At 40.9% G+C, this 44,551-nt stretch carries 39 protein-coding genes and 1 pseudogene (1 of these 40 only partly in view); 13 read left to right on the top strand and 27 right to left on the bottom strand.

What is annotated here, in order from left to right:
* Positions 1–36 precede the first annotated feature (36 nt).
* Complete coding sequence (locus R2S10_RS23185) at positions 37–972, bottom strand: SPFH domain-containing protein (RefSeq protein WP_316842801.1); 936 nt, start codon at positions 970–972, stop codon at positions 37–39.
* Between the two features lie 148 nt (positions 973–1,120).
* Here R2S10_RS23185 and R2S10_RS23180 point away from each other — a divergent pair, with 148 nt between their 5' ends.
* Positions 1,121–1,306, top strand: a complete 186-nt coding sequence (locus R2S10_RS23180) for a hypothetical protein (protein WP_316842800.1) — start codon at positions 1,121–1,123, stop codon at positions 1,304–1,306.
* Here R2S10_RS23180 and R2S10_RS23175 read toward each other — a convergent pair whose 3' ends face one another.
* Both R2S10_RS23175 and R2S10_RS23170 read right to left on the bottom strand, forming a co-directional pair.
* Entirely contained in the window at positions 1,307–2,413 is a 1,107-nt protein-coding gene (locus R2S10_RS23175; RefSeq protein ID WP_316842799.1) for a CapA family protein, read from the bottom strand. It lies immediately after the preceding gene.
* A 79-nt stretch (positions 2,414–2,492) separates the two neighbouring features.
* The gene (locus tag R2S10_RS23170; RefSeq protein ID WP_316842798.1) at positions 2,493–3,047 is read right to left on the bottom strand and encodes a C40 family peptidase; all 555 of its coding nucleotides are present in this window, start codon (positions 3,045–3,047) and stop codon (positions 2,493–2,495) included.
* A 227-nt stretch (positions 3,048–3,274) separates the two neighbouring features.
* Between R2S10_RS23170 and pdhA the strand changes: the two genes are divergently transcribed.
* The 3 genes from pdhA to hisS all read left to right on the top strand — a co-directional run bounded on the left by pdhA (position 3,275) and on the right by hisS (position 7,400).
* A complete protein-coding gene (gene pdhA / locus R2S10_RS23165) occupies positions 3,275–4,270 on the top strand; it encodes a pyruvate dehydrogenase (acetyl-transferring) E1 component subunit alpha (protein WP_316842797.1) in 996 nt (331 codons plus the stop codon).
* A gap of 30 nt (positions 4,271–4,300) precedes the next feature.
* Complete coding sequence (locus R2S10_RS23160; RefSeq protein ID WP_316842796.1) at positions 4,301–5,941, top strand: 2-oxo acid dehydrogenase subunit E2; 1,641 nt, start codon at positions 4,301–4,303, stop codon at positions 5,939–5,941.
* 73 nt (positions 5,942–6,014) lie between these two features.
* Positions 6,015–7,400: a histidine--tRNA ligase gene (hisS, locus tag R2S10_RS23155; RefSeq protein ID WP_316842795.1), complete on the top strand. Its 1,386-nt coding sequence runs from the start codon at positions 6,015–6,017 to the stop codon at positions 7,398–7,400.
* Positions 7,401–7,408: 8 nt separating this feature from the next.
* On the opposite strand, the gene R2S10_RS23150 is transcribed toward hisS, so the two are convergent.
* From R2S10_RS23150 to hutU, 6 genes are all read right to left on the bottom strand, one after another.
* Positions 7,409–7,876, bottom strand: a complete 468-nt coding sequence (locus R2S10_RS23150; RefSeq protein WP_316842794.1) for a nuclear transport factor 2 family protein — start codon at positions 7,874–7,876, stop codon at positions 7,409–7,411.
* 12 nt (positions 7,877–7,888) lie between these two features.
* The gene (locus R2S10_RS23145; RefSeq protein WP_316842793.1) at positions 7,889–8,281 is read right to left on the bottom strand and encodes a response regulator transcription factor; all 393 of its coding nucleotides are present in this window, start codon (positions 8,279–8,281) and stop codon (positions 7,889–7,891) included.
* Between the two features lie 267 nt (positions 8,282–8,548).
* A complete protein-coding gene (locus R2S10_RS23140) occupies positions 8,549–9,067 on the bottom strand; it encodes a DUF2867 domain-containing protein (protein WP_316842792.1) in 519 nt (172 codons plus the stop codon).
* Positions 9,064–10,425: an AarF/ABC1/UbiB kinase family protein gene (locus R2S10_RS23135; protein WP_316842791.1), complete on the bottom strand. Its 1,362-nt coding sequence runs from the start codon at positions 10,423–10,425 to the stop codon at positions 9,064–9,066. The genes R2S10_RS23140 and R2S10_RS23135 overlap by 4 nt, the downstream gene beginning before the upstream one ends.
* A complete protein-coding gene (locus R2S10_RS23130) occupies positions 10,373–11,026 on the bottom strand; it encodes a TetR family transcriptional regulator C-terminal domain-containing protein (protein ID WP_316842790.1) in 654 nt (217 codons plus the stop codon). Before R2S10_RS23130 ends, R2S10_RS23135 begins: the two co-directional genes overlap by 53 nt.
* Positions 11,027–11,221: 195 nt before the next feature.
* Positions 11,222–12,874 carry a urocanate hydratase gene (gene hutU, locus R2S10_RS23125; protein WP_316842789.1) on the bottom strand — a complete coding sequence of 551 codons (1,653 nt, stop codon included), beginning with the start codon at positions 12,872–12,874 and terminating at the stop codon, positions 11,222–11,224.
* An 853-nt stretch (positions 12,875–13,727) separates the two neighbouring features.
* Between hutU and R2S10_RS23120 the strand changes: the two genes are divergently transcribed.
* Positions 13,728–16,028: a TonB-dependent receptor gene (locus R2S10_RS23120; protein WP_316842788.1), complete on the top strand. Its 2,301-nt coding sequence runs from the start codon at positions 13,728–13,730 to the stop codon at positions 16,026–16,028.
* Positions 16,029–16,128: 100 nt separating this feature from the next.
* On the opposite strand, the gene hutH is transcribed toward R2S10_RS23120, so the two are convergent.
* Entirely contained in the window at positions 16,129–17,616 is a 1,488-nt protein-coding gene (gene hutH / locus R2S10_RS23115; RefSeq protein WP_316842787.1) for a histidine ammonia-lyase, read from the bottom strand.
* Between the two features lie 85 nt (positions 17,617–17,701).
* Here hutH and R2S10_RS23110 point away from each other — a divergent pair, with 85 nt between their 5' ends.
* Positions 17,702–18,691, top strand: a complete 990-nt coding sequence (locus R2S10_RS23110) for an alpha/beta hydrolase (protein ID WP_316842786.1) — start codon at positions 17,702–17,704, stop codon at positions 18,689–18,691.
* Positions 18,692–18,705: 14 nt separating this feature from the next.
* On the opposite strand, the gene R2S10_RS23105 is transcribed toward R2S10_RS23110, so the two are convergent.
* A complete protein-coding gene (locus R2S10_RS23105) occupies positions 18,706–19,485 on the bottom strand; it encodes a zinc-dependent peptidase (RefSeq protein WP_316842785.1) in 780 nt (259 codons plus the stop codon).
* A 3-nt stretch (positions 19,486–19,488) separates the two neighbouring features.
* Complete coding sequence (locus tag R2S10_RS23100) at positions 19,489–20,502, bottom strand: Gfo/Idh/MocA family oxidoreductase (protein ID WP_316842784.1); 1,014 nt, start codon at positions 20,500–20,502, stop codon at positions 19,489–19,491.
* Between the two features lie 117 nt (positions 20,503–20,619).
* On the opposite strand from R2S10_RS23100, the gene R2S10_RS23095 reads away from it, so the two are divergent.
* Positions 20,620–20,988, top strand: a complete 369-nt coding sequence (locus R2S10_RS23095) for a hypothetical protein (RefSeq protein WP_316842783.1) — start codon at positions 20,620–20,622, stop codon at positions 20,986–20,988.
* A gap of 85 nt (positions 20,989–21,073) precedes the next feature.
* Here the strand turns inward: R2S10_RS23095 and R2S10_RS23090 are convergent, their stop codons facing one another.
* From R2S10_RS23090 to R2S10_RS23060, 7 genes and pseudogenes are all read right to left on the bottom strand, one after another.
* On the bottom strand, positions 21,074–21,754 hold the full coding sequence (locus tag R2S10_RS23090) for an OmpA family protein (RefSeq protein ID WP_316842782.1): 681 nt from the start codon (positions 21,752–21,754) through the stop codon (positions 21,074–21,076).
* Positions 21,755–21,925: 171 nt separating this feature from the next.
* On the bottom strand, positions 21,926–22,624 hold the full coding sequence (locus tag R2S10_RS23085) for an ABC transporter ATP-binding protein (protein ID WP_316842781.1): 699 nt from the start codon (positions 22,622–22,624) through the stop codon (positions 21,926–21,928).
* On the bottom strand, positions 22,621–24,099 hold the full coding sequence (locus R2S10_RS23080; protein WP_316842780.1) for a DUF5687 family protein: 1,479 nt from the start codon (positions 24,097–24,099) through the stop codon (positions 22,621–22,623). The genes R2S10_RS23085 and R2S10_RS23080 overlap by 4 nt, the downstream gene beginning before the upstream one ends.
* 1 nt (position 24,100) lies before the next feature.
* Positions 24,101–25,381 carry a replication-associated recombination protein A gene (locus R2S10_RS23075; RefSeq protein WP_316842779.1) on the bottom strand — a complete coding sequence of 427 codons (1,281 nt, stop codon included), beginning with the start codon at positions 25,379–25,381 and terminating at the stop codon, positions 24,101–24,103.
* Between the two features lie 240 nt (positions 25,382–25,621).
* A pseudogene (locus R2S10_RS23070) lies at positions 25,622–26,839 on the bottom strand (DEAD/DEAH box helicase); the annotation flags it as partial.
* Between the two features lie 122 nt (positions 26,840–26,961).
* Positions 26,962–27,744 carry a DUF4197 domain-containing protein gene (locus R2S10_RS23065; RefSeq protein WP_316842777.1) on the bottom strand — a complete coding sequence of 261 codons (783 nt, stop codon included), beginning with the start codon at positions 27,742–27,744 and terminating at the stop codon, positions 26,962–26,964.
* Positions 27,731–29,704 carry a YfbK domain-containing protein gene (locus R2S10_RS23060; protein WP_316842776.1) on the bottom strand — a complete coding sequence of 658 codons (1,974 nt, stop codon included), beginning with the start codon at positions 29,702–29,704 and terminating at the stop codon, positions 27,731–27,733. Before R2S10_RS23060 ends, R2S10_RS23065 begins: the two co-directional genes overlap by 14 nt.
* Before the next feature lie 99 nt (positions 29,705–29,803).
* On the opposite strand from R2S10_RS23060, the gene R2S10_RS23055 reads away from it, so the two are divergent.
* Together R2S10_RS23055 and R2S10_RS23050 are read left to right on the top strand one after the other, a co-directional pair.
* Positions 29,804–30,382, top strand: a complete 579-nt coding sequence (locus R2S10_RS23055) for a sigma-70 family RNA polymerase sigma factor (protein ID WP_316842804.1) — start codon at positions 29,804–29,806, stop codon at positions 30,380–30,382.
* Positions 30,372–31,628: a carboxypeptidase regulatory-like domain-containing protein gene (locus R2S10_RS23050; RefSeq protein ID WP_316842775.1), complete on the top strand. Its 1,257-nt coding sequence runs from the start codon at positions 30,372–30,374 to the stop codon at positions 31,626–31,628. The genes R2S10_RS23055 and R2S10_RS23050 overlap by 11 nt, the downstream gene beginning before the upstream one ends.
* Before the next feature lie 89 nt (positions 31,629–31,717).
* Here R2S10_RS23050 and R2S10_RS23045 read toward each other — a convergent pair whose 3' ends face one another.
* The 6 genes from R2S10_RS23045 to R2S10_RS23020 all read right to left on the bottom strand — a co-directional run bounded on the left by R2S10_RS23045 (position 31,718) and on the right by R2S10_RS23020 (position 36,838).
* Positions 31,718–32,728 (bottom strand): inorganic phosphate transporter, encoded by a 1,011-nt coding sequence (locus R2S10_RS23045; protein WP_316842774.1) that lies wholly within the window; start codon positions 32,726–32,728, stop codon positions 31,718–31,720.
* Between the two features lie 12 nt (positions 32,729–32,740).
* Positions 32,741–33,382, bottom strand: coding sequence for a DUF47 domain-containing protein (locus R2S10_RS23040; RefSeq protein WP_316822125.1), 642 nt, complete (start codon positions 33,380–33,382; stop codon positions 32,741–32,743).
* A 146-nt stretch (positions 33,383–33,528) separates the two neighbouring features.
* Positions 33,529–34,554, bottom strand: coding sequence for a sensor histidine kinase (locus R2S10_RS23035; protein WP_316842773.1), 1,026 nt, complete (start codon positions 34,552–34,554; stop codon positions 33,529–33,531).
* 34 nt (positions 34,555–34,588) lie between these two features.
* Complete coding sequence (locus tag R2S10_RS23030; protein ID WP_316842772.1) at positions 34,589–35,236, bottom strand: HD domain-containing protein; 648 nt, start codon at positions 35,234–35,236, stop codon at positions 34,589–34,591.
* A 60-nt stretch (positions 35,237–35,296) separates the two neighbouring features.
* Positions 35,297–35,557, bottom strand: coding sequence for a helix-turn-helix transcriptional regulator (locus R2S10_RS23025; RefSeq protein ID WP_316842771.1), 261 nt, complete (start codon positions 35,555–35,557; stop codon positions 35,297–35,299).
* 96 nt (positions 35,558–35,653) lie between these two features.
* Positions 35,654–36,838: a class I SAM-dependent RNA methyltransferase gene (locus tag R2S10_RS23020; RefSeq protein WP_316842770.1), complete on the bottom strand. Its 1,185-nt coding sequence runs from the start codon at positions 36,836–36,838 to the stop codon at positions 35,654–35,656.
* Between the two features lie 72 nt (positions 36,839–36,910).
* On the opposite strand from R2S10_RS23020, the gene R2S10_RS23015 reads away from it, so the two are divergent.
* From R2S10_RS23015 to R2S10_RS23005, 3 genes are all read left to right on the top strand, one after another.
* The gene (locus R2S10_RS23015) at positions 36,911–37,276 is read left to right on the top strand and encodes a DUF3127 domain-containing protein (protein WP_062550689.1); all 366 of its coding nucleotides are present in this window, start codon (positions 36,911–36,913) and stop codon (positions 37,274–37,276) included.
* Positions 37,277–37,775: 499 nt separating this feature from the next.
* The gene (locus tag R2S10_RS23010; protein ID WP_316842769.1) at positions 37,776–39,614 is read left to right on the top strand and encodes a HAMP domain-containing sensor histidine kinase; all 1,839 of its coding nucleotides are present in this window, start codon (positions 37,776–37,778) and stop codon (positions 39,612–39,614) included.
* Positions 39,614–40,309: a response regulator transcription factor gene (locus R2S10_RS23005; RefSeq protein WP_316842768.1), complete on the top strand. Its 696-nt coding sequence runs from the start codon at positions 39,614–39,616 to the stop codon at positions 40,307–40,309. Before R2S10_RS23010 ends, R2S10_RS23005 begins: the two co-directional genes overlap by 1 nt.
* Here the strand turns inward: R2S10_RS23005 and R2S10_RS23000 are convergent.
* Together R2S10_RS23000 and R2S10_RS22995 are read right to left on the bottom strand one after the other, a co-directional pair.
* Positions 40,306–41,079, bottom strand: a complete 774-nt coding sequence (locus R2S10_RS23000) for a GLPGLI family protein (RefSeq protein WP_316842767.1) — start codon at positions 41,077–41,079, stop codon at positions 40,306–40,308. The genes R2S10_RS23005 and R2S10_RS23000 overlap by 4 nt on opposite strands.
* A 24-nt stretch (positions 41,080–41,103) precedes the next feature.
* A complete protein-coding gene (locus R2S10_RS22995; RefSeq protein ID WP_316842766.1) occupies positions 41,104–43,911 on the bottom strand; it encodes a TonB-dependent receptor in 2,808 nt (935 codons plus the stop codon).
* A gap of 207 nt (positions 43,912–44,118) precedes the next feature.
* Between R2S10_RS22995 and R2S10_RS22990 the strand changes: the two genes are divergently transcribed.
* Positions 44,119–44,551 carry the 5' end (the start) of an arylsulfatase gene (locus tag R2S10_RS22990; protein ID WP_316842765.1) on the top strand. Its footprint extends 1,091 nt past the window's final position, so the window shows 433 of its 1,524 coding nt (coding positions 1–433); its start codon is at positions 44,119–44,121; its stop codon lies off the right edge, out of view.

The following is a 44,551-nucleotide window of genomic DNA, read 5'->3' as shown; positions in this document are numbered from 1 at the left end:
TATGGAATCCCCTTTTTTTATATAGGTGCATTGAGATTATCCCTGTTTGTCATCTCTGTTTTTCTGGATTTGCATGGCCATCATTTCTTTCATGGTTTTATTCATGCCTTCTGTTGAGCCATCCAGGAAGACTACATTTCCTTCACTGTTCTCCGCAAAATGTTTGATGGATTCTGTCCACATGGTAAACAAGATTACGGAAATGTCAAGATTAGCTTCTTCCATTTCTTGGGCTGCTTTGGTCATCCCATGTGCTACTTCTGCACGGAATAAAGCGATTCCTTGTCCTCGCAGTTGAGCGGCTTCTCTTTCTGCCGCTGCGGCAATCTTGATTGCATTACCATCCGCTTCGGCGCCTTTGGTTTTGGTGATCAATAAGGCCTGACCTTCATTTTCTGCAGCTGCTTTTAAGTTATTTGAAGCTACAACTCTACTCATTGAACGCATAATTTCCTCATCGAAAGTAATGTCATTCAATTGAAGATCTTGTAAGTGATAACCCCAGCTTTCCAATACCTGATCAATTTGATGTTTTACATGGTCTACAATCTCATTACGCTGTGCTAAAACATTAGCCTGTCGTTGTGTAGCAACATAAGCCCTAATGGAGCCCTCAATGGTTCTGATCAGCGCTTGCATGAGGTTGGTGGCATCCACAAACTTAAAGGCTACATTCTTAATGGTTTCTTCGTCGTGGTTAAGGACAGAATAGAGTAGCATAGCCTTGAAATATACATTTGCCTGATCTTGTGTCACCGCCTGAAAAGAAAGCTCTACAGACCGATTCTGAATCGAAATTCTAGAATGGATGTTTTCAAATAACGGGATCTTTAAACTTAAACCCGGTCTTAACAATCGTCTGTATTTCCCAAAAATCGTAACGACAGCAATGGTTCCTTGTTTTACAGTTACGAAGGAACTCATCAAAATAACTAGTGCTATAAACACTATAACGTAAAAGGTATAATTCATAATGAAGCGTTTTTGGTTAATATATTGGTTTCAAGATACGAAGAATTCTTCTTTCCATATGATGTGGACTCAATTCTAGCGGTGGTATGCATATGAAAAAGAGTTGAGGCATAGATTTTGCCCTGTTCTTGTAAATTATATGAACCTTATGAATGTAAAACGCACTTTCGGAACAATATTAACTATTCTGGGTATTGTAGGGCTTATTTATGCCGGATATGGCTTTGTGAAACAAAGTATGCAAAGTAGAGAGTTGATCGTAGCTGGAGTTATTGGCTTGCTCTTCTTTGTATCCGGCATTGGGTTAGTGAAAAATACTAAAGACGAAGCTTAGCTATTTTTTTCGTCCAATTTTGCCGTTTTCGGAGAAATCCAACTGGTGACCCGGAAAATCAACTTCGGTAAGGAACTTTATTTTTTTAAATGCAGCATCCTGATCATCTAATCTTAGACGGTTAACCTTGTCTTGTTTTATGGATATTACCTCTGCAGATATAAAGTCTCCACTGCTGTTTAGCTTGATTTGTAGCAGTGGAGCTATGCCATTGGGGCCCTTCAGACTGAACATCCCATACGTACAAAAATTGCCGAGGCTATAGGCGATAAATTTGTTTTTATAAAGCTCTACCGCTCTGGTTACATGTGGGCCATGGCCCAATACAATATCTGCACCTGCATCAATTACACCATGGGCAAACTGATACACATTGCCGCGGTTTTCAGCATAAAATATTTCATTGGTCTTAGGGACATGTTCAAACTTTGCGCCTTCGGCACCACCGTGAAAAGAAACAATGACCACGTCTGACTGTTCCTTCAAGCGTGCTACCAATTCTTTTGCGGCACGTAGGTTATTGATAGAAACGGTGTTTTCATTAGGTGCGAAGGCACAGATCGCATATTTTATACTGTCTATTTCAAAAATCTTGAAAGGATGTGATTGTAAGCCGGCATAATTAATTTGTAAAGAATCCAGAATTTCCACGGTACGTTTCCTTCCTTTACTGCCAAAATCACCTACATGGTTGTTGGCGATGCTCAGCACATTAAAGCCGGCCTCTTTAATAATTCCTGCATAGCGCTCCGGCATTCTGAACGCAAAACAGCTATTGCCCATCGTATCTTTGCATTTGGTAGATTTTCCATTGTTCAGAAAACAACCTTCCAGGTTTCCAAAAATAACATCCCCCTTTAGATAGGGAGCTACTTCTTCAAAACTTTTTACCGCATCATCTGTAGGAAGATTTGCTTTAGTAGGATAGGCAGAGCCCAGCATAATATCGCCTACAGCAGTAATGGTAATCGTATCTTTTTTGATTTTATTGGGAATGGTATCTGTTTGAGCCAATGGAGAATTTGGTACACTCGCCCGATTTCCCTGACAGCTAAACAGCAGTAAAGCGGATAAAAACAGTAAAGCGAGCGTATTTAGTAATTTCATGGGTAAGCGCTTATTTTTGTCATAAAAAAAGTCCTCCCAGTAAAATAGGAGGACTCAATATCTTTTGGTTTGTGAAGGACTATTCCTCCATCAGGTCATTTTTTACCGGGTCCAGAATTCTGCCACCCTTGTAAAAATACCTTGAATAATAAGGTTCGTTTAAATTGCTGATTACCACCCCACGACTGGAAGAAGCATGAGCAAAGCGGTTATCGCCAAGATAAATACCGATATGTGTAATGCTGCGGCTTTTGATCTTGAAGAATACCAAATCTCCTTCTTTTAGTTCGTCTTTTGGCAATGGGTCTACCATGCTAAAGATGTCACGAGAATTGCGGAGTATAGTAGTGTTGAAAACTTTATCGTAAATCGCTTTTGTAAAAGCAGAACAATCAATCCCTCTTTTGGTATTTCCACCGAATCGGTAAGGAGTACCTATCCATTCGTAAATGAATTTGTAAAGTTTGATGTTAGAAGTTGCATCTACTGCAACGCCCATTACCTGAGAAAAATATTGGGAAGCTAAATTATCAGGATCTTCTAATTTATTGGTTTCTTTTGATTTTGTCTGTGCTTGAACGGCTGAGAGGCTGCACACGACAATTAGGGTAGAAAACAAAAATTTTTTTATCATACTCTTAAGTTTGGGTAATAGACACTTACACTTAAACGTACACCACTGAGGCTTATTGTCCGGTGCCAAAACTATGTATTTTACAAATGTTATCCAAATGTAAATGGTTTAAATGTAAAAGTTATCCACATTCTGTGTAACCTTAGTGTTCATTTTACAGGTATTTCTTCTATATGTTGCAATAAAAAAGTAGATTTGCTCTTGTAAATAAAAACCAATACCCAAAAATGAGTGCAGTAGAAATTAATAAAGATACCTATCTGAAGTGGTTTGAGTCGATGTTGCTGATGCGCAAGTTCGAAGAAAAAACAGGTCAACTATACGGACAACAAAAAATCCGTGGTTTTTGTCATCTATACATTGGTCAGGAAGCTGTCGTAGCGGGTGCTATTTCAGCATTAAGACCAGAAGATTCTATGATCACCGCATACCGCGATCACGCACACGCTCTTGCAAAAGGGGTAAGTGCAAACAGCATTATGGCTGAGATGTACGGTAAAGCAACAGGATGTTCAAAAGGTAAAGGTGGTTCTATGCACATGTTTAGCAAGGAGCATAACTTTTACGGTGGACACGGTATCGTTGGTGGGCAGATCCCATTGGGAGCAGGTATCGCTTTTGCTGAAAAATATAAAGGCACAAAAAATGTAAACGTTTGTTACATGGGTGATGGAGCAGTTCGTCAGGGCGCTTTAAATGAAGCCTTCAACATGGCGATGCTGTGGAAATTGCCAGTGATCTTTGTTTGTGAGAATAATGGTTATGCAATGGGTACTTCTGTAGAACGTACTACAAACATGACTGATATATATAAAATAGGTTTAGGTTTTGATATGCCATGTGCGCCTGTTGACGGGATGGATCCTGTAGCAGTTCACACAGCAATGGATGAAGCGGCTCAACGTGCCAGAAATGGTGACGGACCAACCTTCCTTGAAATCAGGACTTATCGCTACCGTGGTCATTCTATGTCTGACCCTGCTAAATATCGTTCTAAAGACGAATTGGAATCTTACAAAACTAAAGACCCAATTGAGCAGGTAAGAGAAACCATTCTTAACGAAAAGTATGCTGATCAAGCATGGATCGAAGAGATCGAAGCAAAAGTGAAACAAATCGTTGATGATGCTGTTAAATTTGCGGAAGAGTCTCCATGGCCGGATGCATCAGAATTATATACTGATGTATACGTACAACAAGATTATCCATACGTAAAAGATTAATTTAGAACGTATTTCATTTAATATTATAGAATGGCTGAAGTAGTTAAAATGCCCAAAATGAGCGATACCATGACCGAAGGTGTGATGGCTAAGTGGCATAAAAAAGTTGGCGATAAAGTTAAAAGTGGCGATGTAATGGCCGAAGTGGAAACCGATAAGGCAACCATGGATCTTGAATCTTATTGGGATGGTACTGTTTTATACATTGGTGTAGAAGAAGGTCAATCTGTTCCTGTAGATGCAGTTATCGCTGTAATTGGTAAAGAAGGAGAGGATTATAAAGCGGCATTAGCAGCAGAAGAAGGTGCTGCGGCTCCTAAAGCTGGAGCGGCGCCTGCTGAATCAGCAGCTCCGGTTGAAGATAAAAAAGAAGCAACTGCTGGTATTACTGATGCAGATCTTGAAAAGATCGGTGTAACAGTAATCAGAATGCCTTTGCTAAGTGATACTATGACTGAAGGCGTAATTGCTGAATGGCATAAAAAAGTTGGTGATAAGGTGAAGAATGATGATATCCTTGCTGATGTAGAAACCGATAAGGCAACTATGGAAGTAATGGGTTATGCAGATGGAACCTTATTACATATTGGTGTGGAAAAAGGTGCTGCCGCGAAAGTGAACGGTATTATGGCAATTGTTGGTCCAGAAGGCACTGACATTAGCGAATTCCTTAAACAAGGTGATGCGCCTGCAAAACCTGTAGCTGATAAAAAAGCTGATGCCCCGGTAGCAGAAACTACAGTAACGGAAACTGAAGCAGCTTCTGCGGAAGGATCTGATCGCGTAAAAGCATCTCCTCTAGCAAAAAGAATAGCGAAAGACAAAGGTATTGACCTTGCTAAAGTTGCAGGTAGTGCTGATGGCGGACGTATTATTAAAAAAGACATCGAGAACTTTAAACCTGCGGTAGCAGCAGCCCCTCAGGCAGCAGCAACTACAGCTCCAGCTGAGAAATCAGCTTCGGTAAGTATTCCTCAGTTTATTGGTGTAGAGAAATATACAGAGAAACCAGTTACACAAATGCGTAAGGTAATCGCTAAGCGTTTATCCGAAAGCCTGTTTACTGCACCTCATTTCTACTTAACGATGTCAATTGATATGGATGGTGCAATTGCTGCACGTACCAAAATCAATGAATATGCTCCGGTAAAAATCTCTTTCAATGATATGGTGTTAAAAGCGACTGCGATTGCTTTGAAACAACACCCTAATGTGAACTCTTCTTGGTTGGGCGATAAAATTCGTTACAATGAGCATGTAAACATTGGTGTGGCTGTAGCTGTAGAAGATGGTTTATTAGTTCCTGTAGTTCGTTTTGCTGATGGTAAATCATTGTCGCATATCTCTGCGGAAGTGAAAGACTTCGCACAACGTGCTAAAGCTAAAAAATTACAACCATCGGATTGGGAAGGTTCTACCTTCACCATTTCTAACTTAGGAATGTTTGGAATAGATGAATTCACGGCCATCATTAACCCACCTGACGCATGTATTCTTGCGATCGGCGGAATCTCTCAGGTTCCTGTGGTTAAGAACGGTGCTGTTGTTCCAGGGAATGTAATGAAAGTTACTTTAAGTTGTGATCACCGCGTAGTGGATGGTGCAACTGGATCTGCTTTCTTACAGACGCTAAAAGCATTGTTAGAAGAACCAGTAAGACTATTGGTTTAATTAATATAAAATAATCTAAAAAGCTGCTTCGGCAGCTTTTTTTATGCCTGTTACTTTTTGTACTTTTGTCGTTATGTCGAATATTAAACCTTCTCTAGTTAAAGGAACCCGTGATTTTTCACCCCAGGAAATGATCAAACGCAATCATATTTTTGATACTATAAAGACAGTATTTAAAAAGTATGGATATTCCGAAATACAAACCCCAACGATGGAAAACCTGAGTACTTTGACAGGTAAATATGGAGATGAGGGAGATAAACTGATCTTTAAGATCTTAAATAGTGGTGACTTCCTTTCTAAAGCAAAACCAGAACTATTGGCTACAGCCAACTCAAATGCCCTAACTTCTTCGATTTCTGAAAAAGCATTGAGGTATGATTTGACTGTTCCTTTTGCGCGATATGTAGTGATGCATCAGAATGATATTTCTCTGCCGTTTAAGCGCTTTCAGATCCAACCGGTGTGGAGAGCTGACCGACCGCAAAAAGGTCGCTACAGAGAGTTCTATCAGTGTGATGTGGACGTGGTAGGTTCGGATAGCTTATTGAACGAAGCTGAATTTGTGTTGATCTATCAGGAAGCCTTGAGTAATCTGGGACTTAAAGACTTCACGATTAAATTAAATAACCGTAAAATCCTTTCTGGGATTGCAGAAATTATAGGTAAACCGGAGTTGATCATCGACATGACGGTCGCGATTGATAAACTGGATAAAATCGGTTTGGATGGTGTAAGTAAGGAACTGTTGGAACGTGGATTTACAGAAGGAGATCTGGAAAAATTGAAGCCGGTAATTTCACTAAAAGGCAACAATGAAGAGAAGCTGGAAAGTTTACGTACAGTATTGGCAGATTCTCCAACGGGAATGAATGGGATTGCAGAGATAGAAACGGTATTCAAATACTTAAATGGTCTATTGCAAACTACGCCAGAACTTCGTCCGGATCTGGAACTGGACATTACCCTGGCGCGTGGTTTAAACTACTATACGGGCTGTATCTTTGAGGTGAAAACCAACGAAGCTGCAATGGGAAGTATTGGTGGTGGTGGTCGTTATGATGACCTAACGGGTATGTTCGGCTTAAAAAATTTAACAGGTGTTGGGATTTCTTTTGGTGCAGATCGTATTTACGATGTGTTATTGGAACTGAATCTTTTCCCTGAATCAGTTGCTGCGGGAACGAAAGTTCTGATCAGCAATTTTGATGAGGCTGCAGAATTATATGCACTTCCTATCGTACAGCAATTGAGAAATGCGAATATCGCCGCTGAACTTTATCCCACTGCTGCAAAGCTGAAAAAGCAAATGAGTTATGCGGATGACAAAAATATCCCTTATGTGATTCTGATCGGTAGCGATGAGTTAGAAAGCGGTCTTTTAACATTAAAAGACATGAATAGTGGCGTGCAGGAGAAATTAGCCCTGAACGATATCATTGAAAAAATTAAAGGTTAATTTTCGGATTAGTTTTTTGCCATATAAGCGGCCAGTTTAGTGCTGGCCTGCTTTCTTACCTTCTTTCTAAGAAAAGAAGTCCAGCCCAATAACATTCCAGCAAGTCCTAGTGATTGCTTTGACCATTTATAGAAGTTGAAATGGTCCTGGTGTTGAATGATTTTTCCATTTTCTATGATGAACTTCGCATCAATCTGATTCCATACTTTTCTTCCTGTTGCTGAAAAGGTATAGTGTGCATCCCAATGTGCTGTGCCACCATTTTCTGTTCCTTTTACGGCGCTAAATTCTATCTGCATATCTTTCCCGCTTTTAATGAGCATTGCCCACATTGCGCGTAACTCATGAGCATTCAGATTAGGAAAGGCTGGGTCACTGAAAGTCGCCCGATCACTGTAACATTCCTGCATTCCGGTGATGTCCTTATTTTTAAAGGCCGTATAGAATTTAGTAATCAGTTCCTGGTTGACGTTCATATGTAGCGGGTTTTAGTAAACTTTTCCTGCAAGTATTCCCTCGATTCTATCGAGTAGATCATCAATGTCAAATGGTTTAGCCAAAAACCCGTTTGGTTTAAAAGCCCCGTGCTGGATATTAGCTTCGGTATACCTGGCAGAGATCATTAATACGGGAATCTCAGCAGTATTAACATCAGATCTGAGCTGCGTTAACAATTCCCTGCCATCTCCGTCTGGTAACATGATGTCCATAATGACAAGATCTGGTTTAGATTGCTCAATGTGTGTCATCATATCTATGCTTTTGTTCAAGCCCGTTACTTTATACGCTTCGCTTTGTAAGATCAGCGTGATGACATCAAGTATGGCGTGATTGTCCTCAACGACGAGTATGTTTTTGTAAATTTTAGAGCCTTTTGCCAAAATCGAGGGGGTTGGATGTAATACAAATATATTTAACAGGATTGATTTGTTTACACAATTCTCAGTTTTTATCAACAGATTCTAGTAAAAAACTTTTCGACGGGCAATAGGCTTCAACAGGAGGTATTGTCTGGATAAATAATGGTACTAATTAGAGATTGGAAGAAAAAAAAACATTCTTCAATGAAACCTTTTGTGGTTTAGTGTGTCTTATTGTTAAGTTTTAGGTTTATAAGGAAAGGTGCAATTGTGGCGATTGTGCCTTTTTTATTGTGTCTTAAATTGAGTGATTTGTCTGGCCATACCATTGAAAAGGAAAATATGGAAAAGAAACATAGCATACCAATAAATTCGTCCCCATAAACCTGAAGGTTTGAAGGTCGCAATTTGAGAAAGAAAGTGCTTTCCATGGAATTCAATGATCTTAAATTCTAGCCAGGCTTCTCCGGGAACTTTCATTTCTGCAAATAATAACAGCCGCTTATTTTGCTGATCAGCGAGTAAAACTCTCCAGAAATCCAGAGTGTCGCCAGCTTTGAGGGGGGTATTACTCGTTCTTCCCCTGCGTTTTCCTACACCACCGAAAAGCTCATCGATATAACCCCTTAAATCCCATAACCAGTTGGCATAATACCAACCTCTCTTTCCACCAATACTCAATATGTTCTCAAATACTTCTTGTGGATTTCTCTCAAATGGCATTTTGACCTTGTATTCCAGGATTTCTCGTTGTGGGACTTTTATCGGATCTATCAGATTTTTTTTGACGATTAGCCGGTTTTTCATTTTTGCGTATGGGGTTGAAAAGTATCCGTTCGGACTACTGATTTTAGTTCCTGCAGGATGGTATATAAGCCAAAATTGGTACGGTTCACATAAATAAAGTGTTTCACACCTCTCGCTTGTTTAAATTCAGGCATAGTGGCTACTTTTTCCGCATATTTATACAACTGTTCAAAGAATTCCGGTTTACTGAAGTCAAATGTTTTGCTGGTGTAAGGCCTGGCAAACAACTCAATCATTTCGCGGTAAGCTTTATAGTAAAACTCGATTTGGGTTGGCGTATCCTCTGGATGTATCATTTCCAGCTGTCGAAATGCGGCAATCGTTTTCGCTTTGTCTTTGATCACATCTGTGGAGATCAAAGAGAAAAAAGGATAGTAAAAATCATCTGGCATTTCCTTGATACAACCGAAATCTATGACCCCTAGTTTCTCATCGGGCGTAATCATGAAATTACCAGGGTGCGGATCAGCATGCACGGCTCTTAGTTCATGTTGTTGGAAATTATAAAAGTCCCATAAGGCTTGGCCGATTTTATTTCTCAATTCTTGCGAGGGATCTGTTTTCAAAAATTCCTTCAGGTGTAAGCCCTCAATCCAATCCATGGTAATGATTCGCTTTCTGGAAAGCTCCGGGTAATACTTCGGGAAAACTATGTTTTCCAGGTGACTACAAGCTTCAGAAAACTCGATAGACCTACGTACTTCCAATTCATAATCTGTTTCTTCTAGTAATCTTTCCTCTACCTCTTTGATATAAATATTAAGCTCCTTTTCGTTCATGCCCAACAGACGAAAAGCAAAGGGCTTCACCAATTTTAGGTCCGAGGAGATGCTGTCGCCAACACCGGGATATTGAATTTTAACGGCTAAAGTTTTTCCTTTGAGTTCTGCCTGATGCACCTGCCCGATAGAGGCGGCATTGTTGGATTGCAGGTTAAATTTATCATAAATCTGTTCCGGAGTTTTTCCGAAATGTTTACTGAAAGTTCTTACGATAAGCGGTCCGGATAAGGGTGGAGCATTGTACTGCGACTGTGTAAACTTGTCGATGTATGATTTGGGCAGGATATTCTTATCCATGCTAAGCATCTGTGCAACCTTTAAGGCACTGCCTTTAAGTTCGCTCAGCGACTTATAAATATCTGTGGCATTGTCTTCATTCAGCTCATCCCTGCTCAGATCCGGGTTAAATAATTTCTTAGAATAGTGCTTGATGTAGTTTCCGCCAATCTGGATTCCCGTTTTTACAAACTTTGCTGATCTCTGTCCCTTTGTTACTGGAATACGCTCTTGTTCTTTCATGAATTTATAGCCCCATCTTTTCTTTGAAATTTCCGTTTCTGGATAGGAACTTTCCATACTCCAGTAGATTGTCGAGTGGTGAGCGTTCGAAAAGGTCGAAAGTTACATTAACTCCTTTTTCAATCACTTCATCAGTTTTTTCAAATCCGGGACTGTCATCTGTAGTCCAGAAGTTAACAATAAAGCCAAACTGTACCCAAACTGCATCTTTATAGCGCTTGCTTAAAAATTTGCGATTGGCCAGTTCTCCACTTTCTAATCCTTCATTAATCACACCTTCTGCAAAATTCTCAAAAATGGGCTTTACTCCAGATAACACTTCTGGTGTACCAAACTTATTCTGGTGTTTTTTTAAACTATAAATGATGAAACTTCTGTGTTTTTTTAAAACTTCCACATAACTGTAAAAGAAAGAAAGGATTTTTTCCCTGGAGGAATATTGACTCCAAACTTCCTGTGTTTCAATTGCAGTGATGGTTTCGAGAGTAAGTTCTACCCATAAGTTCTTTTCAATACTTTCAAAAGAGGGGTAGAAGTCATAAAAATCAGCTTCCGCAATTTTTAATTTCTTAACGAAGCTATATACTGATGCTGGTTTTTCACCATTGAGGAGTACATAATCAATGTATCCGTTTTTGATTTGCTGAGCAGTTGCCATTTCTTTTTATTTAATAAACGTTAAAGCGGTCTGCTTAGTTTTGCAGACCGCTCAATTTAGCTTATTATTCCATCACGGTTTTGTAATAAAAACACGCAATTGTTATGCCCTCAGGGTGATGAATGAACGCGCAGGGCGATAAACAAAAATACCTGATAATTAATTGCTAGTGAACAGAAGAAAATACAAGGAGAGCTAAAGGCCCAGTCTGTGTTTTCTTAGTGTATCTTTTGCAATGTCATAACCTGCATCAGCATGTCTGATTACGCCCATAGCCGGGTCATTATGTAGTACGCGTTTGATCCTGATTGCGGCATCTTCGGTACCATCGGCAACGATCACCATACCTGCATGGATAGAATATCCGATGCCAACGCCACCTCCATGGTGTAAAGATACCCAGCTGGCACCTCCGGCGGTATTGATCAATGCGTTTAAGATCGGCCAGTCTGCTACAGCATCAGAACCATCTAGCATCGCTTCCGTTTCCCTGTTTGGAGAGGCCACAGATCCGGTGTCTAAATGATCTCTACCGATAACTAGCGGTGCTTTTACCTTACCATCTGCAACAAGTTTATTGAAGGCGAGTCCGGCTTTTTCTCTTTCACCTTGTCCTAGCCAGCAGATTCTTGCAGGTAGCCCCTGGAAGGCGATGCGTTCTTGCGCCATCGTAATCCATTGTTTCAAACTCTCATTTTCTGGAAAAAGTTCTAGAATCAGTTTGTCTGTTTCATAAATATCTTGTGGATCACCACTCAGTGCTGCCCATCGGAAAGGTCCTTTTCCTTCGCAAAATAGCGGACGGATATAGGCAGGAACAAAGCCTGGGAAGTCGAATGCGTTTGTTACGCCAGCTTCTAAAGCTCTTCCGCGAAGGTTATTGCCATAATCAAAAGTGATGGCACCACGGGTTTGCAATTCCAGCATTTGGCGGACATGTTTAGCCATGGTTTGATAACTCTGCTTCACGTAAGTTTCTGGATCAGCAACACGCAATTCATTGGCCTCTTTTACGGTTAGACCTTCGGGAAAATAGCCTATCAAAGGATCGTGTGCAGAGGTCTGGTCTGTTAAGGTATCTGGGGTAATGTTGCGGTCGATTAGTCGTTGTAATAAATCTACAGCATTGCAAACTACGCCAATCGATAAAGCTTTTCCTTCTGCTTTATACTGTAAGGCTTTGTCGATAGCTGTATCGATATCATGTTCAATTTCGTCAATGTAGCGTGTTTCCAGGCGTTTCTGAATGCGCCATTCCTCTACATCTGCTGCTAAACAAACACCCTGATTCATGGTGATTGCTAAAGGTTGTGCGCCACCCATACCACCTAAACCGGCGGTAACATTTAGTGTGCCTTTCAGGTTACTGTTGAAATGTTTTCGGGCGAGGGCCGCGTAGGTTTCATAAGTTCCCTGAACGATCCCCTGCGATCCGATATAGATCCAGGATCCTGCGGTCATCTGTCCATACATCATCAAGCCTTTATCTTCCAGTTCATCAAAATGCTGCTGTGTAGCCCATTTTGGAACCAGTTGAGAATTGGAAATCAATACTCTTGGAGCGTCTTTATGTGTAGGTAAAACACCGACCGGTTTCCCCGATTGGATCAATAAAGTCTCTGTGTCTTCTAAATTTTGTAGCGCTTTAATGATTAATGCTAAAGCTTCCTTATTTCTGGCAGCTTTTCCACGACCTCCATAGACGATCAGCTCTTCTGGCCGTTCGGCTACATCAGGGTCAAGGTTGTTCAATAGCATACGTAATGCAGCTTCCTGTACCCATCCTTTACAAGTCAATGTATTTCCGGTTGGGGTTTGTCTTTTACTTAAATCTAAACTTAAATCCATTATGCGGTCATGTGAGGGCAATGTTATAAAACAAATGTATGTAATTCTGTGAGATTGCGTATTTTAGCAGTCGAAATTGAAACAGCGTCAGCAACATATCCACAAAATCATATCCATAGTACTGCTTTGGGTATTTGCGATAGCTTTGACTCCGTTTAGCGCCTTTCACCACCATGAGGAAGAAGTTCGCTGCCAAAATGAAAAAATATGTACCCATAAATTACATGTGGGAAGCCATGTAGAAACCTGTTTGGTTTGTGCTGCACATTTCGAAAAAAACTACATTCAAGAGCAGAGTCATTTTCAAATTTACCTGGAAAACAAACCCGTGATTAAGCACTACGCTTTATTAACCGGTTCGTATACCGAGCTTATTAGCACCTCACTTCGGGGACCACCTACTGTATAATCTTTTTTTCTTAGCCCCAGGCGATGTATTACGTTGTCAGCAGGTAATGATTGACTTTGAAAAGTGTTCCCGTTTAATTTTAGGGAATTAGTTGTCAAGTGGTCATCCTGTTTACCTTGTTGTAATCCAATTGTTTATTAGCTGTACAGTTTGCAATGGCCAACAATGTTTTTGATGTCCTATGATTTTAGGAGTTCTGTGGCTTTTTAAGCCCCAGCTAAACACTGATCACACTTTTGCCAAATGTAAAGCTGCATCTAAGCATAGCCTTACAGGAAATCCTAGGAGAAATTCCTGATGATTTTCTGTAGGAAAGACAACATCAATGCAAAGGGGGGATGGCTAATCTTAGCCTGCAACATTCAATCTAACACTTACGAAATTCTTGGCTTCGGCCATTTGATGTTTGCCAATAAAGCACCACATCTATAGAAACACCAACACATGAAAAAGATACATTTGGTATTAATTGTCTTATTATATTCCCTATTCTCTGGGCCTTTATTTGCTTCTGGTCTGGCTGAGTTTAAAGGTAAAGTTACAGATGCCGAGAACCAGGAGCCACTGGTAGGAGCAACCGTTTATATTAGCGACTTAAAAGCGGTAACGAGCACCAATGCTAACGGAGAATTTACCTTGAAAAACATCCCTGCAAAAGGAAGATTCCTGTTGGAAGTTCGTTTTGTGGGCTACAAAACCTTCTCGCAAATCGTAGACCTAAGTACAATTAATAAGTTAAACATTGCAATGGAGTCTTCTGCTATAGAAAGCGCAGAGGTAGTCATCACAGGCTCGCCATTTAGTGCGAACAATAAAACCAACAGCCTATCCGTAGTTACGGTAGGCAAAGATAAACTGGCGCAGGCTGGTGGAACAAATCTGGTGGATGCCATTTCAAAGGTTCCGGGGATTTCTCAGGTGAGTACTGGAGGTGCAATTTCAAAACCAACTATCCGTGGACTAGGTTATAACCGAGTATTGACCATGGTGGATGGTGCAAGAGAAGAAGCACAGCAATGGGGTGATGAGCATGGGATTGAAGTAGATCAGTTTTCTGCGGCGAGAGTAGAAATCTTAAAAGGCCCTGCAAGCTTACTTTATGGCTCTGATGCTTTAGGTGGGGTGATCAATATCATCGATGATCTTGTTCCTCCTCCAGGAACTTTTAACGGAAATTTCACGACTACCTATGCCACAAATAATGGTTTATCGGCATCCTCATTAATGCTTCAGGGTAATGACAATGGGTTTGTATATCGTGGTCGCGCTTCCTATAAAAATGCTTACGGTTATGCATATAAAGGTGCAGTAGTTCCAAATTCTGGTTTTAATGAATTCAACTTAAACGGAATGGTTGGTTTAAATAAGAGCTGGGGATATTCTCACCTGACTTTTTCACGCTTCCAAACCAATATAGGTTTAGTAGAACACGGACCTAACGAGCAGGGTGAGTATGTAAACGAGGAAGGAGAACTGATCCCTAAAGCCGAGGCACAAGAGCGTCGAATAGGCTTGCCTTTCCAGAACATTAATCATTATCGTGCGGCATTAAACAGTAATTTTATACTGGGGACTGGGCAGTTAAAGACCACTTTTGCGTTTCAACGCAATATTAGGAAGGAATTTGAAGAAAGTGCAACAGAGCCAGGGCTGAATTTAAACCTGAACTCCTATACTTATGATGTAAAATACTATTTGCCAAATGCTGGGAAATGGGAGCCGGCTATCGGTGTTCAGGGAATGTACCAGAACAATGTGAACAAAGGCGATGAGTTTTTGATTCCTGATTATAACAGTAACAACATTGGTGTTTTCGTATATCTGAAACGCAATTTCGAAAAGGGCGCGATTAACATCGGCGCACGTTACGATTATAAAAAGGTAAATGGAAAAGCACTGGCAGTAGATGGAGCGCCATTATTCACTGCCTTCGATAATCAATTTTCTAACGTTTCCGGATCATTGGGGTTTGCCTATGAAGTGGCTAAGAGCCTGGTTTTGAAAGGAAATGCAGGATCAGGATTTCGCGCACCAAACATCGCTGAATTAGCTGCTAATGGCCGCCATGAAGGAACATTCAGGTATGAAATTGGGAACTCAAGCTTAAAACAGGAAACTAGTTTACAATTTGACCTAGGACTGGAATACTCGGCTAATGCGGTTACTTTCGGACTAAATGCCTATGCCAATCGCATCTATAACTACATCTACGCTGGAAATTTTAATAATGAAACTACAGGTATCAGCGACGGAAATGGCATGACAGAAACCCTGCCCGTGTATCGTTTTGTACAGACCAATGCGGACCTGATTGGTGGAGAGGCTTCAATGGACTTCCACCTGATCAAATCACTACATTTTGAAAACTCTTTTGCCTATGTGAAAGGAACGAATCGTGCGGATGATCAGCCACTGCCTTTTATACCAGCAGCATCTATCAATAACGAATTGCGTTTTGAGCCAAACATAAAAGGGCTTGCAGAAACCTATATGAAAGTTGGATTAACCAATGTATTGAAGCAAGCGCGTTTCGATAGCTTTGAAACTCAAACCGATGGTTACACCTTATTAGATGCAGGAGTTGGAACCACAATCAATACCAAGAAAGGGAAATTGAACCTTTGGGTAACCGGACAAAACCTATTGGATAAAAAATATTTTAACCACCTGAGCAGATATAAAATGGAAGGAATTTACAATACCGGACGTAATGTAACATTTGGTGTCAGTGTGCCTTTTTTATAGCCATATGACCTGCTGAACGCGGATCATCGCAAATAAATAAAAACAGCAAATAATGCCCCCAAAATTTAAAGCTAATTTGGGGGCATTTTTATGGCTATGATTAAATCTTTTCTGTTCTTAAGAAATCGACTGATGCGGCAATATCGACTGCCAGTAAGCGATCAGCGTCATTAAAGGAAACCATCTTCCTATAATTGGATACCAGATGCGCGATGGCCTCGGACGATCGCAATGGTTTTCTAAGGTCTAAAGCCTGAGCTGCGGTTAGCAATTCTATCGCTAAAATCCTTTCCAGATTATTCACGACGCGTAAACACTTTGTCGCCGCATTTGCACCCATACTCACATGATCTTCCTGACCATTGCTGGAAACAATACTGTCTACGGAAGCTGGAGTACACAATTGCTTGTTTTCACTGGCAATGGAGGCTGCAGTATACTGGGTGATCATTAATCCGGAGTTTAACCCTGCATCTTTTACGAGGAAAGGGGGTAGGCCTCTTTGTCCGGAAATCAATTGAAAAGTTCTTCTTTCAGAGATGGAGCCTAGTTCAGCTAAGGCGATACAAAGAAAATCCAGTGTTAAAGCCAGGGGCTGACCATGGAAATTCCCTGCGGAAATAATACGGTCTTCCTCAGGAAAGACATTTGGATTGTCGGTTACGGAATTGATTTCCGTTTCAAATACCGACTGGATATAATGGATACTGTCTTTACTTGCTCCATGTACCTGTGGCACGCAGCGGAAAGAATAAGGATCCTGTGTTTGTTTACCTGCTCTGCTGATCAGTTCACTTCCGGAAAGCCATTTGCAGATATTTGCTGCGGTATGAACCTGCCCGGCATGAGGTCTGATCACATGGCTAAAAGTTTCAAAAGGATCGATTCTACAATCAAATCCGTCTATAGACATGGCGGCAATGACATCTGCCCAATTCATCAGACTTTGCGACTTCAATAGGCAAAATACCCCGTAAGCGCTCATAAATTGAGTTCCGTTGATTAAAGCCAGGCCTTCTTTAGACTGTAGTTTTAAAGGTTGCCAATCTAATCGCTCATAAAGGGATTTGGTGGTGATTTTTTCTCCCTGATACCAAACCATACCTTCACCGATAAGCGGTAAGGCCAGGTGTGCAAGAGGGGCGAGGTCGCCTGAAGCGCCTAAAGAACCCTGAGTATAGATCACCGGTAAAACGCCTTGATTGTAAAAATCAACTAATCGGGAAACCGTAGTAAGGGCGATGGCAGAATGGCCATAACTCAGCGATTGAATTTTTAAGAGTAACATCAATCTTACGATCTCCGGGGCTACTTCTTCACCAGTTCCACAAGCATGGGATAAGAGTAGGTTATGTTGAAGCTGAGACAACTTCTCTGATTCAATCTCTACATTTTGTAAATAACCAAATCCTGTGTTGATTCCATAAATGGGGCCATCATGGCGGCTTAACTTGTCGTCAAGATAGTTTCTGCATTTCTCTATTTTAGCAAGGGCTGCATCGGATAATTGTAGCAATTGTTTTTCGGCGATGATCCTGGAAATCTGTTCCATAGTTAACCGCTCCAAACCTATTTGGTGACTGCTCATACATTTTATATTTCCCCAAAAATATAAATAATGCTTAAGTTTAGAACTTTCAATTCCTATTATTGTTTTTCCTAAAAATAGCTTTATGTTTTATAAGAAAGTCGCCCTTTACCTGTGTTTGCTTTTCAGTGGCACAGCGAGTTTGGCACAACAAGCCGATACCCTTTCTATCACCTTAGAAAACGTTAAATATCCTTATCCAGTTAAATATTTCCCAGTTCATACAGAGGGGCAGGATTTAAATATGGCTTATATGGATGTAGCGCCAGTTGGGAAGGCGAATGGCAGAACCGTAGTCTTGCTTCATGGTAAAAACTTTGGCGGATACTATTGGGCAAGTACGATAAAGGCATTGAGAGACCGCGGCTTCCGGGTAGTTGTTCCGGATCAGATTGGATTTGGCAGATCGTCTAAACCATTCATTCATTACAGTTTTCATCAGCTATCGCGATGGACAAAACAACTTCTGGATACACTAGGTATCCAAAAAGCAAATATTCTGGGCCATTCTATGGGCGGAATGTTGGCTACGCGTTTCGCATTGATGTATCCTGAAAACACAGAGAAACTTTTGCTGGAAAACCCAATTGGCTTAGAAGATTACCGCAACTTCATCCCTTATGTGAGTACCGATCAGCAATACCAATCGGAATTAAAGGCGACTGCAGAAAGCGTAAAAAAATACTATCAAACCTCTTATTTTACTGTTTGGAAGCCTGAGTACGACGAATTGGTTCGCATCGCAGGGGGAATGACTAAAAGTGCTGATTTTCCAAGATTGGCGAGAGTGAATGCCATGACTTATACCATGATCTATGAGCAACCTGTAGTGCATGAATTTATTAACATTCGTGTCCCTACGGTTCTATTTATTGGTAAAGAAGATAAGACTATTGTTGGAAAAGGCTTGTTAAGTCCCGATCAGCAGGCTTTACATGGCCAATACCGGTTTTTAGGCAAGCAGACCGCTGCTAAAATTCCCGCTGCAAAGATGGTGGAGTTTGAAGGCTGTGGGCACATTCCACATATAGAAGTACCCACAGAGTTCAATGTGGCTTTATTGGGCAGTCTATAAAGAATGCCCGCCAGTTATAAAGATTTAGCAGCCAGGTCTTGCGAAAATATCCCGGATAAGCTTTCATAAAGCTCCGGGTGTTTCGATTTAAACTGATCTGGCTTTTCAAAGAAATATTCAGATACAACCGCAAAAAACTCTGCCTCATTAGTGATGGCATAAGGGTTAATATCTGATTTTCCTTTTTCAATTCTTTTCATTTCCTCATGGATCATCCGAACCCATGGCATTACGTATTCGTGTTTCATCAGGTTTTCGGGAATGCCATCGGTAGCGCCATCCGATTTATCCAGTAGGTGAACAAACTCATGGATGGCCGTATTCTCTTTATCTGCTGCATTGGAAAATCCCTGGATTAATGCGGCTCTGGATAAAATCATCTGACCGTTCATATAGCCAGAGCCCACCATACCTAAGATATTCCTTTGACCACCTTCATATTGGAAATCCTCATTAAAGGTATCCGGGTACAACAATATATTGGTCAGGTTGCGGTAATGCCATTCTTCAAAGCCAAACACAGGTATCACGGCACTGGAAGCAATCAATAACTTATCAAGTACAGTCACAGGAGTGCCTACACCTTCAATTTTCACCTCTGCCAGAAACGCAGAAACACGTTGTTCAAAGCGCAAACGGTCTTCTACTGTGAGGTGTTGATAATAAACCACATGCTGAAACAGCATTTGTTTATCTTCTTCACTTAAATTGACATAATTACGGCTATTGTCTTTTCTAAAGATAAAATAGATGACCAGCAGCAGGATTGGGATCAGTATGAAAAATGCCTGCATGTGTTAAGCCTCCAGTATTTCCAATTGTGTGATCACCTGTTCTTCCGTTACCGGGTACGGTTTTTCATGTACTATAGTCTGATAAACCGCCTCAAATAATGGCAGGTAACTTCCTACTAATGCAGGAACATGATGCGTAGTCTTTACGCCGGCTTCATCCAATAAATATAGTTTTCCTTCCGTTCCTGGTGCCTCAATGCCATAAGCAGGATCATTGACCTTCATTCCAGCCAGTAATTGACCTTCCTGTGCATCTGCTCTCATCTTATGTAGGGAGCCATTTGTTCCGTTGATTACAAATGCAGGTAAGGCTTCTACAACCATCATATTGGAATGTACAAATACATTGACACTATCCGGATAGCTCAGGTGAATAGAGAAATAATCGTCTACCTGTGTATTTACGCGGTTTTTGCCCAGAATTTTATGGAAAGATTCCGGTTTACCAAAAATACTGAGTGCCTGATCCAGCAAATGTGGACCAAGGTCGTACATCAGACCGCTGGCTGCAATTGGCTCCTCTTTAAAGCTTTTTACACCGATCGTAGAACGATACCTGTCGTAGCGGAAATGAACTTCACTTAATTTGCCCAGTTTTCCACTTTCTATTACTGCTTTCACTGCGTTGAAATCACTGTCCCATCTTCTATTTTGATAGAAAAGAACTTGCTTACCCAGCTCTTTTGCCAGTGCAAGGATTTCTTTGGCTTCTTCAACAGTTGCTGTAAATGGTTTTTCTACCAGAATATGTTTTCCTGCCTGCAAAGCTTTCTTTGCATAGTCATAGTGTGTATAATTAGGCGTATTGATGATGATCAGTTCAATCTGTTCATCCGCTAATAGCTCCTCAATTGTAGGATAGCTGATGACACCTGGATAATCTGCTGCCGCATTTTTCTGATTACGCTCGGTTACGGCATGTAGTTTAAAGCCGGGATGTGCGTGTACAAAAGGGGCATGAAATACTTTTCCAGACATTCCATAAGCCATAAGGCCTGTAATTATTGTTTTTTCCATAGGTATAAAATCTCTTTTTTAACTGTTCAGCTGATGTAGGCTAAAGTAATAAAACCGCCGGCTAAACCCTTAATTTTATTGTAATAAAGCGCAAGGGCGAATTTGTATCTTTGTTTTATGAAACCTGCAGAAATACATGCGAAATGGAAAATTTTGCAACAAAAGATAGCTCAGGAGTTTGATTCTGATGTACCCGATTTAAAGGTAATGCTATTTTTAATCGGAGTGCAGGAGTTGGGCAAAGGACCTGGCAAGTATAGTAAAAGACAAAAGGAAGAGTTAATGCACATTGCAACCTGCCGATTGTTGAGCGAAATGGGCTTTTATGAACTGGAAGGATTAGACCAGGATGGATGGCCACATTGGAAGCTCCTAAAACCCGTTCCTTCATTTGCAATGATGGAGCAGGAGTTGTTATTAAAATCCCTTACGGTAACTTATTTTGAAGATATCTACGGTACGGCGGAAGAACAAGAAGCTGAATAAAAAAATCTAATCACATAAAAAAACCCGAAGTACTGAAGTACGACGGGTTTTTAATTATAGGTAGATGTAGATGTAGATGTGCTAATTATTTGCCTTGTTGTGTAGCTTGTTGTTTCAATTGATCATTGGCAACAATTACAACTTCAACTCTACGGTTGGCAGCTCTTCCAGCGTCAGTGCTGTTGTCAGCAATTGGCTCAGACATACCTTTTCCGATAGTGATTAAACGTGATGCCGGAACACCTTGAGACACTGCGTAAGCTTTAACAGCTGCTGCTCTTCTTTCAGAAAGCGACATATTGTAAGCTTCTTTTCCGATGTTGTCTGTATGGCCAATTACTTTAATGTCCGTTCCAGGATATTTAGTAAGAGAGGCTGCTAATGATTGGACGTTAGTTTTAGCAGCAGGAGTCAAATCAGATTTGTCGAATCCAAAAAGGATACCACTATCAAATTTCACAATAATACCTTCACCTTCACGGATTACTTCAGCATTAGGGATTGCATTTTGAATCTCTGCTGCTTGTTTATCCATTCTTTTTCCAATAAATCCACCTGCAGTACCACCAACAGCAGCACCAATGATAGCCCCAACAGCAGTATTACCCGCTTTTTTTCCGATAATAGCACCTAGAACACCACCTGCAGTAGCACCAATACCTGCACCTTTTTGTGTTTTAGTTAAACTATCACAGCCTTGGAATGTCATTGCACCCATAGCTAAAGCGATACTAAATGCTGCTATTTTAAATTTTGAAGTAACCATAGTTTTATAATTTATTTTACTCAGACCGTTAATCAAACGTAATGCCAACTTTCGTGTTCTGTAAAATTATTGTGTCATAGGAATAATTTAACAGGTAAATGTCATGAAAAATAGAGGGAAATGGCCAGTTGATCGTTAAAGACTGACTATAATTCTGTACAATGCCTGTTTTTACTCTGCAAAATAAGCTTCCAATTCGCTCAATGTATTTTCTGTTTTGTGTATGTCTTTAATAATCAATCCTTTTTCCATGAGGATGATCCTGTCACATACGTCAGTGACATGGTTTAAATCATGACTGGAAATCAGGGTAGCCATCTGACGTTCGTCTTTTAGCGTACGAATCAGAGTTTTCAGGCGGATCTGTGTAGTTGGATCCAGATTAGCGAAAGGTTCATCTAAGATCAACAGCTCCGGGTTTTGCATCAGGGAAGCGGCAATGCCAATCTTATTCTGATTTCCTTTAGAGAAGTCTCTGATATACTTGCCTTTATTCAGGATCTCCCCATTAAAGAAATCTTCAAATTGTAACAGATAATCTACTACATGTGCTGCGGTCATCTGGTGAAGACTGCCGATAAACATAAAATATTCTTCTGAGGTGAGGTAGTCAATTAGAAAACCTTCATCAAGATAGGAGGCGGTATAATCTTTCCAACGGTCGTTACTGTCTACTCGTTCCCCTTTAGAGCGGATTTCTCCTGCAGTAGGACGAATCAGGTCCAGTACCATCCTAAACATCGTGGTTTTTCCTGCTCCATTGTTGCCCACAATACCCACAGTTTCCCCAGCATTGATCTGTAGGGATTCAATATTGACTACAGTTCTGTTGCCGTAAGTCTTTTTTAAGTTTGAAATTTCTAAAATCATGATTTTTCTCTAAAGCCAGCTGCAATTTTGTATTTTCTCTTATTAAACTCTTTCACTAAAAAATCTACCCAAAACTCACGACTGACGAAGGCGGTAAGGCCACATAACCCTAAAGCGAGTAATCCCCAGTAAGGATGACCGTTCAGAGAAAAGGGAAGGAAGATGAGGTATGGACTTAAAAAATAAGGCAAGCCTAAAACCCATTGTCCAGCACCTACACCCTGGAAGTTAAAAGTAGAACCTTTGCTCAGGTCCATTGATTTATAATTTCTGGTGGCAAAGTATAATACTAGAACAGCACCTATTCCGATATTGTAAAAGTAAGCGGCAAATTGAACCACTAACACTTTCCAGCTGATGAAACCATATAAGCAGGCCAACAGCGTCGTAAATGTGGAAACAAGTGTGAATAACAGGATTTTTGCCTTGAAAAAGTCTTTAATGTTGATTTTATTGGCCATCAAGCCATCAAAATGTGCGGATTGCCAGCCAAACATAAACTGACCATAAATGCTGATGGTATTGCCTGTCATGAATACCGCTGCAAAGAGTACCATATTCAGATTGTCTTTATCCAGCATATCCTTCTTATAGAACAGGAAGCCATAGAATAGAAAAATAAGACTCATCGTTACCGCAGATCGACTTCTTTTGTTCCTCAGGATGAGTTTGATTTCGAGTGCCACTAAGACACCTACCTTTCCAAACCGATCCAGAAATGGATAGTCTGTACTGGTTTTCTTCTCTTCAGCCGTACTCAGTTCTTCTGCGTAGAGGTTATTACGCAAGTATCTGGCATTTAATAGAAACATCAATACCGCTAAGAACGTAAAACCTAAAGCAGCAAAGGGTTGATCAGCGATGAAGCTGAATACCACATTTGAAATCGCTGCAATGGAAAACACTTTGAAATATTCCAGTAAACCCAATCCAACGATCATCAATAATACGATGGGTACTAGTTTTAGGTGTTGTATGCTGAGTCTTTTAATGTATAGCGCCGCATAATTGTTAAAGATCATCAATGAAAATATAGCAATGATAAACATCACAGCGGCCAGCGGACCGTATACACCGGATATTGCGGTTGCGCAGAAGGGTAGGAACAAAAAGAGTGGCAATATATTAAACGCAGAAAATAGGGCCCTTACATTTAAAAAGTTAACGAGTTTTCTTTTTGGAATTTTCAAATGAAGATAGGGAACAATGCTCAGTGTTGGCAAGTCCTGTAACTGCATTCGCATCAGGAAATCAACGGCAAAATAATAAAGAATGAAACCATTAAAAATTTCGAATACATCCTTTTTAGGGAACATCTGGGCTATAAAACCTTCTAAACCTATGCCTACAAAGAACGCTACTCCCAGCAAGTAAATGACTACAAATCCGATGAGCAATTGCGTGGCAATTGTTCCACCTTTATTTTTTGATCGCCAGAAGGCTTTCCATTGATGGTCCAGAAAGGTTGAAAGCATATTAATAGTTATATTTATTTTTCCAGTTTTGTCGTAGTTTCTCCCTCAGTTTATCTTCCGCAGGATTCTTTCCCGGGTCATATAATTTGGTGCCGCTTAAGGTATCAGGAAAATATTCCTGCTCCGAGAAGTTCCCTTCATAGCCATGTGCATATTGGTAATCTTTACCATATCCAATATTTTTCATCAGCTTGGTTGGCGCATTGCGAATATGTAATGGGACTGGTAAATTGCCTGTTTGTTTCACCAAAGCCTGTGCTTTATTTATAGCTTCATAAGCCGCATTACTTTTTACAGAGGAGGCCATGTAGGTAACTGCCTGAGAAAGAATGATTCTGGATTCCGGGTAGCCAATTACATTGACCGCCTGAAAACAATTGTTGGCCATTAATAAAGCATTCGGATTGGCATTGCCGATATCTTCCGAGGCCAGGATCAATAACCTTCTGGCGATAAAAGAAGGATCTTCACCACCTTCAATCATTCTGGCCAGCCAATATACCGCTGCATTGGGATCACTACCCCGGATGCTCTTTATAAAGGCCGAAATAATATCGTAATGCTGCTCACCGGCTTTATCGTATAAAGCCAGATTCTGCTGGGCATGTTTTAAAACATTTTCATTGGTGAGTACAATTTGATCCCCACCGATACCATTGACGGCAATTTCCAGCACATTCAATAACTTCCTGGCATCACCACCGGATAAACGGATCAATGCTTCGTGTTCCTTGATGCTGATGTTTTTCTCTTTCAGCACCTGATCCTGTTTTATGGCAGTTTGCAGTAAACCGGAAAGTTCTTCCTCGTCCAGTGATTTTAAAATATAGACTTGGGAGCGGGACAGTAAAGCGGAGATGACCTCAAAAGAAGGATTTTCTGTAGTTGCACCAATTAGTGTCACCAATCCTCTTTCTACGGCACCGAGTAAACTGTCTTGTTGTGATTTGCTGAAGCGGTGGATCTCATCGATAAAGAGAATCGGGAGACCCATGAGGCTGTTTTTGAGCGCTGCAGCCCGGTCGATCACGTCCCTGATGTCTTTTACGCCAGAATTGATGGCGCTCAGGTTAAAAAAGGGACGGTCTAAAGTTTGAGAAATAATATAAGCAAGTGTAGTTTTCCCAACACCCGGCGGCCCCCAAAAAATCATTGATGGGAGTTGCCCGCTTTGAATGGCTTTACGCAATACGGCATCAGGACCTACTAAGTGCTGCTGACCCACATATTCATCCAGATTTTGAGGGCGCATACGCTCTGCTAAAGGAGGTAGGTTTTGCATAATCAGTAAGTTTTGTTCCTATTCTTTTGTCGGAGCCGCAGTAGCCGATGATGGGCTTGCAGTACCGACTGCAGTAGTTGTATTAGTTACACCAGAATTAGTCTTAGCTGAGTTTTCTGAAGCAGGAGTACTTGCGTTAGCAGTGCTTGTTGTTGCAGCATTATTTTCAGCAGGAGCAGGACTCGCAGCGTTGCCTGAAGTTTCAGAACTTCTTGGCACAGCATTGCCTGTGCTTTTTCCTTTGTTTTTTTTATTCCACACCTTACGTTGTGGCTTCTTGCGGTCGTATTTTCTTTCCGATGAAGGACTTTCAGTGGCATCTGCCGGAACTTCTCCAAAGTGTTCAGGAAGTGGCATTCTGTCGATCGTCTTGTCAATCAGCTTTTCAATATTCGCAAATTTACGCTTGTCTTTTTCGTTAACCAGGGTGATGGCAGTTCCGGTTGTTGCGGCTCTGGCCGTTCTTCCGATCCTGTGGATATAATCTTCCGGGTCATGAGGTACATCAAAATTGATCACCAGACTAATCCCTTCCACATCAATTCCTCTTGATAAAACATCTGTTCCAATCAATACTGGAACGCGTTTATTCTTGAACTCTGATAAAATCGCTTCTCTTTCTTTTTGTCCCAGATCCGAATGGAAAGCTTCAGCTTTAAATCCTAATCCACGGAAAACCTTACCCAGGTTCTTTACTTTTTCTTTTGTAGATGCAAAGATCAGGATGCTTGGAAATTCTACATTTTTCATCAGCTCTGTCAGTAATTTTACTTTCTGTGAGTCATGAACCATATAGGCCTGTTGGTTGATTCCCGCTGCGGGTTTAGAGATTGCAATGCTGATTTGTTCCGGATTGTGGAGTAATCTGCCTGCAAGGGTTCTTATTTTAGGAGGCATAGTTGCGGAGAACAATACCGTTTGTCTTTTCTTTGGAAGGAAGCTGACGATGCGCATAATGTCATCATAAAAACCCATATCCAGCATTCTATCGGCTTCATCTAAGACCAGGTGTTGCAACTGATCCAGTTTCAGTAATCCAGAAGAAAGATGGGAGATTAAACGTCCCGGAGTGGCAATGATGATATCTACACCTTCACGCATGGAGCGTTTTTGTTGCTCATAAGCGATCCCATCTCCGCCACCATAGACCGTTAAAGAGCTGATGTTGGTGAAATAGGAAAGTGCTTCTACCTGTAAATCTATTTGCTGCGCAAGCTCACGTGTAGGTGCCAATATCAGGGTATTGTTATGGCGATTTTCTGTCATGCTGATCATGTTCATGATCGGCAATAGGTAAGCACCAGTTTTCCCGGTACCTGTTTGTGCGCAGGCAATTAAATCTTTTTTATCTAGAATTAGCGGAATAGCTTCTGTTTGGATGGGTGTCGCATTGCGAAAGCCCATGGCTAATAAACCCTCTAATAAATCAGGGTTAAAATTAAAATCTTTGAAATCCAATATACTTCTATGTTGTTAGTATTATCCTATAAAAGTAACCTTTTATTTTTTAGTTGTCTAATGTTTTTTCTGCCCTCTAGTACTTGCATGGGCTTGATTATTAATTTATAAGCCCATGCTGATTATTTTTTCTGATCGGCATAACCGAATACTTTTTGCAAAAGTGGGGTAGATCTTGCGCCCAGATTGTCTCTGATTTTAAGCTCTTCCTGAGCCACCTGAATAAACATACCATCGATTGCTTTTTGCGCTACATAGCTGGACAGGTCGGTAGTTACCGGTTTCACCAATGGGATTTTATTGTATTGTTTGGTGGCATCGCCCCAGTATTTTGCTGCGCCTACTTTGTTCAGACTATTGGTAATTACTGGCTGAAATTTCTCCATCAGCTGTGCAGTAGTTACTCTTTTAAAATAGTTGGTTGCTGCATCCTGTTGCCCTAATAAAATATTGGTTGCATCGGCAATAGTCATCTGTTTAATTGCCGAAACAAAGATTGGTTTCGCTTCTTTGGCCGCATCTTCTGCCGCCCTGTTTAAGCTCAATACCACATTGTCTGCCAAAGAGCCTAAACCAATGCTCCTTAAAGTTTTTTCCACCTTTAGGGCTTCTGGTGGGAAGAGGATTTTTACTGCCGCATTGCCCAGGAAACCATCCTTTGCAGAAAGTAAATCTGCGCCTCTGCCGATCCCTAGCTCTAATGCTTCTTTAATACCGAATCCGATTTCGGAAGTATTGGGTGTGCCTGTTGTACCGGTTACGCTATTGGAAGTATTCGTGGTTGCAGGTTTTGCTGCAGCACTTACTTTTTTTAGAATTTTACCAATTTTAGTTTGACTTTGCGCTTCGATACTGCTCAGACTAATCATGCAAGTGGCGATCAAATAGATGCTAGTTCTTTTCATTGAATTTGTTTGTATTTTCAATACTAAGCAAATCTTTGGCCAATAAAGCGGTCGACTTTACTAATTTTATAAACTCTGCGCGGTAACCTTCTGTGTCCTTTCCCTGTGCGGCTTGTGCAAGGCTGATTATCTGATCAAAGTTTGCCCCTTGTTTAAACTCAGATTGGCGCAATAGCAGTCCAAACTCTGCCACTGCGGCAGCAAAGCGGAAATTATCGCTGGCACCGCTAAATGGAAAAGTAGTATCCATCACCGCTTTTTGCAACAGCTTACTTTGATCTCCATCAGGTTGTTTGTAACGAAGTTTTACCGTCAGCATTTCCGGACTACCATTCTTAGTACCTATCACCTTATTTTCCTGGTATTTTAATGGATCTACGGAAGGCGTAAAGCTACTTTTAACACCATAAGGAATGATTTCATAGAAAGCGGTTACCGTATGTCCGGCACCCATTTCACCGGCATCTTTACGGTCATCATTGAAATCTTTATCTTCAAGCATACGGTTTTCATAGCCAATTAAACGGTAGGCCTGTACCTTTGAAGGGTTGAATTCTACTTGTAGTTTTACGTCTTTGGCCACTGTAAACAAAGTGCCGCCAAACTCATTGATCAATACTTTTCTGGCTTCAGAGATATTGTCGATATAAGCGTAGTTGCCATTACCTTTGTCGGCAAGTGTTTCCATTTTGCTGTCTTTGATGTTGCCCATGCCATAACCCAGTACCGTTAGGAAGATGCCACTTTTTCTTTTTTCTTCAATCATGGCTTTCATTTCCTCATCACTGGAGGCACCTACATTGAAATCCCCATCTGTGGCAAGGATTACCCTGTTATTTCCCTTTTTGATAAAATTCTCTGCGGCTACTTTATAAGCCATTTCTAATCCTTGTCCACCAGCAGTACCACCACCTGGCTCCAGTTTACTTAAGGCATCTTTGATTGTAGTTTTCGCTGAACCGGGCGTAGAAGGTAATACTAACGCTGTTCTTCCAGCATAGACTACAATCGAAACGCGATCCTCAGCGCGCAACTGATCTGTCAACAGTTTAAAAGAGGAAATCAGCAAAGGCAATTTATTCGGTTGCGCCATAGATCCTGAGACATCAATCAGGAATACCAGGTTGGCAGCAGGTAACAATGTTGTTTTTATTTTCTTTGCCTGTAAGGCGATTTTCACGAGTTTATGCTGCGGATTCCATGGTGCTGTTGCAATTTCCGTCAGGATATTGACCGGATCATCCCCGGTAGGCTGCGCATAGTCATAATCAAAATAATTGACCATTTCTTCGATTTTAACAGCATCCTTTGGTGGTAATCCACCATTGTTCAGGTAACGGCGCACATTGCTGTATCCAGCCGCATCCACATCAATTGAAAAGGTAGACAGCGGGTTTTTATTGGGTGTCAAAAAGGTGTTTTCAACAATAGGAGCATAGCTTTCTGTGTTCCAGTCCTGTTGGCTGATTTTTATGCCTGGAGTATGTACCATAGCATTGATAGGCTGGTTTCCATAAGCAGGGTTTGCCCGTCCGATCATTACACCGGGGACTCTGCCCATCAACATTTGTGCAGTAGGACTGGCAATTCCTCGAATCGTCATTGCCCTTTTACTTTGATTCATCGCCACGCTTTCAGCGATTAACATCGACTTAGATTTGTCCGTCCCGATCGTCATCTGAACATTTAATATGGTTTTTTTAACAATGCTGAGTCGTTGAGCGAGGTAACCAGATTTTTTGAAGGATAACTCCAGATCACCATCTTCTACCTGGATCACATAACGACCATGATGATCTGTCGATGTTTGCTTGCTTCCGGAAAGGTTGCTGACCTGTACACCCACAATTGGTTTTTTAGAACCTAATTCGGTTACTGTACCCTGTATTTTTTTTATGGCTGAAGCATTAACTCCTAGCAGCAAAAGAACAAGGAATATGGGGAAGAAAAACTTTTTCATAATTTCGTTGATTTACAGAATGATGTAAGCTTTGAAGAATTTCCATACCATTATCAGAAAATATTTTTATACTTGATCGAATTATGTTCCAAACCGCAATTGAAGTTTATTAAAAACAATACCAGAATTCAGGAGCAGGACGATGCTGCTTTGATTGCCCGATATAAGATCAGTGGCGACCTGGAATCATTGGGCCTCCTTTACAATAAGTATATGCACCTGGTTTTTGGGGTTTGTCTCAATTACCTGAAAGATGAAGAGCAGAGCAAGGATGCCGTGATGCAGATCTTTGAGGAGCTGGTTGTAAAACTGAAAATCCATGAAGTGCAAAACTTCAAAAGCTGGCTTCATGTGTTATCCAGAAATCACTGTTTAATGGCCATTCGTAAAAATTCCAAACATACTACGGTCTCTATGGAGGATGCTTTTGTGGAAAACACGGAATTTGTGCATCTTGATCTAGATGATACAAAGGAAGAGAAACTGACTGTGATGGAGCGGTGTATGGAGAAATTGCCGGAAGAGCAGCGCATAAGTGTGCAATTGTTCTATTTGGAGGAGAAGTGTTATAAAGAAGTTGCAGACCTAACCGGATATGAAATGTTGAAGGTGAAGAGTTATATCCAGAATGGAAAGCGGAACTTGAAAATTTGTATAGAAAAAAATAGTGGTGAATAACGATTGGTTAGATATAGGAGTTTTAGAAGATTATCTGGACGGTAAGCTGGACGCAAAAACCATGAATAAGGTGGAGCGGGAAGCACTGGAGGATCCCTTCGTGGCCGAAGCTTTGGCCGGACTGAGTGCCTCGCCTAAACGTTCTTTGGCGTCGATTTCTTTGCTGCAAAAGCAGTTGAAGGAACGCGTTGCAGCGCATCAGGTAGAGAAGAAAACAAAGGTCATCACCTGGCAACGGTTGAGTATTGCGGCAACAGCTGCAGTATTGTTTATTGGCGTGAGTATCATCTTCTGGATGAAAGAAGTAGCGCAGCAAAATCAACTGGCCCAGCAAGGAAAAGAAGTTAATGTCAATATCAGCCCTGAAAGTCCGCTTGTTGCAGCGCCAGCGGCACCTGCAGCAGATGCGACTCCAGCTGTTGTAGCGGAGCTGGACAAGGAAGCATTGGCACAAAATAAACCTAAAAAAGCAATTGCTCCCGTGGCTGTAGCATCATTATCTGCTGCCGAGCAACAACGTAAGGAAGTGGTTATGGATCAAGCCATGCAGCAAGCGGCAAAAGCCAATAGCTATGCCGTAAATGCAAAGAAAAAGGCAAGTTTGGCAATGGCTGCTGATTCGTCACCTCTTGCAGAACAGCTGGAATCCAGAGTAGCTGGTATAGCAATTGCGCAAAATACTTATGCCAGTCCGATGGCAAAATCAGCCCGTATAAGGGGAATCAGTACACCGATGTTACAAGGAAAGGTAGTTTCTGATGTAAATGGCGAACCATTGGTTGGTGCAGCGGTACGGATAGTACAGGCAACAACTGGTGTAGAGGTGACTACAGATCAGAATGGGGAGTTTAAAATCCCTGCAGATAGTCTTTCGAAAGACTATACCCTTGCGGTCAGGTATCCTGGCTTTGCATCTAATATGAAAGTTGCCCGTTTAAATGAACCGGTAGCCATTACCTTGAAAAAGGAACTGATGATTGGTGCAGCTTTTAATCCGGTAGGGGGATGGGAGAAATACTATCAATACCTACAGGAGAACAACCAGCTGACTAAAACACAGACATTAGGTGCGACCTTAGAAATTAGCTTTCTAATTGGAAAGGATGGTAAGCCTTATGATTTTAAAGTACTCCGGTCATTGGGGCCGGCTTATGAAAAAGAAGCCATCCGACTGATCTCAGCAGGGCAGAAATGGGAGCCAGCTTTTAATCCGGAAGGAAGAGTAAGGTTAGGATTGAAATTCTAATCAGCTGCTAAAAATAACAGACATAAAAAAAACCGAAACACAATGTTTCGGTTTTTTTTATGGGAGATACTCCCAATATGATCTTTAGGTTAAAAGAAAATATGAATCACACTGTAAACCAGGGCTGCAAGTGTAGCTGATACTGGAATGGTTAATACCCATGCCCATAATAAGCTCACTGTTACTCCCCAACGTACTGCGGATACTCTTTTCAATAAACCAACCCCAACGATAGATCCTGTGATCGTATGCGTTGTAGATACTGGAATACCAAAGTGTTCTGTGATTCCTAAAGTTACGGCACCAGCAGTTTCTGCGGCTACACCTTCAAAAGCATTCACTTTTGTAATTTTTGAACCCATTGTTTTCACGATTTTCCAACCACCACTCATTGTTCCTAATGCGATTGCCGCATAACAAGAGATTGGAATCCATTCTGGCATGGTATCGCCAGTTTTAAGGACATTTGCAGCCACCATTGCTACGTAAATGATACCCATTACTTTTTGAGCATCATTACCACCATGCGTAAAACTCAGGGCAGCGGAAGAGATCAACTGTAATCTTTTGAACCATTTCTCTGCAACTGATGGACGTGCATTTTTGGAAATATGAAGGATAATAATAGATATAATCACGGAGATCACCATCCCGATTACCGGAGCAAGCACAATAAATGCGACTACTTTAAGGATGGGTGCAAGGTTAATTGCCGACATTACGCCTACGCCTAATGAAGCTGCTTTAGCCATACCAGCACCAGCGAAACCACCAATCAGGGTGTGTGAAGAGCTGGAAGGAATTCCGAACCACCAGGTAAAAAGATTCCAGGTGATAGCGGCTAAAAGACCGGCCAGGATCACCTCCAGGGTGATGAAATTTTCCACTACCGTTTTCGCAATCGTATTGGCTACTTTATGGTCAGTGAAATAAAAATATGCAGCGAAATTGAAGACCGCAGCCCATAACACTGCCTGAAAGGGCGATAATACTTTCGTTGATACAATGGTTGCAATTGAATTTGCTGCATCATGAAAGCCATTGATATAATCGAAGGCAATTGCCAGGACAATTACAACGACCAATAAGGTAGTTACCATTTTATTGAAGGTTTAAGCGTTCTTTACCAAAATAGATTCCAACACATTTGCTGCATCTTCACATTTATCTGTAGCCATTTCTAAGGTCTGCAGTACTTCTTTTTGTTTAATCAGTTCAATTGCATTGGTTTCAAATTCGAATAAACGTGCAATTGCAAGGTTCGTCACATAGTCAGCTTGATTCTCACCACTATTGATTCTTACACAAGCATCAGCAATTACGCGGATGTTTTTGAAACTTCTCAATTCTTTAATCGCTTTGTCCAAATCGGTACACATTTCTACCAGCAATTCTGCCAGTTTGATCATTGCATCACCAATGTTAACAATATTGTAAAGCTCAATGTTACTTGCAGAAGCATGAATATAATCTGCAATATCATCAACCGCACTAGCCAGGGCATGGATATCTTCCCTGTCGAATGGAGTAATGAAGTTTTTGCTTAATTCTAAGAAGATCGAATGGGTAATGTCGTCACCAACATGCTCTAAACGTTCCACCTCTTTAATGTATTCTTTTCTTTTTTCCAGGTCTGTTGAACTTAGAGCAAGTAATAGTGCCTCAGAAATTTTCAATACATTGCTACCTGCCTGCTCGAATAATGGCTGGAATTTTTTGTCTTTTGGCGTGAAGAACTTAAAAATGCTATTCATCTGTTATATTATATTTTGTTTTAATTGTCAGATGAAAACCCGCATAATGCCTTGACCATCCTACTTATAAAATATGATACAAAAGTATGAGTGTAATGTTAAGTTAATGTTAAGTGTTAAGTTATTTTGAAAAAGCTTTGTCATTGTTAACCAATCTTTTGCAATGTGAAGGCAAAAGTGGTTCCGATTTGCAATGTACTTCTTACTGAAATAATCTGCTGATGAGCCTCCAAAATGTGTTTTACGATAGCAAGACCAAGTCCGGTGCCACCTTCCTGTCTGGATCTGTGAGAGTCAATTCTGTAGAAACGTTCGAATAAACGAGGGAGGTGTTTTTCTTCAATTCCGATTCCATCATCAGTCACTTCGATCAGGTATTGGTCATGAAGTTCGAAAATTTTGATGGCAGTAGAGCCATTTTCCTTACCATATTTGATGGAATTCTGAATCAGATTGATCATCACCTGACGGATTTTCTCCCTATCGGCATTTACATAAGCCGGGTGCGTGTATTTATCTTTGAAGGAGATGGTGATGTTCTTTTTCTTTGCCTTGTCTTCCAGGCCTTCCATTACTTCTTTAGCAAGGACCACAAAATCAAACTTGGTATAGTTGATTGGAATTTCTCCGGTTTCTAACTTAGAGATAGAATCCAGGTCGTTGATCAGGTAACTTAGGCGTTCTACATTGTTTTCCGCCTTTTTCAGAAACTTAACAGCCATTTCCGGATCATCAATCAGGCAGTCCTGTAAAGTCTCTATATATCCCTGTATGGCGAATAGCGGAGTTTTAAATTCATGAGATACATTCGATAAAAACTCTCTTCTGAATTGCTCTTGTTTTTTTAAAACATCAATCTCCCGTTTTTTTGCACCTGCCCATTCTTTCACTTCCTGTTCTACATCATTGATGGGATCACTGCTTACATATTCTCCTAAAGCGTCTTTTAAGTCTCTTCCCAATTTTAAATTGTGAATCAGCTTATAAATCAGCACGATTTTAGAGTAGATGTATTTCTCCAGCAGGTAGTAAAATACAATAAAACTGGTCAAAAATGACACCCCAAAGGATACGGCCATAAAATACCAGCTCTGTTGGAAATAGAAATTGACCAAACCTATCGATAGGCCTACTGCAAAGGCAGCAATTAGTACGAGGACGCTTAACTTCATGCAGGCAATTTACAATTTAGATTTAAATTATACGTTAAATCTTTCCTTCCCATTCTTTATAGAAATGATCCAGATAAACGAGCATAAAATCATGGCGTTGCGCTGCAATTTCTTTTCCTGTGTTTGTTTTCATGAGATCTTTTAATTTCAAAAGCTTTTCATAAAAATGATTGAGGGTAGGGGTGGTTGAGTTTTTATATTCTTCCTTACTCATATTGAGGTTAGGAGCGATTTCAGGGTCGTATAACACCCTATTTTTATAGCCGCCATAAGTGAAGGCGCGAGCGATTCCAATCGCACCAATGGCATCCAGGCGATCCGCATCCTGTACGATGTCCAGTTCCTTAGATTGGAAGGTAACCGTACCCAGGCTGGCTTTGTAACTCAGGTTCCTGATGATTTGTTGTACATGCTGAATCTGTTCTGGTTCCAGAGCGAGATCGGTAAGAAAATCTCCGGCCATTCTAGGGCCGATTTCTTCATCACCATTATTAAACTTCGGATCAGCAATATCATGCAATAGCGCGGCCAGGGCCACAATTAATTCGTCGCCTTTTTCAGTGTTGTTAATGTGCAGGGCATTCTTGTACACACGTTCAATGTGAAACCAATCATGCCCGGCTTCCGCACCTGCTAATGTTTTTTTAACAAATGTGATGGTTTTTTCCAAAATGCTATTCATACTCTATTGCTTTCCAGCAAAAGTATCTGAAATCAACGGAAAAAAAAATGATGTGGAGAATTAACCGGAAGCTCTTAAGGCTTCTACAAATTCCGCGGGTTTAAAGTAAAGTAGTTGATTGGGTTTAACATCCAGTATGCTAGCGATCTGACATAAGCGTTCTACGGTTAGCTTACTGTGGCCCAGTTCGATTTTACTGTAGGCATTTTGAGAGATGTGCAGTTTAGCAGCCAGGTATTCCTGGGTTAAACATTTGATTTTCCTAATCTTTTTGATGGTGGAAGGAATCTCTCTGACGTTAATTTCGAGTTGCTCATTCATATTTTGGGAAGTTTAGTTTACGGTTATTTGAAGTAATAAACGTAAACTAAACAGGAATAGATGTTAAAATAGAAAAAAAAACGAAATTTCTCTAAATTATTCTGCTATCTCCTTAGGATCAGGTCTTCTAGTTCCATCATACAACTCATATTCGAGCATGCGACAATCTAGTTTACCGTTGTAAAATTCTATCTTCTTGGTGGCTTTAAGGCCGATTTTCTTCGCAAGATCTGGATTTCCGGTAAAAATATAACCGAAATAACCTTTACATTCCTGTTTCATAAAATCACCAACTCTTTTATAGGTCGCTTCCAATACCGAATGTACACCTAAGCGCTCTCCGTATTCCGGATTGAAAACCACCACACCTTTTCCACCTTCTGGAACTTTCGTTTCTGCGAAATCACAAACTTCAAAAGTAATCAGGGTATCGACACCGGCAGTTTGCGCATTCTTGCGACTTACTTCTACCGCATCTTCGGAAAGATCGGTTGCAATAATCGTTAAGTCAATATTTTTAATCACCTGTTCTTTCAGAATACGGCGTTCCGCGAAGAACACCTCTTCATCATAACCCAGGATGTGCATAAAACCGTAGTTCATACGGAACAATCCAGGGCGACGGTTAGTGGCTAGTAAAGCCGCTTCAATAGCCAGTGTTCCTGAACCACACATCGGATTAACGAATGGTGATTTCTGGTCCCATTGGGTACTCATGATCACACCAGCAGCCAATGCTTCTAACATTGGTGCTTTTCCAGGGATTTTACGGTAACCATGTTTGGCCAGCGTTTCTCCGGAAGTGTCCAAAAAGATGTCTGCCTCACTGTCTTTCCAGTAAAGGTGTACCACTGCTTTATTGGCATCTGACCCTGAATTTGGACGGATTCCTTTTTTGTCTTTAATTCTGTCTACAATCGCATCTTTTACTTTTAGATTGGCAAAAAGCGGCGTTGTAATGGTTGGGTTATCCACATTTGAAGTCACCGAGAAGTATCCCGAGAAATCAATCAGCGATTCCCACTCCATATCCACCAGCTCCCGGTACAATTCTTCCGGGTTGTTGGCTTTGAAGCTTTTTAGGCAATATAAAATCTGACTGGCACACCTCAGGTTTAAATTCAACTTGATGCATTCAGTAAGGGTTATATTTAACTCCACCCCTGTAGGGAAATCCCTAACAATAGTGTAGCCCAGGGCTTTAACCTCTTCCTGTAGATATGGCGATAATCGCTTGTTGCAGGTTAAGATAACCTTGCTTTTTGTGTGGAAAACTTGCATAATATATTGTGCGAAGTTATCAATAAAAATATAGAGATTTGAACTTTGTACGAGAATAAAATAGTAAATGTTATGGAAATAAAAGGAAAAGTGCATGAAATTGGTGCATTACAACAGGTGAGTGAGACTTTTAAGAAACGTGACCTGATTATAGAATACGCAGAAAATCCTACTTATCCTGAGTACATCAGATTTGAAGCTTTACAAGATAAAACAGCTTTATTCGATAGCTTAAAAACTGGTGATGACGTGGAAGTTTCTTTTAACTTACGCGGTCGTCCATGGACCGATAAAACAGGAAAAACATCATATTTCAATAGTCTGGTAGTATGGCGTATCAATGCCTTAACTCCAGGAGCAGCGGCAGCAACGCCTGCTTATGCTCCACCAGCAGATTTGAACAATGCTCCAGGTGAGGAAGATGATCTTCCTTTCTAAAGATCTTTTTTAAACGATAGACAAATTGACCAACGAGCCTGTCCGATTTATTCGGACAGGCTCTATTTTTTGCCCAATATTGAGGGCCATTGATTGGTGTATGAATTAAACACCTTCCTAAATAGCGCCGGAATACAAACCTAATACATGCTATAATTGCTGCCGATCTAGCAGGGCCTTTTTCCGGTTTTGGAAGGCAGCTGAGCCTATCAAACCCCTAGCAGAGCGGCCGCAGTACACCTTGAGAACGCCTGTGGATTAGCACGCTTTACCGCTTCTGTTCCAAGCCTGTTTTTATGCCATCAGGCTCAGTTTTTATCTTTTGAAGCTCAGAATTTTGTGCTGATCCGCGAAATCATTAAGTTGGACTTTAAATTCTATTTGAAATGACAACGATAGTAACGGGTTTAATTCAGATGATTTGCAGATAGATGGCGTGTTAAAAAGTGTTAAATAAGCACATTTGTGCCTTACCTTATCTATTTTTGAACAATCCGGAATGAAAAAAAGAAGTCTTTGGTTAATCACCGCTCTAATGACCATAGCTTTGCTTGGTGTATTTGTGATGCAATTGTATTACATCAGGGAAGCATATGCCTTAAAATCTCAGCTTTTCGAACAGGATGTGAGCCAGGCCTTAAATGCCGTGGTCAATAAAGTACAGAAAAGGTATGCGGCAACGCATCTTTTTAAAAAGGAAGATCAGCTTAAAGAAGAAAGAGAAGCCGAATTAAGAGACAAGGCGCAGGTTTTGGTAGATTTTAAGGAACAGCATAAGGCAAAAGAAGAACGCCGGAAACTGGAACAGCAAAAGAAAATCATTGCCGATTTGAATATGCAGGACAGTGTGATCCGCAATAATTATTTGAACCCAACAATCATTAGTGAGAAAGAATATTTATCAATGTCTAATGTTGATGATGATAAAAGATCTCCATTGCAGGTAGACATGAATTTTGGTGTCGATAAGGCCGGAAATGTCGTCACAGCCAATGTCAACCAAATTTATATTCCAGAGAAAGCACAGACCTTTAAGGTATCTACCGATAAACTTCCGGACAGCATCCGCTACCTGGCTTTTAATCCTTTTAGTAAAAAGCCGCTATTGATTACCCTGCCCAGGGTTTCGCCGGATATGGTGGCGAAATTTAAAAGTGAAGATGAGATCGAAACACAGAAATTCCATCGGGCATTTAAAGACCTGCTGAAAGATACGGTCATCATTAAAACAAATAGCCTGAATTACCTGGAAGATGTAGCCAAGGAAATGCGTCAGGAAAATGTGCCAATTGATGAGCGGGTGCCCAGAGATGTGCTGGATACGCTGATTAAAACGGAACTCCTCAACAGGAACATCAAGCTCGACTATGATTTTTGGGTGAAACTGGCCCAGAAGGATTCTGTGGTTTACCGTAAGGTATCCCAGGAAAGCGTTGTGCCTTCGCCCTCAAACCTGCATAAGGTGACTTTATTTAGCGATGACATTTTCAGAGATCCGGGGATGTTATATGTGACTTTCCCCAATGAAAATTCTTTGATATTTAGTAACCTGAGCGTCACGATGGCCTCCTCAGCAGCGCTGCTGCTCGTGCTGGTCTTTATTTTTGCCTATACCATTTATACCATCTTAAAGCAAAAGAAAATATCGGAGATGAAAACGGATTTCATCAACAACATGACCCATGAGTTTAAAACTCCCGTGGCCACCATCATGATTGCCAGTGAAGCGTTGAAAGATCCGGAAATTGCTGAAGATAAAAAGAGAGTGGAAAGATTGGCAGGGATCATTTATGATGAAAATGTACGCCTGGGTAATCATATCGAAAGGGTATTGAGTATCGCCCGATTGGAAAAGAAAGAATTGAAACTGGAAGAAACGGTATTGAACGTAAATGAACTGATCCTTGTGGTGGTAGACAGTATGAATTTGCAGCTGCAAAAGAAAGGGACGGAATTATTCCTGAATCTGGATGCCCGACAGCCATTGATTTTAGCAGATGAGCTACACCTCTCCAATGTCATTTATAACCTGATTGATAACGCCAATAAATACAGCGCCGGAAGGCCGAAAATTACTATCAGCACGCGGAATACCAATAAACACCTGGTTATTGAAGTGGCTGATGAAGGGATTGGCATGACCACAGAGGAAACAAAACGTATTTTTGATCAGTTCTATAGAGTGCCCACCGGAAACTTACATGATGTTAAAGGCTTCGGCCTGGGACTAAATTATGTCCAGGATATCATCGAGCAGATGGAAGGAAAAATTAAGGTGCATAGTGAAAAAGATAAAGGCACTGTATTTGAAATAATCTTACCCCTAAACCGTAAATAATGAAAAGAATTCTATTGGTAGAAGATGATCCGAACCTGGGTTTACTTTTGCAAGATTACCTGCAATTGAAAGGGAAATTTGAGGTGATACTATGTGTGGATGGAGAAGAAGGCCTGAAGGCTTTTTCAAAGCAGGAATTTGACCTTTGCATTCTGGATGTCATGATGCCTAAGAAAGATGGTTTTACACTTGGAAAAGAGATTAGAAAGATCAATCAGCAGGTGCCCATCATCTTTGCTACAGCAAAAGCCATGATGGAGGATAAGGCCTCCGCTTACGATCTGGGAGGAGATGATTACATCACCAAACCTTTCCGTATAGAAGAATTGTTGCTTCGGATCAATGCCTTGTTGAAAAGGGTTTCCTCAAAAGAACCAGTAGAGCAGGCTCCGGTAGAAACGCAGTTCCAGATTGGCGATTATACTTTTGATTATACCACTCAATTGATTCATTATAAAGGGCAGCAACAAAAGCTCAGCACCAAAGAAGCGGAGTTGTTGCAATTGCTGTGTTTAAAGAAAAATGCGGTATTGACCAGGGAAGAGGCTTTGCTGAGCATCTGGCATGACGACAATTATTTTAACGGTCGGAGTATGGATGTATTCCTAAGTAAGTTAAGGAAGTACCTTAGGGAAGACCCTAAGGTAGAAATCCTCAATGTGCATGGAAAAGGCTATAAATTATTAGTCAATTAAATTGTAAGGGCTTTTAAGATGGTTTGTGCGTAAGTACCCCAGTCTTTTAAAACGCCCGTTAACGTATCATTTAATCCTTTCGTATTTACGGCTTTGCCTTTCACCGGAGCTTTTAATTCTGCTGCGGTGACTGGCCTGTCTTTAACAGAGGTAGCAAACCAGGTGATGTTCTCATGTGGCAAGGCTACGCCCAGGATCATACCCGGTAAGCCATTGAAAGACTCAGGTCCGCCGGAAACGGGGATTTTATCAGTGTAAAATGCCACCACATAAATGGAGTCCATTATCACTGCATTTGCCCTTCTACACTCATAGCCGGCAATCTCCCGAGTTTCAGAAGTGAGTTTCCAATTGATTTTTCTTAAGCTGTCTTTCACGAGGAAAGTCTCTTCAAACACTTTCTTTTGTGTGATGAAGCTGCTGGTCGCATAGTCGTTGAAAATGGTGTTGTTTTGCGTGCTGTTTGGGTCTCCTCCCCAAAATCCACCCGCATCCTTTTGTGTGTCCGGAAGCGGGGAGAACAATGATTTGTCATTTGAAAAGGTCAATGTGCTTTTCATGATTTTGAATTGCGGCTGATTTTTTTTGTAGGTATCATAGGCAACTTGCAGGTAGGCTTCATTGTCTTTGTTGATGCGTTTCTTAAGGGTTGCGTACATGTTTACTTTCCTTTCAAATTCGACAACACCATCTGTTGTAAAACGTACATTTTGTGCATAGATGCCCGTATATCCGAGCAATATTGTAAGGGTAATTAGGGTCTTTTTCATCTGTTTATTTTATCTTTTTAGCGGTTATTTTGTAGGAGCTGATCCGCCCATTTTATTAAAATCCCATAGTAATGATACCATAAAGTATCTTTTGATGGTGTTGTATCTTCTCTCGGTAATTAAATTGCTACTGGCATTTCTGTCAAAACCGGTATTCTGGTTCAAGAGATCGTTGCCTGAAAGGGATAGTTTCAGGTCTTCTCCTTTGAAGAATTTCTTGCTAATGTTTGCATTCCAGATGAAACGTTCGAAGCTCTGGTTAAAGGATTTTGTTTTAGCCCTGTATTCATAATCTCCATCACTGCCAATCTCAATTTTTCCAGGGAGATAAACCGTGAAACCCATACTTCCATTGGCTTTCCAGCCATTGTCATTCAAGTTTTTCTGTAGAGAAGATCCGCTCAGGTTATAGGCTGGTCCGGCGGAAACATAGGCATCATATTTTTTCTCTTTGCGTTTAGATAGTCTAAGGTCTCCTCTGTAAGTGGTATTGGTGGTGGTGTTGAACTGATCGTTAATCATACTGTAACTGGTTCCCCCATATACCCCTGTACTCAGACCTGCATTCATGTTTAGAAATTTGATCTTCCTGTCGTAATAAACATTAGCACTATAGGTGATTGGTAATTTTCCTTCAATATTGATCGGTTTATGCGTGCTTTTACCTTCATCATCTATAATGGTTTGGTTGGCAATGGCATTGGTAGTTAGGCTACTGTTGATACTTATCCAAATGGACTCGCCACTCATTACCTTATAATTGCCGAAATTCATATTAATGCGACTCGTAAATGAAGGCGTTAAGTCCGGATTTCCATCATAAATATTCAGCTGATCATTGTTTACTCTTACCGGCTGTAACTGATTGATGCTGGGCTGGGTATTGTTTCCATAATAATTGAACCTAAAAGATTTCTGCGGTGTGAAATTATAGGTATAGCCGGCCTGAGGGTTCCAGTTGGTGAAATTTCTTTTAAAGCTTGCCTGTGTAAAGCCATCTATTTGTTTGAAGCTGACATCGGAAACCTTAGTTCCGAAATTGAAAACTGTCTTGTCTTTTTTATAATTGAATATTGCCCCTCCCTGATTGGAAGTTTGATTTAGCTTGAAGTCATTGCTGAATGCCATGTCCAGGTTGCTATAGTTGCCATCTGCATCCTGATTGTAGGATCTTCTGTCGGCAGTTCCCTGACTTACAATCAGACCATAATTTACAATAACCGACCATGATTTAGAAAGCGGTTCTGTATAGGTGGCATTGGTGCTGAATCTGGAATTGCTGTTATGTGCAGTCTTATATTGATTCAGGATAGAGTCTCTTTTGAAATCTCCGTTGAGATCAAAATAGTTGGTCAGGGAATATATATTGCCTTTATTGTTGTTTTCGGTGATGTTTTGCCCCAGGCTAAGGGAAAATGTACGCCCTTTTTTCTTTAGTTTCTGTGTATATAATATACTTGCATTGAGGTCTCTCTGGTCTCCTTTATTATCGGAGTTGCTTTTGCTGTTGTTAATAGCTGTTCCATTCAGACGTTCGCTGCTGGCATAGCCCTCGGTATCCGAATTGTTATTTTTCAGCATACCATCAACGCCCACCTTTAAAGTGGCATTGCTGTCCAGATTGATGGTATAGGTGGCGTCTAGCTTTTGTCGGAACATCCGCTTATCAGAACGTTCATTTGAATTGCTGAAAATGATAGGTGTTTCTGATCCTTCAGGTAAATTGTTCTGCGTTTTTGTGCTACTGTTCGCTGCGACACTAATTTCTCCGACCTTATAATTCGCATTGATGTTTTCTTTGTCTTTGTTCCATTTATTGGAAAAATGAGCGCCACCACTTTTGGTTTTAGGCATGCCTTCCCCGTTGTATTGGCCGTTATAAGAATCTAATCCATCGTCGTTGCTGCCCATAGAAAACATATACATGCCATCGTCACTCATTTGCATATTGCTGGTGCCAAACTTGCTTCTGTCGTCCCAGGATAAGCCAGTTTTTCCATTGTTGCCGATGGTGCCGTAAGCGGCAGCTTTCTTCTTTCCTTTGAAAGCATTGATCGCGACTTGTCCCTGATAGTAATCATCATTGCCAAGACCGGCATCTACTTTTCCGAAATAGCCTTGTTTCTTATCTTCCTTAAGTTTGATGTTGATGGTTTTTGCTTTTTCCCCATCGTCAATACCGGTAAATGCAGCTTGATCACTGGTTTTGTCGAAGAGCTGTACCTTATCCACCATGTCGCCACGAATGTTTTTAGTAACCAGAGTAGGGTCGTCTCCGAAAAATTCTTCCCCATCTACGAGTACCTTATTTACGGCCTGGCCCTGGGCAGTAATTTTTCCATCTTTGTCAATGGTGATGCCGGGCAGTTGTTTCAACAGGTCTTCCACCTTTGAGTTGGGTTGAATCACGTAGGCGGCGGCATTGAATTCTGTCGTATCCCCCTTCATTTTGATCGCACTGATGTTTCCTTTGATGATGACATCGTTTAATAGTGTCGATTTCAACATCAGGTTTAAGCGGCCAAAGTCATGGGTCTTTTTTATGGAGTCTAATTTGAAATCCTCTACATAATCGGCATAGCCGGGGTAGCTGATCAGGATGATAAATTTGCCAGCTTTCGGTGGGCTTAACTTAAAGGCTCCATTCGCATTAGCTCGAGCATATTTGACAAGCGTGGAATCTTTGGCGTTTAAAACGGTAATGGTGGTGTTCACCATTTTGTACGTTGCTGCGGTGTCGGTAACCACACCTTTTACTTCATAATTGCTTTGTGAGAATACTAAAAACGGGCAATAGCAGACTAAAAACAGGAAGAATAATTTAAGTTTCATTTGAGGTTATTTGGTTAACACAAGATATAACTAAATATTTAGTGATAAGTGTTAATAAATGGTTGGACTATGTTAAATTATGTTAAAGATTATTTAATGTTGGATAATTATAATAGAAACAGGGCTAAACCCTTTTTAATTGTGGTTTATAGGGATTCGGTAATTTATGGGATTGTTGATTATCTTAGCCCACCTTAAACTACACACATGAATAAGAACCTGTTAACCCTTTTTTTTATGGCATTGGCTTGCACAGCCATTGGCCAGTCTGCGAAGAAGCTCAGGAAAAACCAACCCAATGTCATTTATATTTGTGCAGATGACCTTGGTTATGGAGATCTGAGCTGTTATGGTGCAACAAAAATCAATACTCCAAATTTAGATCGCCTTGCGGCAAATGGGATTCGCTTTACCGATGGTCATGCCACTTCTGCCACTTGTACGCCATCCCGTTATGCATTCATGACGGGAGAATATCCTTGGCGGAAAAAAGGGACGGGGATTTTGCCCGGCGATGCAGCATTGATCATTCCTACCCATAAAACAACTTTACCGAACCTATTTAAGAAAGCAGGGTATCAAACCGGAATTGTGGGGAAATGGCACCTTGGTTTAGGGGATGCAGTAGCAAAAGACTGGA

The organism is Pedobacter gandavensis (assembly GCF_032678745.1).
Lineage (GTDB): Bacteria > Bacteroidota > Bacteroidia > Sphingobacteriales > Sphingobacteriaceae > Pedobacter > Pedobacter gandavensis_C.
Note: the sequence above shows the minus strand (reverse complement) of the source record. Positions and strands in the feature narration are given on the sequence as shown.

What these genes read in the sequence shown, in the direction of transcription:
- R2S10_RS23140 (WP_316842792.1), bottom strand. Translation starts at nt 9,067, where the DNA reads ATGAAAAACCGGCTAATCGTCAAAAAAAATCTGATAGATCCGATAAAA.
- R2S10_RS23160 (WP_316842796.1), top strand. Translation starts at nt 4,301, where the DNA reads ATGGCTGAAGTAGTTAAAATGCCCAAAATGAGCGATACCATGACCGAA.
- R2S10_RS23105 (WP_316842785.1), bottom strand. Translation starts at nt 19,485, where the DNA reads ATGCAGGCATTTTTCATACTGATCCCAATCCTGCTGCTGGTCATCTAT.
- R2S10_RS23035 (WP_316842773.1), bottom strand. Translation starts at nt 34,554, where the DNA reads ATGAAGTTAAGCGTCCTCGTACTAATTGCTGCCTTTGCAGTAGGCCTA.
- pdhA (WP_316842797.1), top strand. Translation starts at nt 3,275, where the DNA reads ATGAGTGCAGTAGAAATTAATAAAGATACCTATCTGAAGTGGTTTGAG.
- R2S10_RS23045 (WP_316842774.1), bottom strand. Translation starts at nt 32,728, where the DNA reads ATGGTAACTACCTTATTGGTCGTTGTAATTGTCCTGGCAATTGCCTTC.
- R2S10_RS23000 (WP_316842767.1), bottom strand. Translation starts at nt 41,079, where the DNA reads ATGAAAAAGACCCTAATTACCCTTACAATATTGCTCGGATATACGGGC.
- R2S10_RS23170 (WP_316842798.1), bottom strand. Translation starts at nt 3,047, where the DNA reads ATGATAAAAAAATTTTTGTTTTCTACCCTAATTGTCGTGTGCAGCCTC.
- R2S10_RS23060 (WP_316842776.1), bottom strand. Translation starts at nt 29,704, where the DNA reads ATGAAAAAGTTTTTCTTCCCCATATTCCTTGTTCTTTTGCTGCTAGGA.
- R2S10_RS23065 (WP_316842777.1), bottom strand. Translation starts at nt 27,744, where the DNA reads ATGAAAAGAACTAGCATCTATTTGATCGCCACTTGCATGATTAGTCTG.
- R2S10_RS23085 (WP_316842781.1), bottom strand. Translation starts at nt 22,624, where the DNA reads ATGATTTTAGAAATTTCAAACTTAAAAAAGACTTACGGCAACAGAACT.
- hutH (WP_316842787.1), bottom strand. Translation starts at nt 17,616, where the DNA reads ATGAGCAGTCACCAAATAGGTTTGGAGCGGTTAACTATGGAACAGATT.
- R2S10_RS23130 (WP_316842790.1), bottom strand. Translation starts at nt 11,026, where the DNA reads ATGGCAACTGCTCAGCAAATCAAAAACGGATACATTGATTATGTACTC.
- R2S10_RS23075 (WP_316842779.1), bottom strand. Translation starts at nt 25,381, where the DNA reads ATGCAAAACCTACCTCCTTTAGCAGAGCGTATGCGCCCTCAAAATCTG.
- R2S10_RS23120 (WP_316842788.1), top strand. Translation starts at nt 13,728, where the DNA reads ATGAAAAAGATACATTTGGTATTAATTGTCTTATTATATTCCCTATTC.
- R2S10_RS23180 (WP_316842800.1), top strand. Translation starts at nt 1,121, where the DNA reads ATGAATGTAAAACGCACTTTCGGAACAATATTAACTATTCTGGGTATT.
- R2S10_RS23010 (WP_316842769.1), top strand. Translation starts at nt 37,776, where the DNA reads ATGAAAAAAAGAAGTCTTTGGTTAATCACCGCTCTAATGACCATAGCT.
- R2S10_RS23150 (WP_316842794.1), bottom strand. Translation starts at nt 7,876, where the DNA reads ATGAACGTCAACCAGGAACTGATTACTAAATTCTATACGGCCTTTAAA.
- R2S10_RS23080 (WP_316842780.1), bottom strand. Translation starts at nt 24,099, where the DNA reads ATGCTTTCAACCTTTCTGGACCATCAATGGAAAGCCTTCTGGCGATCA.
- R2S10_RS23025 (WP_316842771.1), bottom strand. Translation starts at nt 35,557, where the DNA reads ATGAATGAGCAACTCGAAATTAACGTCAGAGAGATTCCTTCCACCATC.
- R2S10_RS23015 (WP_062550689.1), top strand. Translation starts at nt 36,911, where the DNA reads ATGGAAATAAAAGGAAAAGTGCATGAAATTGGTGCATTACAACAGGTG.
- R2S10_RS23175 (WP_316842799.1), bottom strand. Translation starts at nt 2,413, where the DNA reads ATGAAATTACTAAATACGCTCGCTTTACTGTTTTTATCCGCTTTACTG.
- hisS (WP_316842795.1), top strand. Translation starts at nt 6,015, where the DNA reads ATGTCGAATATTAAACCTTCTCTAGTTAAAGGAACCCGTGATTTTTCA.
- hutU (WP_316842789.1), bottom strand. Translation starts at nt 12,874, where the DNA reads ATGGATTTAAGTTTAGATTTAAGTAAAAGACAAACCCCAACCGGAAAT.
- R2S10_RS23090 (WP_316842782.1), bottom strand. Translation starts at nt 21,754, where the DNA reads ATGGTTACTTCAAAATTTAAAATAGCAGCATTTAGTATCGCTTTAGCT.
- R2S10_RS23095 (WP_316842783.1), top strand. Translation starts at nt 20,620, where the DNA reads ATGAAACCTGCAGAAATACATGCGAAATGGAAAATTTTGCAACAAAAG.
- R2S10_RS22995 (WP_316842766.1), bottom strand. Translation starts at nt 43,911, where the DNA reads ATGAAACTTAAATTATTCTTCCTGTTTTTAGTCTGCTATTGCCCGTTT.
- R2S10_RS23185 (WP_316842801.1), bottom strand. Translation starts at nt 972, where the DNA reads ATGAATTATACCTTTTACGTTATAGTGTTTATAGCACTAGTTATTTTG.
- R2S10_RS23110 (WP_316842786.1), top strand. Translation starts at nt 17,702, where the DNA reads ATGTTTTATAAGAAAGTCGCCCTTTACCTGTGTTTGCTTTTCAGTGGC.
- R2S10_RS23135 (WP_316842791.1), bottom strand. Translation starts at nt 10,425, where the DNA reads ATGGAAAGTTCCTATCCAGAAACGGAAATTTCAAAGAAAAGATGGGGC.
- R2S10_RS23030 (WP_316842772.1), bottom strand. Translation starts at nt 35,236, where the DNA reads ATGAATAGCATTTTGGAAAAAACCATCACATTTGTTAAAAAAACATTA.
- R2S10_RS23100 (WP_316842784.1), bottom strand. Translation starts at nt 20,502, where the DNA reads ATGGAAAAAACAATAATTACAGGCCTTATGGCTTATGGAATGTCTGGA.
- R2S10_RS23040 (WP_316822125.1), bottom strand. Translation starts at nt 33,382, where the DNA reads ATGAATAGCATTTTTAAGTTCTTCACGCCAAAAGACAAAAAATTCCAG.
- R2S10_RS23005 (WP_316842768.1), top strand. Translation starts at nt 39,614, where the DNA reads ATGAAAAGAATTCTATTGGTAGAAGATGATCCGAACCTGGGTTTACTT.
- R2S10_RS23020 (WP_316842770.1), bottom strand. Translation starts at nt 36,838, where the DNA reads ATGCAAGTTTTCCACACAAAAAGCAAGGTTATCTTAACCTGCAACAAG.